The 51,993-nt window shown below is 58.1% G+C and carries 47 protein-coding genes, 1 tRNA gene and 1 pseudogene (1 of these 49 running past the window's edge); 18 read left to right on the forward strand and 31 right to left on the reverse strand.

Annotated features, from left to right (window positions below; genetic code table 11):
* Window positions 1–93: the beginning of a dihydroorotase gene (gene pyrC / locus DWB67_RS09785; RefSeq protein WP_119807353.1), read on the reverse strand. 951 nt of this gene lie to the left of the window's left edge; the window shows 93 of its 1,044 coding nt (coding positions 1–93); its start codon is at window positions 91–93; its stop codon lies beyond the left edge, outside the window.
* A gap of 168 nt (window positions 94–261) precedes the next feature.
* Between pyrC and DWB67_RS09790 the strand changes: the two genes are divergently transcribed.
* Entirely contained in the window at window positions 262–555 is a 294-nt protein-coding gene (locus DWB67_RS09790; protein WP_255418625.1) for an antibiotic ABC transporter, read from the forward strand.
* A 73-nt stretch (window positions 556–628) separates the two neighbouring features.
* Here DWB67_RS09790 and gap read toward each other — a convergent pair whose 3' ends face one another.
* The 4 genes from gap to purB form a co-directional block, all read right to left on the reverse strand.
* Window positions 629–1,630: a type I glyceraldehyde-3-phosphate dehydrogenase gene (gene gap / locus DWB67_RS09795; RefSeq protein WP_119807354.1), complete on the reverse strand. Its 1,002-nt coding sequence runs from the start codon at window positions 1,628–1,630 to the stop codon at window positions 629–631.
* A 104-nt stretch (window positions 1,631–1,734) separates the two neighbouring features.
* The gene (locus tag DWB67_RS18030) at window positions 1,735–1,878 is read right to left on the reverse strand and encodes a hypothetical protein (protein ID WP_182911541.1); all 144 of its coding nucleotides are present in this window, start codon (window positions 1,876–1,878) and stop codon (window positions 1,735–1,737) included.
* Between the two features lie 65 nt (window positions 1,879–1,943).
* Complete coding sequence (locus DWB67_RS09800) at window positions 1,944–2,954, reverse strand: FliG C-terminal domain-containing protein (protein ID WP_182911542.1); 1,011 nt, start codon at window positions 2,952–2,954, stop codon at window positions 1,944–1,946.
* An 81-nt stretch (window positions 2,955–3,035) separates the two neighbouring features.
* Complete coding sequence (gene purB / locus DWB67_RS09805) at window positions 3,036–4,349, reverse strand: adenylosuccinate lyase (RefSeq protein ID WP_119807356.1); 1,314 nt, start codon at window positions 4,347–4,349, stop codon at window positions 3,036–3,038.
* Between the two features lie 145 nt (window positions 4,350–4,494).
* On the opposite strand from purB, the gene DWB67_RS09810 reads away from it, so the two are divergent.
* The 3 genes from DWB67_RS09810 to DWB67_RS09820 are packed head-to-tail and all read left to right on the forward strand — an operon-like array spanning window position 4,495 to window position 6,605.
* Window positions 4,495–5,214 (forward strand): hypothetical protein, encoded by a 720-nt coding sequence (locus DWB67_RS09810; protein ID WP_119807357.1) that lies wholly within the window; start codon window positions 4,495–4,497, stop codon window positions 5,212–5,214.
* A 27-nt stretch (window positions 5,215–5,241) separates the two neighbouring features.
* A complete protein-coding gene (locus DWB67_RS09815; protein WP_182911543.1) occupies window positions 5,242–6,270 on the forward strand; it encodes a YihY/virulence factor BrkB family protein in 1,029 nt (342 codons plus the stop codon).
* On the forward strand, window positions 6,267–6,605 hold the full coding sequence (locus DWB67_RS09820) for an SMR family transporter (protein WP_182911544.1): 339 nt from the start codon (window positions 6,267–6,269) through the stop codon (window positions 6,603–6,605). The genes DWB67_RS09815 and DWB67_RS09820 overlap by 4 nt, the downstream gene beginning before the upstream one ends.
* Here the strand turns inward: DWB67_RS09820 and DWB67_RS09825 are convergent.
* From DWB67_RS09825 to DWB67_RS09835, 3 genes are all read right to left on the reverse strand, one after another.
* Window positions 6,602–8,248 (reverse strand): peptidoglycan -binding protein, encoded by a 1,647-nt coding sequence (locus DWB67_RS09825; RefSeq protein WP_119807359.1) that lies wholly within the window; start codon window positions 8,246–8,248, stop codon window positions 6,602–6,604. The genes DWB67_RS09820 and DWB67_RS09825 overlap by 4 nt on opposite strands.
* 3 nt (window positions 8,249–8,251) lie before the next feature.
* A complete protein-coding gene (locus DWB67_RS09830) occupies window positions 8,252–9,550 on the reverse strand; it encodes a biopolymer transporter ExbB (protein WP_255418626.1) in 1,299 nt (432 codons plus the stop codon).
* A gap of 83 nt (window positions 9,551–9,633) precedes the next feature.
* A complete protein-coding gene (locus DWB67_RS09835; protein ID WP_119807407.1) occupies window positions 9,634–10,200 on the reverse strand; it encodes a gamma-glutamylcyclotransferase in 567 nt (188 codons plus the stop codon).
* Window positions 10,201–10,249: 49 nt separating this feature from the next.
* On the opposite strand from DWB67_RS09835, the gene DWB67_RS09840 reads away from it, so the two are divergent.
* A complete protein-coding gene (locus DWB67_RS09840) occupies window positions 10,250–11,266 on the forward strand; it encodes a DUF2125 domain-containing protein (RefSeq protein WP_119807360.1) in 1,017 nt (338 codons plus the stop codon).
* Window positions 11,267–11,270: 4 nt separating this feature from the next.
* Here the strand turns inward: DWB67_RS09840 and DWB67_RS09845 are convergent, their stop codons facing one another.
* The 4 genes from DWB67_RS09845 to DWB67_RS09860 form a co-directional block, all read right to left on the reverse strand.
* Window positions 11,271–12,200, reverse strand: coding sequence for a prephenate/arogenate dehydrogenase family protein (locus DWB67_RS09845; RefSeq protein ID WP_119807408.1), 930 nt, complete (start codon window positions 12,198–12,200; stop codon window positions 11,271–11,273).
* A complete protein-coding gene (hisC, locus tag DWB67_RS09850) occupies window positions 12,197–13,288 on the reverse strand; it encodes a histidinol-phosphate transaminase (protein ID WP_119807361.1) in 1,092 nt (363 codons plus the stop codon). Before hisC ends, DWB67_RS09845 begins: the two co-directional genes overlap by 4 nt.
* Window positions 13,289–13,415: 127 nt before the next feature.
* Window positions 13,416–14,036 carry a 30S ribosomal protein S4 gene (gene rpsD / locus DWB67_RS09855; RefSeq protein ID WP_119807362.1) on the reverse strand — a complete coding sequence of 207 codons (621 nt, stop codon included), beginning with the start codon at window positions 14,034–14,036 and terminating at the stop codon, window positions 13,416–13,418.
* 143 nt (window positions 14,037–14,179) lie between these two features.
* Entirely contained in the window at window positions 14,180–15,292 is a 1,113-nt protein-coding gene (locus DWB67_RS09860; protein ID WP_182911545.1) for an ROK family transcriptional regulator, read from the reverse strand.
* 119 nt (window positions 15,293–15,411) lie between these two features.
* Here DWB67_RS09860 and DWB67_RS09865 point away from each other — a divergent pair, with 119 nt between their 5' ends.
* The 3 genes from DWB67_RS09865 to DWB67_RS09875 all read left to right on the forward strand — a co-directional run bounded on the left by DWB67_RS09865 (window position 15,412) and on the right by DWB67_RS09875 (window position 18,332).
* The gene (locus DWB67_RS09865) at window positions 15,412–16,440 is read left to right on the forward strand and encodes a sugar ABC transporter substrate-binding protein (protein WP_119807364.1); all 1,029 of its coding nucleotides are present in this window, start codon (window positions 15,412–15,414) and stop codon (window positions 16,438–16,440) included.
* 66 nt (window positions 16,441–16,506) lie between these two features.
* Window positions 16,507–17,562, forward strand: a complete 1,056-nt coding sequence (locus DWB67_RS09870) for an ABC transporter permease (RefSeq protein ID WP_119807365.1) — start codon at window positions 16,507–16,509, stop codon at window positions 17,560–17,562.
* Window positions 17,559–18,332, forward strand: a complete 774-nt coding sequence (locus tag DWB67_RS09875; RefSeq protein WP_220475111.1) for an ATP-binding cassette domain-containing protein — start codon at window positions 17,559–17,561, stop codon at window positions 18,330–18,332. The genes DWB67_RS09870 and DWB67_RS09875 overlap by 4 nt, the downstream gene beginning before the upstream one ends.
* 36 nt (window positions 18,333–18,368) lie before the next feature.
* Here DWB67_RS09875 and DWB67_RS09880 read toward each other — a convergent pair whose 3' ends face one another.
* The 4 genes from DWB67_RS09880 to thrS form a co-directional block, all read right to left on the reverse strand.
* Complete coding sequence (locus DWB67_RS09880; protein WP_255418627.1) at window positions 18,369–19,589, reverse strand: multidrug effflux MFS transporter; 1,221 nt, start codon at window positions 19,587–19,589, stop codon at window positions 18,369–18,371.
* 58 nt (window positions 19,590–19,647) lie between these two features.
* Window positions 19,648–20,274 (reverse strand): DsbA family protein, encoded by a 627-nt coding sequence (locus DWB67_RS09885; RefSeq protein ID WP_119807367.1) that lies wholly within the window; start codon window positions 20,272–20,274, stop codon window positions 19,648–19,650.
* Between the two features lie 188 nt (window positions 20,275–20,462).
* A complete protein-coding gene (locus DWB67_RS09890) occupies window positions 20,463–20,669 on the reverse strand; it encodes a cold-shock protein (RefSeq protein WP_119807368.1) in 207 nt (68 codons plus the stop codon).
* Between the two features lie 206 nt (window positions 20,670–20,875).
* Window positions 20,876–22,822: a threonine--tRNA ligase gene (gene thrS / locus DWB67_RS09895; RefSeq protein ID WP_119807369.1), complete on the reverse strand. Its 1,947-nt coding sequence runs from the start codon at window positions 22,820–22,822 to the stop codon at window positions 20,876–20,878.
* Window positions 22,823–22,944: 122 nt separating this feature from the next.
* Here thrS and DWB67_RS09900 point away from each other — a divergent pair, with 122 nt between their 5' ends.
* Window positions 22,945–24,222 carry an MFS transporter gene (locus tag DWB67_RS09900; RefSeq protein WP_119807370.1) on the forward strand — a complete coding sequence of 426 codons (1,278 nt, stop codon included), beginning with the start codon at window positions 22,945–22,947 and terminating at the stop codon, window positions 24,220–24,222.
* Window positions 24,222–24,959 (forward strand): carboxylesterase, encoded by a 738-nt coding sequence (locus DWB67_RS09905; protein ID WP_119807371.1) that lies wholly within the window; start codon window positions 24,222–24,224, stop codon window positions 24,957–24,959. The genes DWB67_RS09900 and DWB67_RS09905 overlap by 1 nt, the downstream gene beginning before the upstream one ends.
* Window position 24,960: 1 nt before the next feature.
* On the opposite strand, the gene DWB67_RS09910 is transcribed toward DWB67_RS09905, so the two are convergent.
* Both DWB67_RS09910 and phaZ read right to left on the reverse strand, forming a co-directional pair.
* Window positions 24,961–25,443 (reverse strand): pyridoxamine 5'-phosphate oxidase family protein, encoded by a 483-nt coding sequence (locus DWB67_RS09910; protein WP_119807372.1) that lies wholly within the window; start codon window positions 25,441–25,443, stop codon window positions 24,961–24,963.
* 74 nt (window positions 25,444–25,517) lie between these two features.
* Window positions 25,518–26,867, reverse strand: coding sequence for a polyhydroxyalkanoate depolymerase (gene phaZ, locus DWB67_RS09915; RefSeq protein WP_119807410.1), 1,350 nt, complete (start codon window positions 26,865–26,867; stop codon window positions 25,518–25,520).
* 387 nt (window positions 26,868–27,254) lie between these two features.
* Here phaZ and phaC point away from each other — a divergent pair, with 387 nt between their 5' ends.
* The 5 genes from phaC to DWB67_RS09940 all read left to right on the forward strand — a co-directional run bounded on the left by phaC (window position 27,255) and on the right by DWB67_RS09940 (window position 31,946).
* The gene (gene phaC / locus DWB67_RS09920) at window positions 27,255–29,039 is read left to right on the forward strand and encodes a class I poly(R)-hydroxyalkanoic acid synthase (protein ID WP_119807411.1); all 1,785 of its coding nucleotides are present in this window, start codon (window positions 27,255–27,257) and stop codon (window positions 29,037–29,039) included.
* 156 nt (window positions 29,040–29,195) lie between these two features.
* On the forward strand, window positions 29,196–29,651 hold the full coding sequence (locus DWB67_RS09925; RefSeq protein ID WP_119807373.1) for a Phasin: 456 nt from the start codon (window positions 29,196–29,198) through the stop codon (window positions 29,649–29,651).
* Between the two features lie 129 nt (window positions 29,652–29,780).
* Window positions 29,781–30,380: a polyhydroxyalkanoate synthesis repressor PhaR gene (phaR, locus tag DWB67_RS09930; protein WP_119807412.1), complete on the forward strand. Its 600-nt coding sequence runs from the start codon at window positions 29,781–29,783 to the stop codon at window positions 30,378–30,380.
* Window positions 30,381–30,426: 46 nt separating this feature from the next.
* Window positions 30,427–30,516, forward strand: a tRNA-Ser gene (locus tag DWB67_RS09935).
* 194 nt (window positions 30,517–30,710) lie between these two features.
* The gene (locus tag DWB67_RS09940) at window positions 30,711–31,946 is read left to right on the forward strand and encodes an integrase (protein WP_370453582.1); all 1,236 of its coding nucleotides are present in this window, start codon (window positions 30,711–30,713) and stop codon (window positions 31,944–31,946) included.
* On the opposite strand, the gene DWB67_RS09945 is transcribed toward DWB67_RS09940, so the two are convergent.
* From DWB67_RS09945 to DWB67_RS09960, 4 genes are all read right to left on the reverse strand, one after another.
* Window positions 31,928–32,116: a hypothetical protein gene (locus DWB67_RS09945; RefSeq protein WP_119807375.1), complete on the reverse strand. Its 189-nt coding sequence runs from the start codon at window positions 32,114–32,116 to the stop codon at window positions 31,928–31,930. The genes DWB67_RS09940 and DWB67_RS09945 overlap by 19 nt on opposite strands.
* Before the next feature lie 274 nt (window positions 32,117–32,390).
* Window positions 32,391–32,789, reverse strand: a complete 399-nt coding sequence (locus DWB67_RS09950; protein WP_072296322.1) for a transcriptional regulator — start codon at window positions 32,787–32,789, stop codon at window positions 32,391–32,393.
* A gap of 170 nt (window positions 32,790–32,959) precedes the next feature.
* Window positions 32,960–34,264, reverse strand: a complete 1,305-nt coding sequence (locus DWB67_RS09955; protein ID WP_119807376.1) for a HipA domain-containing protein — start codon at window positions 34,262–34,264, stop codon at window positions 32,960–32,962.
* Window positions 34,265–34,266: 2 nt separating this feature from the next.
* Window positions 34,267–34,476 carry a helix-turn-helix domain-containing protein gene (locus DWB67_RS09960; protein ID WP_119807377.1) on the reverse strand — a complete coding sequence of 70 codons (210 nt, stop codon included), beginning with the start codon at window positions 34,474–34,476 and terminating at the stop codon, window positions 34,267–34,269.
* A gap of 227 nt (window positions 34,477–34,703) precedes the next feature.
* Here DWB67_RS09960 and DWB67_RS09965 point away from each other — a divergent pair, with 227 nt between their 5' ends.
* Complete coding sequence (locus DWB67_RS09965) at window positions 34,704–34,925, forward strand: hypothetical protein (RefSeq protein ID WP_119807378.1); 222 nt, start codon at window positions 34,704–34,706, stop codon at window positions 34,923–34,925.
* 57 nt (window positions 34,926–34,982) lie between these two features.
* Here the strand turns inward: DWB67_RS09965 and DWB67_RS09970 are convergent, their stop codons facing one another.
* Entirely contained in the window at window positions 34,983–35,465 is a 483-nt protein-coding gene (locus DWB67_RS09970) for a GNAT family N-acetyltransferase (RefSeq protein WP_119807379.1), read from the reverse strand.
* 1,194 nt (window positions 35,466–36,659) lie between these two features.
* On the opposite strand from DWB67_RS09970, the gene DWB67_RS17855 reads away from it, so the two are divergent.
* Window positions 36,660–37,364: a type II toxin-antitoxin system HipA family toxin gene (locus DWB67_RS17855; RefSeq protein ID WP_147385920.1), complete on the forward strand. Its 705-nt coding sequence runs from the start codon at window positions 36,660–36,662 to the stop codon at window positions 37,362–37,364.
* 22 nt (window positions 37,365–37,386) lie between these two features.
* Here DWB67_RS17855 and DWB67_RS18305 read toward each other — a convergent pair.
* The 6 genes and pseudogenes from DWB67_RS18305 to DWB67_RS10005 form a co-directional block, all read right to left on the reverse strand.
* Window positions 37,387–37,644 (reverse strand): annotated as a pseudogene (locus DWB67_RS18305) (transposase); the annotation flags it as partial.
* Window positions 37,645–38,064: 420 nt separating this feature from the next.
* Window positions 38,065–39,288, reverse strand: a complete 1,224-nt coding sequence (locus tag DWB67_RS09985) for a hypothetical protein (RefSeq protein WP_147385921.1) — start codon at window positions 39,286–39,288, stop codon at window positions 38,065–38,067.
* Window positions 39,289–39,707: 419 nt separating this feature from the next.
* The gene (locus tag DWB67_RS09990; protein ID WP_119807382.1) at window positions 39,708–40,421 is read right to left on the reverse strand and encodes a M48 family metallopeptidase; all 714 of its coding nucleotides are present in this window, start codon (window positions 40,419–40,421) and stop codon (window positions 39,708–39,710) included.
* The gene (locus DWB67_RS09995; RefSeq protein WP_119807383.1) at window positions 40,408–43,479 is read right to left on the reverse strand and encodes a type I restriction endonuclease subunit R; all 3,072 of its coding nucleotides are present in this window, start codon (window positions 43,477–43,479) and stop codon (window positions 40,408–40,410) included. Before DWB67_RS09995 ends, DWB67_RS09990 begins: the two co-directional genes overlap by 14 nt.
* 31 nt (window positions 43,480–43,510) lie before the next feature.
* Entirely contained in the window at window positions 43,511–44,665 is a 1,155-nt protein-coding gene (locus DWB67_RS10000; protein ID WP_119807384.1) for a restriction endonuclease subunit S, read from the reverse strand.
* On the reverse strand, window positions 44,662–47,100 hold the full coding sequence (locus DWB67_RS10005; RefSeq protein ID WP_119807385.1) for a class I SAM-dependent DNA methyltransferase: 2,439 nt from the start codon (window positions 47,098–47,100) through the stop codon (window positions 44,662–44,664). Before DWB67_RS10005 ends, DWB67_RS10000 begins: the two co-directional genes overlap by 4 nt.
* 383 nt (window positions 47,101–47,483) lie before the next feature.
* On the opposite strand from DWB67_RS10005, the gene DWB67_RS10015 reads away from it, so the two are divergent.
* On the forward strand, window positions 47,484–50,225 hold the full coding sequence (locus DWB67_RS10015; RefSeq protein WP_255418630.1) for a DUF3427 domain-containing protein: 2,742 nt from the start codon (window positions 47,484–47,486) through the stop codon (window positions 50,223–50,225).
* 71 nt (window positions 50,226–50,296) lie between these two features.
* Here the strand turns inward: DWB67_RS10015 and DWB67_RS10020 are convergent, their stop codons facing one another.
* Together DWB67_RS10020 and DWB67_RS10025 are read right to left on the reverse strand one after the other, a co-directional pair.
* Window positions 50,297–51,421, reverse strand: coding sequence for a uracil-DNA glycosylase (locus DWB67_RS10020; RefSeq protein ID WP_182911546.1), 1,125 nt, complete (start codon window positions 51,419–51,421; stop codon window positions 50,297–50,299).
* 23 nt (window positions 51,422–51,444) lie between these two features.
* Window positions 51,445–51,828, reverse strand: coding sequence for a hypothetical protein (locus DWB67_RS10025; RefSeq protein ID WP_119807387.1), 384 nt, complete (start codon window positions 51,826–51,828; stop codon window positions 51,445–51,447).
* Between the last annotated feature and the right edge of the window lie 165 nt (window positions 51,829–51,993).

Below are 51,993 nucleotides of genomic sequence, written 5' to 3' on the forward strand. Positions count from 1 at the left end.
GGCGGAATGCGGGGCCACGGCAGCCAGCATCGCGCCATCGCGCAGATGCAGGTGCCAATCGTCGGGGCGGCGAAGCGTCAGCGTTTGTGTCATGAAACTGCCTTTTACATGGTCATGCGGGCTTGCCAAGCATGTGCGTTATAATTCGTGGAACCCTGCCTGTCAGTTGCCGTTGCTTCTTGCATAACAACACCGCACCCTTAGCGTATGGGCATGATGATCGTGCTTGTGCAAAACAGAAAGACCCGGGACATGAACATGATGATGCTTCCAGCAGCACAGATGCGTCTGGTCAGCCAGTTTTCCCGCATGGCAATCGAATCGCAAATGGTGATCGGAATGCGGATGGCGGGGATGATGGGCCTGATGCCGCATGATCCGGGCGAGAATTATCGCATGATCGCCGAAAAACAGGCCGCAGCTTCTGAATCGATGTTTGCGATGGCAAAGGCCGGTATGGCCGGTGCCAGCCCTGAACGCGTGATGTCGGCGGCCTTGCGCCCCTACGGCAAACGCACCCGCGCCAATTCACGCCGCCTGACGTCAGGCAAATAGTCAGCGCTATGATTGATACGAAAAAGGCGGCGGGACATCCCGCCGCCTTTTCTATTGCAGGTCCAAAGGACGCTTAGATCAGTTTGCCCATGGCAACAGCAGTATCCGACATGCGGTTCGAGAAACCCCATTCGTTGTCATACCACGTCAGAATGCGGCAAAGACGGCCTTCCATGACCTTGGTCTGGTCCATGTGGAAGATCGACGAATGCGGATCGTGGTTGAAGTCCGAAGACACCAGCGGTTCGTCCGTATAGGCCAGCACGCCTTTCAGCGGGCCATCGGCAGCCGCGCGGATGGCGGCGTTGATTTCCTCGACCGAGGTGTCGCGGCTGGTTTCGAAGGTCAGATCGACGACCGAGACGTTGGGCGTCGGAACGCGGATGGCCACGCCGTCCAGCTTGCCCTTCAGTTCGGGCAGCACCAGACCGACAGCCTTTGCAGCACCGGTCGAGGTCGGGATCATCGACAGCGCAGCTGCGCGGCCACGATACAGATCCTTATGCATGGTATCCAGCGTCGGCTGGTCACCGGTATAGCTGTGGATCGTGGTCATGAAGCCGCGATCGATGCCGATCGTGTCGTTCAGAACCTTGACCACCGGCGACAGGCAGTTGGTGGTGCAGCTGGCGTTCGAGACGATGATGTCATCGGCGGTCAGCGTATCGTCGTTCACACCGAAGACGATTGTCTTATCGGCGTTTTCACCGGGTGCCGAAATCAGAACCCGCTTGGCGCCGGTCTGAAGATGCGGCTGGCATTTTTCTTTCGAGGTGAAAATGCCGGTGCATTCCATGATCACATCGACATCGCCCCACGGCAATTCAGCCGGGTTGCGGATTGCGGTGACCTTGATCGGGCCGCGGCCCGCATCGATGGTGGATCCATCGACGACGACTTTGGACGGGAAACGGCCATGCACGCTGTCATAGCGCAGCAAATGGGCGTTGGTCTCGACCGGGCCCAGATCGTTGATGGCGACGACCTCGATATCGGTGCGACCCGATTCGATGATTGCGCGCAGGACGTTACGACCGATACGGCCGAAACCGTTAATGGCGACCTTGACTGCCATGGGTACCCCTCTTGAGTAGGTGACGGTTGCCTTGCTGTAACGCGGCGGCAACCTTGATGCAAACGCCGAAGCACGCTTCGGGACAAAGGACGCAGGTGGCCGGACTAGCGCCAGAAGGCACAATATTCGATGAACTGGTCCATCGTCTTTCCGACAAATAGCGGCAGCGTCCCGTCCAGCCAGACTTGATCGACAAGAAAGGCTGCGGCGATCAGCAGCAGCAGGGCGATAGCGATTTGATTGGTCATCTGCGCCTCCGGTCGATGGTTTATCACGCGGCGGGCGTTCGGGGGCAAGGCACTTTTGCGGTCATTTATTCATCATCTGTCGGCAAAAGCAGGGTGATCTGTCCGTCTTCCTGCAGGCGGCGGATGGTGGCCACAACCTCGGTCTTGGCATCCTCGATATCCTTGGGGCGCAATTTGCCAAGTGCCTCGCGTTCCTCGCGCAGGCCGTCGGACATACGTTGCGACAGATTGGCCAGAATGAAATCTGCGGCAGCCTGATCCTCAGGATCGGAGGCGGCAAGGGCGCGGATCAAAATAGATTGATCGACATCGCGGACCACGCGGGGCACCTCGCGCGGTTCGATGCGGGTGGGGATATGGGCAAAGATGAAAATCGCCTTGCGAACACCATCGGCAAATCCGGTGTCGCGTTCATCCAGCACCTGCAACACATCGTCGCGCAAATCGGCGGTGGCAAAATTCAGGATCGCCCCCATCCGGTCGGCGGCGGGTGTCGGAATGGCGGGACGGGGCAGGGCATTGGCGGCTTGCAGCAGCACCAGCCCCACACGTTTCAAGGCATCGGGCGTCACCCCCGAGGTCATTGCCATGGCCTGCGCCACGGCGCGCGCCCGATCGCGGGGCATGCCGATAAAGGTGGCCGAGGCCGCCTCGACCGGCAGTTTCGACAGCATCAGCGCCACCAGTTCGACAGATTCGACATTGGCTAGCTTGATCAGTGTTTCATCCGGCAGCGCACAGATGCGCCCCCACGGATCGCCCCGCCCCGATATGGCATCCGCCTGCCGCACGCGGTCGCTGCTGGTGTCCGAGATCCGCGCGCCCAGCATGGCCAAGGTGCCGTCCATATCGCCCGGAAAGGTTACGCCGACCGATTCCAGCCGGTCGCAGAATTCGGTGATGACGGCATCGCGGGTCTGGCGGTCGATCAGTTCCATTCCGGCCATTTCCTGTGCCAGCAATGTCTGTGCGTCGCTGTCCAGACGATCCAGCCCCGCGACCTGATCGTCATCCAGCAAAAGGCGGACAATCACCGCCGCCTTCTGCCTTTGGCTAAGCCCGATCTGCGTGGTCATTCTTGCCCCCATGGTGGTCATCATCAACTGACGGCCACCATGGCAGACAATCCCTAACCCAAAGTTAGCGGAATGTTCCCTTTACAGGGGTGCCACTTCGAAAACCCGCTTGAAGATCGTGTCGACATGCTTGGTGTGATAACCAAGGTCGAATTTTTCCTCGATCTGGGCGGGGGACAGCGCGGCGGTCACCTCGGCGTCGCCCAACAGCTCGGTCTTGAAGTCCGCGCCCTTTTCCCAGACCTTCATGGCGTTGCGCTGGACCAGACGATAGCTGTCTTCACGGCTGACACCAGCTTGGGTCAGCGCCAGCAACACGCGCTGCGACATGACCAGACCTTTGAACTTGTTCATGTTCGCCAGCATGTTGTCGGGATAGATGACCAGCTTGTCGACGACACCGGCAAGACGGTTCAGTGCGAAATCCAGCGTGATGGTCGTATCCGGCCCGATGGCGCGTTCGACCGAGGAATGACTGATATCGCGTTCATGCCACAGCGCGACGTTTTCCATTGCCGGAATGACCGACATCCGCACCAGACGCGCCAGACCGGTCAGGTTTTCGGTCAGCACGGGGTTGCGCTTATGCGGCATGGCCGACGAACCCTTCTGGCCGGGGCTGAAGAATTCTTCAGCCTCCAGCACCTCGGTGCGCTGCATGTGGCGGATTTCGGTGGCGACGTTTTCAATGCTGCTGGCGATGACGCCAAGGGTGGCAAAGAACATTGCATGGCGGTCGCGCGGGATGACCTGCGTGCTGATCGGTTCGGGGCGCAGGCCCAGTTTCGCGCAGACATGTTCTTCGACCGCGGGATCGATATTGGCGAAGGTGCCGACAGCGCCGCTGATCGCGCCGGTGGCGATTTCGCTGCGGGCGGCTTCCAGACGGGCACGGCCACGGGCCATTTCCGCATAGAAACGCGCAAAGGTCAGACCCATGGTGGTCGGTTCGGCGTGAATGCCGTGGCTGCGACCGATGCGGATGGTGTCTTTATGTTCATAGGCACGGCGCTTTAGCGCATCCAGCAGTTTGTCCATATCCGCCAGCAGCAGATCGGCGGCGCGGACCAGCTGGACGTTCAGCGTGGTGTCCAGCACGTCCGACGACGTCATGCCCTGATGGACGAAACGCGCCTGATCGCTGCCGACATGTTCGGCCAGATGGGTCAGGAAGGCGATGACGTCATGCTTGGTGACAGCCTCGATTTCGTCGATACGCGCGACGTCGAACTGGACGTCCTTGGCCTTCCAGACCGCATCCGCATTTTCGCGCGGGATCACACCCAGATCGGCTTGGGCATCGCAGGCATAAGCCTCGATTTCGTACCAGATGCGGAACTTGGTCTCGGGGGACCAGATGGCGACCATTTCGGGGCGGGAATAACGCGGGATCATGGAGGGCTCCTTTCGGTTGCCGTGGGCATAGCCTTGCCGTGCCGCAGGGGCAAGTTTTCATCACACCTGCGTGCATTCGGGGGGAACATTCCGCGCAGATTGCGGGTTCAACCAACAAGAACCGACAATTTAGAGGAGGAACGCCATGCGCCGCCCCCATGATCCCCACCCCGAACTGACCGAAGCCGACCGCACCAGCCAGACGCGCTTCGGGCCGCGCTTTGTTCCCGAGGGGCACAGAACGCCCAGCCCCTATCCCCACCGCAAGATGGTATCCAGTGCGGTGCCGCCTTCGGGGGATGTATCGCCGGACGGTAAAGAGATCTGGCCGGAACCCTCGCTAAGTGCGAAGATCATTGTCTGGGGCGGTATGGCATTGGGCGTGGCAGGAATTACGGCAGCCAGTGCGATTGCAGCACGCAAGCTGGTCGGATCGGACCAGCCCCCGGCACCACGCCGCAGCGGCCCTGCGCCTGTCGCACCACGCTTTGCCGAAATGGACGAAAACGAACGCGAAGCAGTCCGCCGCCGCGTCCGTGCCCAAGCGCGCAAGGATAGTTTGCGAACAGCACGTTTGCGCGCACAGGCAGGGCAGGGTCGTGACAAGGCGAATTTTGCCCAGGATCTGACCCGCACCGCGACCGAACTGACCGATGGCCTGAACGGAGTTGCCCAATCGTTGGTCACAGCCTTTGACAGCTTTCGCGGCGTGTCACGCCAAGCCACGACAATTGTCGGTGATTTTGTGGCAGCGGCGGATCAGCTGAAAGCCATGGTCAATGGCGCACCCGGTCCGAAACCGGCACCGGCACGTCCGGCCACGCCGCCGGTCAAAGGGGAAGACGACCGGACCCATCGGTTGTAAGCTGACGAAAACAAAGAGGGATAGATGATGCAGGATAAACCGGGCGTGTTGGGCGCAATTTTTGATCCACTGGATGAAACAACGCGCAGCCGCTTCGGTCTGGATCACGATCACCCGCATAAGGAACAGGCGCTGAAACCTGATTCCCTGCCCAAAGGCCGCATGCCGCGCCTGCGCGATCTTTCGTTTCGTGATGTGATCGCTTTGGGCAAATCGATTATTGCCCAGATCGGCGAAGATCGCGTCACCTCGGTTGCGGGGGGCGTGACGTTCTTTGGTCTTTTGTCCCTCTTTCCGGCCATCACGGCCTTTGTGTCGCTTTACGGGCTGTTGTCGGACCCCGCGACAATCCAGTCCCATCTTGAGCTGATGGAAAGCCTGCTTCCTGCCAGTTCACTGGATATTATCCGGACGCAGGTGGTCTCTATCTCCTCTACGCCGACCAGCGCATTGTCATTGGCGGGTCTGATCGCGCTTTTGGTGGCGTTCTGGTCTGCGAATGGTGGAATGAAGGCACTGCTTTCGGCATTGAACGTCGCCTTCTTCCAACGGGAAACACGTGGATTTATCCGGCTGAACATCGTAGCCATGATGTTCACATTGGGCGGATTGCTGGTCATCGCATTGATGCTGGTGGTGATCGCCGTTGTCCCCGTCGTGGTGCGCTATCTTCCTCTGGGGCTGGAGGGGGAGCAGCTTGTCACCCTGATCCGCTGGCCGATCATGTTTTCGGTGCTGGTGATGGCCTTGGTTGCCATTTATCGCTGGGGACCAGCAGTGCCCGACGCGCGCTGGCGCTGGATATCGCCCGGCGCGATTTTTGCAGCCGTGGCCTTGGTCGTCACATCGATGCTGTTTTCATGGTACACGGCCAATTTTGCCGACTACAATGAAACCTATGGTTCGCTGGGTGCGGTGATCGCGTTGATGACATGGCTTTGGCTGAATGCCATGATTGTGCTGGTCGGGGCCGAGATCAACTCGGAACTGGACCGACACTTGCGCCGTATGGCAGGATTACCGCCGGTGAAACCTATTGGTAGAAAAACGCATTGATATATTCCCCTTACGTCCCCCTGATTGCTGCTATCACGCTTGAAGTGGTCGGTACATCGCTGTTGCAACGGTCCGAACAATTCACGCGAACCGGCCCGACGATCATGATGGCAATCTGCTATCTGGCCAGCTTCTATCTGTTGTCGGTCGCACTGAAAACGATGCCCTTAGGCGTCGCCTATGCTATCTGGAGCGCATGCGGCGTTGCCTTGGTTGCCGTAATCGGGCTGGTCGTTTTTGGCCAGAAACTGGATATTCCCGCCATTCTGGGTCTGACATTGATCGTCGCCGGCGTGGTTGTGATCAATGTCTTTTCCAAAACGGTCGGGCATTAGCGTTCGGTCAGTTTCAATTCGATCCGCCGGTTCAGCGCACGATCTTCTGGTGTATCCTGCGGCGCGATGGGGCGGGTATCGGCAAAGCCTGTCGGGGCCAGCCGGTTTGCCGGAAAGCCCAGACTGTCTGTCAGATAGCGCACCACTGCCAGCGCACGGCCTTGGCTAAGTTCCCAGTTGTCGCGATAGCGCCCCGTGCCCGACAAAGGCAGATTGTCGGTATGACCATCAACGCGGATGATCCAGTCGATCTCGTCCGGAATTTCGTCCGAGATTTCGGTCAAAAGCTGTGCCACACCTGCAATCTGGTCACGACCTGCGGGGGAAAGCGTTGCCTCGCCCGTGGCAAAAAGAACCTCGGACTGGAACACAAAGCGGTCGCCGACGACCTGAATTCCATCGCGCCCCGACAGGATTTGCGACAAACGTCCAAAAAATTCGGATCGGTAGCGGGCCAGATCCTGCGCTTCGGCTTCGGCGCTTTGACGGGCCTCTTCCTCTAACGCAAGGCGGCGACGGGTTTCTTCGGCGGCGCGGACAAGGGCTGCATTCAGCTGCTGGCCCAGATCGGCGACCTGCAGTTCCGCATCGGCCTGATCCTGCCCTGCCGTCTGCAGCAGCGCCTGCAATGACCCAAGCTGGGCGGTCAGTTGCGCGACCTGTTCGTTCAGAAGGGCAACCCGACGCTGGCCGTCATCGGCAAGATTTTCCTGTTCACCCAATTCCTGACGCGCGGCGGCCAGCAAGGCTGCCTGACGTTCGGCTTCGGACATCTGCGACGCAGCTTCCAGTTCGGCCTGATCACGGGCGGCATTGGCTGCGGCCAGCAGGGTCAGCGTATCTTCGGCCTGCTGGCGCTGTTCTTCCAGCGCAAGCGTCATGGCGGTCAATTCGGTATCGGCGGCTTGCAGACGGTCGCGCAACAGTTTGGCAGCCTCGGCTTCGGCCAGACGGTCCTGTTCGGCTTCTGTCAGGTTGGTCGCTGTTTCGGCGTTGCGGCTGCGCAGGTCTGCGACCAAGGCTTCCAGCGCCTCGCGTCTGGCGGCGGCAAGGCGGGCAGTTTCCGCCACAGCATCGGTTTCCTGACGTGCCGCCGTTACAGCCAGTTCCGCCGCCGAGGCGCGCTGCTCAGCCTCGGACAGCTGGCTTTGCAATTGCCGGACGCGGTTTTCACCCAGAACTTGCGCGGCCAGCATGGTTGCAACCTCTGCCTCGAAATCGGTCAGTCTGGATTGGGCATTGGCCAGTTCCTGTTGGCCTTCATCCAGGCGGGTCAGCAAACGGGTGATCCGCGCGGCACGTTCGCGAGCGGCGGCCTCAGCTTCGGCGGCGCGGTCGGTTTGTGTCTGCAGGTCGACAGTCAGCGCATCACGGTCGCTTTCGGCGGTGCCCAATGCCTGACCAAGGGCCGCGACCTGCTGGCCAAGGCCGTCCAGCCGTTGCTGCTGGTCCGAAATGACCTGTCCCTGATCTGTGATTGTGCTGTCTTGTGTGGTGATCTGTTCGCGCAGCACTGATTGCACGACCATAAAAATCGTCAGCACGAACATCAGCACCATCAACAGCGCCGTCATCGCATCAACAAATCCCGGCCAGATCGTGGCCGAAAACCGCTGCGCCGAGGACCCCCGAGTTTGCCGCACCGCTTAGCCCCCCTGTCGTGGCAGAAGGGGATCGACCAGCTGGTCATCGCGGAAGGGGTCATTAAAGCGTGCAGCCCGCACTGCGCGGGTCAGCACAAGAATATCGGACCGCAGTTCGGCGACCATTTCATCGCGGCCCTCGTTGAGATCACGGGTCATGGTGGTCAGCGCCGTTTCCAGCCGCGACAGATCGGGCGCGGCTGACGGCGCATTGGACAGCGCTGCCAGCAGCTTGTCCTGACCATCTGCAATACGCTTCAGGCTGTCGGCCATTATCGTTGGCGTGTTGTCGGGGCGTTCGACCAAAGCCTCGATCGCTTGGGCCATGACGACGACGCGTTCATCTGCCATCAGGGCGGCTTCTTCACGCAGGGAATCGCGGTCGGCGTGATAGCTTTGCAAGCGGTCCATCTGACCGGCCATCTGTTCCAGAAACCCTGCCAGCGCCGCCTGATCGACGCCTTCGCCATCGCCCGACGCAAGGCTGATGCGGGTAAAACTGGACATCCATTCTTCCAGTTCACGGTAAAAGCGGTTCTGGCCATGGGTCACGAACAGTTCCAGCAAACCGACCACCAGCGATCCGGCCAACCCCAGAAGCGAGGATGAGAACGCGGTCGCCATGCCACCCAATTGCGCTTCCAGCCCCGTCATCAGCTTGTCAAAGACATCAAGGCCGGTTTCCCCGTCTTGCGGGGCAAGCGCACGGATGGTTTCGACGACCGCGGGCACCGTTGTTGCCAGGCCGTAAAACGTGCCCAGCAGCCCCAGAAAGATCAACAGGTTCGCCAGATAGCGGGTGATATCGCGTAACTCGTCGATGCGCGTGGCCACGGAATCAAGGATCGAGCGCGCCGATCCGGTCGAGATCACACCGCTTGACGGGCCCCGCGCGCCCAACAGCGCGGCCAAAGGCGCCAACAGACGCGGGGCTTGGGCATCCGGCGGGGCATTTTCGGCATTGCGGCGACGGGCGGCAAACCCCTCGATCCAGCTGACGGACCGGACCAGCTGGCCCAATTGCCAGAAACAGGCCAGCACGCCCAAGGCAAAGACCGCCAGAATCAGCCCGTTCAGCCATGTATTGGCCATAAAGATCGGCAGAATCCGGCCATAGGCCAACCACGCGCCCGCCAGCACCAATGCCAGCACCGACAGCATCAGCAAGACCTGCTTGACCGGCTGAGAGAACCGCGGCGCTTCGGCGCCCATCAATGCCTGATCACGCGTCGCCGAAATGCGCCTGTCGCCCAAGGGCGGACGCGCGGGTGTCAGGTGGTCGCCATGTGTCGGATCGCTCACGTAAATACCCGTCCCTTCGATGCTTTTAGGTTAACTGTAGGGAAGGCCCCTTCACTTGCCAAGCATTCAGAAGGTCTGGCTTTTTATGTTTCCGGCAGCGTGTCCTGCAGCGCACGCACGGCTTGGGACAGGCGGTCCAGATCGTCATCCGCCATACCGATCTGTGCCAGATGCGATGCGGTGTTATGCAGGTAATCCGCATTCGGCCCGCGCCCGCCATGGGCCTGCGCGATAATACGGATCTGTTCCTCATCCGGCATTCCGCCGGCATATTGCCAGTGATCACGCCGCATCACATAGGCCAGCGCCATGACCTGACGGCCATCCTCCAGGGTCAGGGGCAGGATTTCCTCGCGGTAGGCTTCGGTCACCAATTCGCGGGCCCGCAAATAGGCCAGCACCTGATCATGGTCCTGCGGTGCGATCCGCAGGGCAACACCGCGACAGGCAGCCATCGGGTCTTCGTCCAGTCCCAGAACCAGACCGGGGGTTTCATACGTGCCGCGATGTTCGATCGATCGCAGGCAGAAGCTGCGCGCAAAGCCGGCAAGATGCGCGGGCGCGGTTTCGGTGGGGGTAAAGCCGGGGTCCCAGATCAGGGAGCCATAGCCAAAGACCCATTCGATCTTATGCGTTGTCGTTTTCTCCATCATCGGCAAAGGTAAGCCAGCGGCGGCGCAGAAAAAAGAGGCTTGGTCAATGTTCAGGTTTTTCATCGTTTCGGGTGTATGTATTGCAGCAGTTGCCGGCATCTGGGCAGGTGGTGAAACCTATGCCAGCAAGCGTCTGGCGCAACTTGTCCAAGACAACCCTGCAACGCAGGCCAGTAGCGTAGAGGCCATGCGGCAACCACCTAATTTCGGTGTCGAACTGCAGGATTTCACCTTGACCGATCCTGCCGCGACACTGGCGTTCCCCTGGGCCCGGATTGTCATGTCCCCCACCACGCCGACGACAGCGCAGCTGCAGCTGCCTGATCACGGGCAGTTGCAAATCGAAGGACAGGATTACGATCTGGGGCTGTCGGGGGACTATTCGAAAATCCGGTTGGCCCCGCTGAAACGTCTGGCACCCGATCATATCGACCTGATGGCCGATGCCGTCACGCTGGACGGACAGGCCGTGATCGAGGGGCTGGATATCGACCTGCAAATGGGGCGGCTAAGTGCCACCGCACCACTGGCGGCACGATCGGTCTATGAGGCTGCGGTCAATCTGGGCGCGCTGCGGACGCAGATGTTGGCGCAGCTGGGGGTCGATCTCGGCCCGCTCCCTGATCCCGTGACCATGAATGGCAAGCTGCGGCTGTGGATGGACGGGACGCCCTCGGTCACGGATGAACATGCACCGGATATTGTCGGCTGGCAGACCGAGGGGCTAACCTTGGGGGCAGGGGCGATGTCCTTGCGCCTTGTCGGGCGTGTGGTGCGCGGGGCTGATGGTCTGACCGAGGGGCAATTGGCGATCTATACCACCGATGCTAAAGCCATCATCGATCAGGCCGCCGAACTTGACCTGATCCCCCAGCAGTCGCGCATGTTGCTGACGTTCGGATTGGGCCAACTCGCCCGCGCCGAGATCGATCCCGATATCGACGGCCCCGAATTTCCCGAAGCGTCAGATGGCCAGATGCGCCTGCCCGTTGTCCTGAAAGAGGGGCAGATTTTCCTTGGCGGCATCGCAATCGGCGCGGCGCCGCCCTTCGGTTCGATCTAGCCCGCTATTCTGCAGGCTGCGCCCCGGGTGTGCGCCCGAAATCGGGCACGCTTGTGTCCTGTCCCGCATCGATAATACCGCGGCGGATGGCGCGGGTGCGGGTAAAGTAATCATGCAGCTGCTGGCCATCGCCCATGCGAATGGCCCGCTGCAAGACGAACAATTCCTCGGTGAAGCGGCCAAGGATATCCAGCGTGGCGTCCTTATTGTGCAGGAAAACATCACGCCACATGGTGGGGTCGCTGGCGGCGATGCGCGTGAAGTCGCGGAAACCGGCGGCGGAATACTGGATCACTTCCTCATCCGTGACGCGGCCAAGGTGGTCGGCAACGCCAACCATCGTATAGGCGATCAGGTGGGGCACATGGCTGGTGACCGACAGGACCAGATCATGGTGCGTCGGCTCCATCCGGTCGGTCTTCGCACCCATGGCAGTGATCAGGCGGTCCAGCCTTGCGACCGCCGTTTCGACACTGTCGGGCAGGGGGGTCAGCAACCACCAGCGGTTGACGAAAAGCGTGGCGAAACCTGCCCTTGGACCGGAATGTTCGGTCCCGGCCAGCGGGTGGCCCGGCACGAAATGCACGCCATCTGGAATATGCGGCGCAACGGCATCGATCACCGATTGCTTGACCGATCCCACATCCGTCACCGTCGCACCCTTGGCCAGATGCGGTGCGATCTCGGCCATGACACTTCCCATGGCGCCGACGGGAACCGCCAGCACGACCAGATCGGCATCTTTTACGGCATCGGCCAGATTGTCATGGACGCTGTCGCAAAGGTCGATTTCCTGCGCGATCTGGCGGGTTTCGGCGCTGCGGGCATAGCCGGTGATATGTCCGGCCAGACCGCCCGCACGCATGGCATGGGCCATTGACCCTGCGATCAATCCCAGCCCGATCAGGGCGACGCGGTCATAGATGACGGTCATTCGGACCTCCGCGCGGCCATAAAGCTGCCAAGGGTCGCGATAATGCGGCGGCATCCGTCCTCATCCCCGACGGTGATCCGCAGGGCGGCAGGCAGGCCATAGCCACCCACGCGGCGCACCAGAATACCATCGTCGCGCAGGGCGGCGTCCGCTGCGGCCGCCATATCGGCGTCATCAAAGCGGGCCAGCACGAAATTGGCAAAGCTTTCGTCGCAGCCGATCCCCATCTGGATCAGCGATTGACGCAACCAGTCCCGCATCCGTGCATTCAGATCGACATAGGCGGCAGTAAACCCTGTGTCGCGGATTGCCGCCTCGGCTGCGGCCATTTGCGGGTTGGACAGGTTGAACGGCTGGCGCACGCGGTTCAGGACGTCGATCATGTCACGCGCGGCATAGCCCCACCCGATCCGCAATCCGCCCAAGCCATGGACCTTGGAAAAGGTGCGGGTCATCACGACATTCGGGTGCCGGTCAACCAAGGATGCGCCGCCATCAAAGCCATCGGCAAATTCGGTATAGGCCCCGTCATGGACAAAAATTACATGCGGCGGCAATCCCTCGGCCAGCCGCTGCAATTCATCCGCGCCCAGCATGGTGCCGGTCGGATTGGCGGGGTTGGCGATAAAGACGATGCGCGTCCGGTCAGTGACCGCGGCCAGAATGGCATCGATATCCACACGGCGATCGGTTTCGGCAACCGTGACCGGAACAGCGCCGACCATGCGGGCAAGGATGGGATACATGGAAAAGCCATGTTCAGTGGTGATCACCTCATCCCCCGGTCCGGCATAGGAATGGACGATGAACTGCAACACCTCGTCCGAGCCGACGCCGCAGATGATGCGGTCGGGGTCCAGACCATAGATTTCGCCGATGGCTGTGCGCAAACTGGCATGGTCGGTGGCCGGATAACGGTGCAGATCCCCCGATGCCGCGACAAATGCCGCTTGCGCCGCAGAGCTGCATCCCAGCGGGTTTTCGTTCGAGGACAGTTTCAGCACATCCGCACGCCCCTTCAGCGTGCTTTCGCCGCTGACGTAAAGCGCGATGTCCATGATGCCGGGCTGCACGGGTATCTGGGTCATAGGTCCATCCTTTTCCACCCGTCCGTCTAATCCGACAGCTGGCGTTAGAAAAGGCCCAACACACCGCAGAACGCAAAAGGGCCGCATCCGAAGATGCGGCCCTTCCGGCAATCGATGCTGGCGAAGATCAGTTCTTCGCGTAGAATTCGACAACCAGGTTCGGTTCCATCTGCACGGCGTAGGGAATGTCGCCCAGTGCCGGAGTGCGAACGAAGGTCGCGGTCATTTTGCTGTGGTCGGCGTCGATATAGTCGGGAACGTCACGCTCGGTCAAAGCAACGGCTTCCAGCACGACGGCCAGTTGACGCGAACGCTCGCGGATCGAGATCACGTCGCCTTCTTTGACGCGGTACGACGGGATGTTGACCTTCTGGCCGTTCACTTCCACGTGGCCGTGATTCACGAACTGGCGTGCAGCGAAGATCGTTGCAACGAACTTGGCGCGGTAAACAACTGCGTCTAGACGGCGTTCCAGCAGACCGACCAGTTTTTCACCGGTGTCACCCTTGACGCGTTCGGCTTCGCCGAAGATGCGACGGAATTGCTTTTCGGTCAGGTCGCCATAGTAACCCTTGAGTTTCTGCTTTGCACGCAGCTGGGTACCGAAGTCGGACAGTTTGTTCTTGCGGCGCTGACCGTGCTGACCCGGGCCGTATTCACGACGGTTGACCGGCGACTTTGCGCGGCCCCAGATGTTTTCGCCCATGCGGCGGTCAATTTTATACTTGGCAGACGTGCGTTTTGTCACGGCTGATCTCCTTCTAGAAGTTACGAAGGGCGTTGTCCTCTGGCCGAAGCCTGACAGGGTTCCCCTTGCGGAGTCCACCAACACCAATGAAGTGCGCGTCTATAACGGTGTGACAGCGGGCGTCAACCGCAAAGCCCCGCAAATCAGCCCATTGCGCCATCCGGCAGGAAGAAATGTGACAAAGGCAGGGCGGCGGCGCCCAGAATGCGGGCGCTGCGGCCCAGATCGCCTTCGATAACATCGGGGCGGTCGATACCCGCGGCAGGCATTGCTGACAGCGCGGCACGGGTGGCTATGGCCAGACGTGCGCGGGTGGCGGGGGGCAATGCGCCATCGATCACCACCAGCGGCAGATCGACCAGCGCCACGGCTGACAGCGCGACAAAAGCCAGTGCTTTGCTCGATTTCTGCGTCCATTCCAGTTCAAGCGCCAAGGGAATATCCCAGCCGGAATCAGCAGGGGGCAGAGGCTTGCCAACCATCCTTTCCAGCACCGAAATAGAGGCTTGTTCCAGCAATTGTCCGCCACCCGATACGGGCATCGACCCAAGCGCGCCTGCATTGTGGCGCGGGCCATGCCGCAGGGCACCGTCCAGCACGATGCCTCCGCCTGCGAAATGGGCGATATAGATATGGATGAAATCACGCGGCAGGGGCTGTTTGCCAAATACCAGCTGCGCCGCACAGGCCGTCGTCGCATCATTGCCTGTAAAAACAGGAAAGGGCAGGTCCGGTGTCAGGATGGCCGGCAGATCGACATCCTGCCACGGGGCCATATCCTGCCCCCAGTCCCACAGTTTGCCGGGGATGGCGATGCCCAAGCCCATCACCCGCGCCCGATCGCGCAAAGGCAATCGGGCAAGAATGTCAGTCAGTTCGCGGCGGGCAAACCTCAGGATGTGTTCGGGATGGGGAAAGGTATAAACCTGTTGCCGGTGGACACGGATCCTGCCGGTGAAATCGATCAGGGCCAGTTCCACCAGACGCCGTCCGATTTTCAGCCCCAGAAAAAACGCCCCTTCGGGCGACAATGCCAGCGGGGTCAGGGGCTGGCCGACCTTGCCGCGCAACACCGCCCCCGCATCCAGCAGATCGCCATGGATCAGCTTGCGGGTCATATTGGTGACAGATTGTGCCGACAGCCCGATGTGCTGCGCGATCACGGCACGGGGCAGGGGGCCATGCCGCCGGATCAGGGACAGCAATTGCCGTTCATTCCGGCTGAGAATCCCGAAGTCGCCGCGAACGGATGTCATGATGGCCCCCTCTGACCAGTTATTAATCAACATGATTGATTTATTGACAAGTCGAAAACACAAGTGCTTCCTAGCCCTAAGGCGGCCGAGGAACCGCCAAGCTGGAGGAGAATTCTGAAGTGACTTTGAAAACAATATTCCGCGCATCCGTTGCGCTATCCGCCCTGACCCTGTCCGCTGGTTTCGCCGCCGCGCAAGAGCCGACAAAGGCCTGCCTGATCACGAAGACCGACATCAACCCTTTCTTCGTCAAGATGAAGGAAGGTGCGACGGCCAAGGCCGATGAACTGGGCGTCGAGTTGATGAGCTTTGCCGGAAAGATTGACGGCGACCATGAAACCCAGCAGCAGGCGGTGGAAAACTGCATTGCGGCGGGCGCCAAAGGCATTCTGATCACCGCGTCGGACACCAAGGCCATCACCGGACCGCTGCAACAGGCGCGTGACGCGGGGATGCTGGTGATCGCGCTGGATACGCCGCTGGACCCGCTGGATGCCGCTGACGCGACATTCGCAACCGACAACCGCGAAGCCGGTCGCCTGATCGGCGCTTGGGCCAAGGGCAAGATGGGGGATGCCGCCGCAGATGCGCGCATTGCGATGCTGGACCTGTCGGCAACGGCCGCATCCGTCGATGTGCTGCGCGATCAGGGTTTCCTTGAGGGCTTCGGCATCGACGTCAAAGATGAAAACGTCATCGGGGATGAGGATGACGACCGGATTGTCGGCCATGACATCACCTCGGGGAATGAGGAAGGTGGACGTCAGGCGATGGAGGCCCTGATGCAGCAGGACCCCGGCATCAACCTTGTCTATACCATCAACGAACCTGCCGCCGCCGGCGCATATGAGGCGCTGAAATCATTCGGCAAGGAAGATGACGTGATGATCGTCTCCATTGATGGCGGCTGCCCCGGTGTGCAGAACGTTCAGGAAGGTGTCATCGGGGCCACGGCGCAGCAATATCCGTTGCTAATGGCCTCTATGGGCGTCGAAGCGATTGCTGCCTTCGCCGCTGATGGCACGATGCCCGAAACCTCGGACGGGCTGAATTTTACCAATACGGGCGTCAATCTGGTCACCGATGATGCGGTGGATGGCGTGGAATCGGTCAGTGTTCAGGAAGGTCTGGACGCCTGCTGGGGCTGATGACGCCACGATGGGGCGGCGACATGGTTCGCCGCCCGACCACCTTCCCAACCCACGGAGACATCCATGTCCGATTCCCCCGATCCCGTGGTCCCGCAGAACGCAAGTGACTCGGTTGCCCAATTCGATCACCACTCGCGCAGCGCGCTGGACCGCGTGCAGCATTTCCTGCACCAATATCCGACGATGGTGCCTGTCATCGTGCTGGTCCTGTCCCTGATTGCCTTCGGGCTGATCTCTCCCAATTTCTTTTCGGCGTTCAACCTGTCGCTGATCCTGCAGCAGGTGGCTGTGGTCGGCACGCTGGCCGCTGCGCAATCGTTGGTCATTCTGACCGCCGGTATCGACCTGTCGGTTGGCGCGGTGATGGTGCTGATTTCGGTCATCATGGGCAATTTGGCCGTCAATTTCGGCGTGCCGGTGCCCATTGCCATTTTCATCGGTCTGGCTTGCGGCGCAGGTACCGGCGCGATGAACGGTCTGCTGGTCACGAGGCTGAAGCTGCCGCCCTTCATCACCACGCTTGGCAGCTGGAACATTTTTCTGGCGCTGAACTATTACCTGTCGGGTAGGCAAACGATCCGAAGCCAGTCCTTGGATGCCGAGGCACCCTTGCTAAAGTTCTTCGGCACCCGTTTCAACGTCGGTGATGCGGTGCTGACTTATGGCGTCGTGCTGATGGTGGTGGTGTTTGCGGTGCTGTATTACGCGCTGTATAAAACCGCATGGGGCCGTCGCGTCTATGCGGTGGGCGATGATCCTGAATCGGCGGCGCTTGCCGGTATCCAGACCAAGCAGATCCTGCTGTCGGTCTATGTCGTGGCAGGTCTGATCTGTGGCCTTGCCGCATGGTCGTCCATCGGCCGCGTCGGATCGATCAGCCCGACATCGTTTTTCGAGGCCAATCTGGAATCCATCACCGCAGTCGTGATCGGTGGCATATCGCTGTTTGGCGGTCGCGGATCGATCCTTGGGCCATTGATCGGTGCGCTGATCGTCGGCGTGTTCAATTCGGGCCTGCGTCTGGCAGGGGTGGATGTGCTGTGGCAGCTGTTTGCAACCGGCTGGCTGATCATCTTCGCCGTCGCCATCGACCAATGGATCAGAAAGGTGTCGTCATGACCCAGCCGCTTCTTTCCGCCCGTAATCTGGTCAAACGCTATGGTCGCGTGACCGCCATGGACCACGCGGATTTCGACCTCTATCCTGGCGAGATTCTGGCCGTTATCGGCGATAATGGTGCCGGTAAATCCAGCCTGATCAAGGCGCTGTCGGGTGCGGTTCGTCCTGATGAGGGTGAAATCCGGCTGGACGGCAAGCCGATCAGCTTTGGCAGCCCGCTGGATGCCCGCAAGGCAGGGATCGAAACCGTCTATCAGACGCTGGCCCTTTCGCCCGCCATGTCGATATCCGACAACATGTTCATGGGGCGTGAAATCAAACGCAAAGGCTTTATGGGCAAATATCTGGGCATGCTGGACAAGCCTGCGATGGATGATTTTGCCCGCAAAAAGCTGTCCGAACTGGGGTTGATGACCATCCAGAACATCAACCAGCAGGTCGAGACGCTGTCAGGTGGTCAGCGTCAGGGCGTCGCCGTTGCGCGCGCCGCAGCCTTCGGCAGCCGTGTGATCATTCTGGACGAACCGACCGCGGCGCTTGGCGTCAAGGAAAGCCGTCGGGTGCTGGATCTGATTCTGGATGTCCGGTCGCGGGGCATTCCTATTGTGCTGATCAGCCACAATATGCCCCATGTGTTCGAGGTTGCCGACCGAATCCACATCCACCGGCTTGGCAAGCGGTTGTGCGTTATCGACCCCAAGGAACATTCGATGTCGGATGCCGTGTCCTATATGACGGGGGCGAAGGTGCCCGACGAGGTGGCAGCCTGAAGTGGAAAGGGCGGGACCGATGTCCCGCTCTTTTGCTTAATCCGCCAGTTTCAGCATCAGGAACCATGCCATCGACGAACAGATCAGCGTTGCTGTCATCGCCGGAATGGCTGTGCCGTTATAAAGCAGTCCGACAGGTGCCGCGATCACCACCGCAGCCAAGGTTGATATTGCCGCGATGATCGACGCGGCCATCCCCGCAATATGACCCATGTGCTGTAAAGCCAGCGCGTTCAGGTTGCCGAAGGTCACACCCGCCATAAAGAAAACGCTGGTGGCCCAGAAAAAGAATGCCGGAAATTGCAGCGCGGGCGGGATCATATCGGTTAGCATCAGGACCATGATCGTGCCGGACACGATGGTCTGCATGATATAGGCCCATTTCGCGATCCGCCGCATGCCGAAGCGGATGACGAATTTGATGTTCAGGATCGTGCCGGACCCAGACAGCAGCGCCATGGCAGCGAACCACAGGTGGAAATTCTCACCCTTGTTATAGGTTTCCCCGAACAACTGCTGTGCCGATGACAACAGGGCGAACATCTGGCCAAAACCAAGCGTCAGAACCAATGTGGTCAGCATGACCTGACGGTTCGACAGAACCTCGGTCGCGGCGGCCAGAAGGGTGGTGGCGCGCAGGGGACGGCGGTCCTTCGGAGGCAGGGTTTCTGCCTGACGGATGTTCAGCCAGGATGCGCCGATCAGACCGAAGATGATAAAGGCGACAAAAACGCCATGCCAGTTCGACATGCCGATGATGCCTGCGCCGATCGAGGGGGCAATCGCAGGCACAGTGATAAAGATCATCATCACAAAACTGGTGATGCGGGCCATCTCGCGGCCCTGATACAGGTCGCGCACAAGCGCCAGACCGACAATGCGCGGGCCGGATGCACCGATGCCCTGAATAAAGCGGGCGATCAGCAATGTTTCCAGCGAATTGGAATAAAGCGCGGCAATCGTCGCGGTGATGTAAATGCCGAACCCCAGTGTGATGGTCCGTTTGCGGCCAAGCGCATCGGACAAAGGTCCGGCAAACAGAGTGCCAAGACCCATGCCCGCGACAAAACTGGTCAGGATCAATTGCGCGCGGTTGACGTTATCGGGGGTCAGATCGGCTGCGATCTTCGGAAGCGCGGGAAGCATCGCATCCATGGAAAAAGCGATGGTGGCGAAAAGAAACGCCAGCATCGCAATGAATTCAGGCAAGGGCAAACGGCGCTTTGGCGTTGCGATTGCATGGGCAATATCGGTCATGGGGGTCACCTGTCGGTTCTGACCCAGCAGATAGCCCGATATTGCAGACTATGCAAGATTATCGGGTGACGGCACCGGACAGTTCGTCGATGACGTTTTCCCAAAGGGCCGTAGGTTGGGCACCGCTGACCGCATGGGTATCAGCCACAATGAAGGTCGGGATCGAATTGATGCCCCGCTGACGGGCATGTGAATCGCGGCTTGTCACCTCGTCCCTGTCGGCATCGCTGGCCAGCAGGCGGGCGGTTGCTTCGATATTCATGCCGGCGGCCGCGGCGATGCGGGTCAGGGTTTCGGGGTCTGCGATATCCTCGCCCTCGAACCAATGGGCTTTCAGCAGGCCGGTCATCACGCCGTCCTGCACGCCTTCCAGCCCTGCCCAATGCATCAGACGATGGGCGTTCGTGGTATCGGGCTGCCAGACAGGCGGCACAACGGTCACACCCAACTGTGCCGCACGTTCCAGAAAGGCATCCTGCGAAGTTGCCGCATTTTCACCGAATTTGGCGGTCAGATATTCAGCACGGTTCATGCCTTTGGCGGGCATTTGCGGGTTCAGACGAAATGGGTGCCACGCAATGGAAAACGGATGATCGGGGCGTTTTGCCAGTGCTGCATCCAGTTCCAGCTTTCCGATCAGGCACCAGGGGCACACAGGGTCCGAGAAAATATCAAGACGGGTCATGATCTGTCCTTGCGATAGGGCCCGCATATGGCACAGCGGGTGATCTTGCCGGTGGGGACAGGGCATATGGGCCAGCGTCCCGATGATGTTGCGGGGCTTTTACCCTGCACAGCGCCACAGTGCCATGCGGTTCACCAAATAAAAAACGGCCCGCGAACGGGCCGTCACAGCACGCATGAAAGCGTGAATTAAAGCAACTGCAGATCGCTGGCTGATGCACGGCCATCACGGCCCGACTGCAATTCATAGCTGATCTTCTGGTTGTCCTGCAGACCCGTCAATCCGGCGCGTTCCACTGCCGAGATGTGGACGAAGACATCGCTGCCGCCGTCATCAGGTGCCACAAAACCAAAGCCTTTGGTGGCGTTGAACCACTTAACCGTTCCGGTCGCCATAACCGTTCTCTCCTTCAAGTCATCCCGACGCAGGGATTGCGTCAGGCCGTGCAGCCCGCTTTCGGTCTTCCGGCTGCCCGTAAAGGGAGCGGTAGAAAGTCTCTTGCTCACGCAAGTGAGAGGATGCCCGAATCGATTTAAAACGCAAGTCTGTTTTACGCGCAGGCGGGTGCCCGCGCGTGAAGCTTTCGCAACATCCGCCGGTTTCAGCGTAGATCAGGCGCGGTCGCTTCGGCTTTCAGCATTTCTGTCACCTCGGACAGGGACAGGGTGCGGCTGCCCTGCTGGTCCAGACGGCGCAGGGAAACAGTGCGGTCTTCCACCTCTTTCATGCCGATGGCCATGATCGCGGGGACCTTGCCGACGGAATGTTCGCGGACCTTATAGTTGATCTTTTCGTTGCGGATATCAGCCTCGGCGCGGATGCCTGCGGCATTTAGCGCGGCGACAACTTCATGCACATAATCATCCGCGTCCGAAACGATGGATGCGACAACCACCTGACGCGGTGCCAGCCAGAAAGGCAGTTTGCCCGCGTGGTTTTCGATCAGGATGCCGATGAAACGTTCAAAGCTGCCCAAAACGGCGCGGTGCAGCATGATGGGGCGGTGCTTCTGGCCGTCCTGCCCGACATATTCCGCATCCAGACGTTCCGGCAGGTTGGGGTCAACCTGCAAGGTGCCGCATTGCCAGTCACGGCCAATGGCATCCGTCAGCACGAATTCCAGTTTCGGACCATAGAAGGCACCTTCGCCGGGGAAGATGGTGTAATCATAGCCTGCCGCTTTACAGGCATTGCCCAAGGCCGCCTCGACCCGATCCCAGCTTTCATCCGAACCGATGCGCTTTTCAGGGCGCGTCGACAGCTTGATCCGCCAGCCGGTAAAGCCCAGATCGGCATAGATGCCCGCCAGAAAATCGATGAACTTCTTGGTTTCGGCTTCAATCTGGTCGTCGGTGCAGAAGATATGCGCGTCATCCTGCGTAAAGCCGCGCACACGCATGATGCCATGCAGCGCCCCCGAGGGTTCATACCGGTTGCACGACCCGAATTCGGCCATCCGCAGCGGCAGGTCGCGATAGGATTTCAAGCCGTGGTTGAAGATCTGTACGTGGCACGGGCAGTTCATCGGTTTCAGCGCATTGATGGTCTTGGTCTTGGCATGTTCTTCGTCCACTTCGACGATGAACATATTGTCCTGATAGTTTTCCCAATGACCGGATTCTTCCCACAGCTTGCGGCTGACGACCTGCGGGGTGTTCACCTCGACATAGCCGTCGGCGCGCTGCTTGCGGCGCATGTAATCCTGAAGGTTGGTATAGATGCTCCAGCCGTTCGCATGCCAGAAAATCTGGCCCGGAGCCTCTTCCTGCATGTGGAACAGGTCCATTTCGCGGCCCAGCTTGCGGTGATCGCGTTTTGCGGCCTCCTCCAGCATGGTCATATGGGCTTTCAGGTCGTCGCGGTTGCGGAAGGCCACGCCATAGATGCGCTGCAACTGCGGGCGCGTCGCATCGCCCAGCCAGTATGCACCGGCAATATGGGTCAGCTTGAAGGCATCGGCGGGCAACTGGCCGGTGTTCTGCAAGTGCGGGCCGCGGCACAGATCCTGCCAGTCGCCGTGCCAATACATCCGCAGGTCCTGATCTTCGGGAATGCGGTCGATCAGTTCCAGTTTGAACGGTTCATTTGCCGCTTTGTAATGGGCGATGGCCCGGTCGCGGTCCCAGACTTCGGTGCGGACCGGATCACGGGCGGCGATGATCTTTTTCATCTCGGCCTCGATCACGGCCAAATCTTCGGGGGTGAAGGGTTCGGCGCGGTCGAAGTCATAGAACCAGCCATAATCGCGGACCGGACCGATGGTGACTTTGACATCAGGCCAGATCGACTGGACGGCGCGGGCCATGACGTGGGCGAAATCGTGGCGGATCAGTTCCAGCGCCTGCGCTTCATCCTTTATCGAGTGAATGGCGATCTGGCCGCTGGACATAATTGGCCATGCAAGGTCGATGTGCTGACCATCAAGGCTGGCGCTGATGGCGCGTTTGGCAAGGCTGGGGGCGATGCTTTCGGCCACTTGGGCGGCGGTGACGCCAGCCTCGTATTCGCGCGAATTGCCATCAGGAAAAGTCAGAGAGATCTGGGACATAAAGTCCTCCTCGTCGGTTTGGCGCCCACGGAACGCCCGATTGCGGGTTATGTTAAGGTCGCACCAATGGACCCGCGCGCAAAAACTGTCAAGATAAGCCACGCAACAAGCCGGATATCCCTATGAAAGAAATCGAAGAACAGCTGTTCGAAGTACTGGTCGATGATCCCGATGCCGATGGCGGATTGAAGGGCGCGCAAAAACAGGCCGAGCCTGCAAATTTCCTGCGCCATGTCGCGGCATTGTCAGGGTCCAAACTGGGCGACGGCTTGGTGGATGCCAAACTGGTGCTGTCATGGTTGTTGACGCATCTGGGGGCAGGGGCCGGTTTCATCGGTCTGCTGGTCCCCATCCGCGAGGCGGGGTCGCTGTTGCCGCAGCTGTTTACCGCGGGGGCCATCGGGGCGCTGCCACGGCGCAAATGGGTCTGGGCCGCGGGCAGCATTCTGCAGGGGCTGGCGGCACTGGGGATCGCGGTTGTTGCGCTGGTTTTACAGGGGGCTGCGGCGGGACTGGCGATTGTCGGCTTGCTGGCGGTTCTGGCCTTGGCGCGGTCGGTCTGTTCGGCCTCCTATAAGGATGTGCTGGGCAAGACGGTCGGAAAAACACGGCGCGGGACCGCGACAGGTCTGGCAGGCAGCGTCAGCGCAGCGGGTGTGATTGTCTTTGCGCTGCTGCTGTTATGGGGGCCTTTCGACCGTGCCCCGCTGGTGATTGCCGCGATCCTGCTGGCGGCGGGCATGTGGGTTCTGGCGGGGCTGGTCTTTGCGACATTGGAGGAGGACCCCCAACCCCGCCAGAACGTGCTGGGCCTGCGGCAGTCTTTGGCACAGCTGTCCTTGCTGCGTCAGGACGGGCAGTTGGGACGGTTTGTTGTCGCTCGGTCGCTGTTGGTCGGCACAGCCCTTGCGCCGCCCTATCTGTTGGTGATTGCGGCGGGGCAGCAGGCCGACGACCGGCATCTGGGGCTGCTGGTGCTGGCCTCGGCGCTGGCGTCGCTGGTATCGTCATGGGTCTGGGGGCGGATGGCGGACCGTTCGGCGCGGCAGGTGCTGGTCTGGTCCGGCGTCGCCGCAGCCGTTGCGCTGTTGATCGCCATTGCTTTGGGTGCCATGGGGCATGCGGGAACGGCGGGCATTGCGGTGGTTCTGTTCGGCCTGATGATCGCCTATCACGGGGTCAGGCAAGGGCGGTCCACCTATCTGGTGGATATGGCCCCCGATGACCAGCGCGCAGCCTATACGGCCGTGTCGAATCTGGTGGTCGGTGTGGTGATCCTGATTGCGGGGGCCGCCTCGGCAGCGCTTGCGATGCTGGGGGGGGCTTGGGTTATCGCGGTCTTTGCACTGGCATCGGTTGCCGGTGCATGGGTCGCATTCGGATTGAAAGAGGTAAGCTGATGAACGACTATCTTGAAACGCCATCGGGACGTCGCATCGCCTATGTGCGGACCCAAGGGAAGGGGCCGGGCATCGTGTTTCTGGGCGGGTTCAAATCCGACATGAGCGGCACCAAGGCCGTTCATCTGGAGGCTTGGGCCAAAGAACATGGCCACGCCTTCCTGAGGTTTGACTATTCCGGTCATGGCGGCAGTAGTGAAACCTTTGAAGAAGGCTGCATCGGTGACTGGGCCGAGGATGCGTTCCAAGCCATCACCACCCTGACCGACGGCTCGCAGGTTCTGGTCGGATCATCCATGGGTGGCTGGATCAGCCTGCTGATGGCGCGTCGCATGCCCGAACGCGTGGCGGCACTTGTCACCATTGCCGCCGCGCCCGATTTCACCGAACGTGGTTTCTGGGCAGGATTTTCCGAAGACTATCGTCAGGTGCTGACCCGTGACGGACGGCTGGAATTGCCAAGCGATTACGCCGACCAGCCCTATGTCATCACGCGCCGCCTGATCGAGGATGGTCGCTACCAGCAGGTTATGAACCAACCGCTGGATCTGCCATTTCCGACGCGTTTCTTGCAAGGAACGGCAGATAAAGATGTGCCGATGCAATGGGCGCTGGATCTGCTGGATCATGCGACATCGCCAGATATGCGCCTGACCTTGGTCAAGGGCGCCGATCACCGTTTTTCGACGCCCGAATGTCTGGACCTTGTGACCGAAACTATCCGGTCACTGCCCTAGGTTACAACGTCAGGGTATAGTGTTCGCCCATATCGGGCTTGTCACCGGTCACTTTGGATTTGGCGATCTGGAACAGAAAGGTCAGGCTGCCACCGGTGGCCCAAACCTCGGCCCCTGACAGGTCCATATGCAACAGCTGGACATCAGGGTCTTCTTTGCCACTCTCGAACCAGCTGGAGGCGACGGCATTCCAGATTTCATCCAGTTTCGCGCGGTCATCCGACAGCGATAGCTGGCCGTCGATGCGGGTGTACAACCCTTCGCCCGCGTCGCTGACAACATGGATTGCGGGCTTCGCACCGCCGGCCAGCGATTTGGCCAGATCGGTGCCCTTGGCAGTGATGAACCACAGCGCGGATTGATCGCGATCCGCGTAATGTGACATGGGCACCACCCGAGGGTCCTCGGTGGTGCCCAGCATGCCGGCATTTACATCGTCAAGCCGGCTCCAGAACTGGTCGGCACGTTTGTGGTCGTCCGTCATGATATCCCCTTGTGCCGCACCATGCGGCGTTCAGAGATATAACGGTGATCATGTCACGCAGGTTCCTGACGGTCCTAGACGGCCATTTTGGCACCATCCATCGTATCGGCCACACCGCAATCGGTATCTGCAGGGTTGGGTTTGCGACGGCGCTTCGGTTTGGGGCTGTCTTCGGTCTGCTTGGCGCTTTCATCCATAAAATCAAGCACAAGCGGACGAATGTTCAGGCGCCATGATTTGCCTGCAAAGATGCCGTAATGGCCCGCACCCGGTTCCAGATGCTGCACCTTTTTGTCCGCCGGAACGCCGGAGCACAGATCAAGTGCGGCCACGCATTGACCGGGGGCCGAAATGTCGTCATTCGCGCCCTCGACCGTCATGATGGAGACATCGCTGATCTTGCCGATATCGACCAGTTTGCCTTCAACGGTGAATTCATTTTTGGCGATTTCAAGGTTTTTGAAGATACGCTCGACCGTCGACATATAGAATTCGGCGGTCATATCCATCACCGCCAGATATTCGTCATAGAATTTATTGTGCTTATCGCCATCCGACGCCGTGCCGCGTGCTTCGGCATAGATCTGGTTGATAAAGGCGCGACTGTGGGATTCCGCATTCATGGCGATAAAGCTGCTAAGCTGCATCAGGCCCGGATAGACCATCCGCCCTGCGCCGCGATATTTGAAACCGACCGACTGGATCACCGCTTTTTCCAGTTCACCCATAGTAACGCGGTTGCCGAAATCGGTCACCTCGGTTGCGGCGGCATCGGGATCAACGGGGCCGCCGATCAGGGTCAGGCTGCGGGGCTGGGCCTTGGGGTCTTCCTCGGCCAGAATGGCAGTCGCGGCCAAGGCAAGGGGGGCCGGCTGGCAGACGGCGACGACATTGGTGTCAGGGCCAAGGTGTTTGATGAAATCAACCAGATAGCGGGTGTAATCCTCGACGTCGAATTTGCCTTCGCTCACAGGGATATCACGGGCATTGTGCCAATCGGTGACATAGACATCGCAATCGCTCAGCAGCGACGTTACGGTTGATCGCATCAGCGTCGCGTAATGGCCCGACATCGGTGCGATCAACAGCACTTTGCGGGGCATGGTGTCACGACGCGCGACGCGAAAGTGGATCAGGTCGCCAAAGGCGCGTCTGACCACCGGTTCGACATAGACGATGTGATCCTGCCCGTCCTCACCTGCAATCGTGGGCATTTCCCAATCCGGCTTTGTGACCATCCGCGCAAAGCTGCGTTCTGTCACGCGGCCCCATGCACTTAGCAGATGGAAGGCGGGGTTCGGGATCAGCGCAAAGGCGGGATATGACCCCATCGCGCGAGCCGTGGCCCCCATCCATTCATTTGTATTGCGGATTGTTTCCATCGCATCATATGAAATGACGCCTTTTAGACCTTTGACCGACATATCATCCACCATTTTGCTGCACTGCGGCATGGAATTTCTGCTGTCAAAGCGGAGCTTTTATCAGTCAAAAGCCGGGTTTACGCCTTGGCCGCCCTGCGCGTATCATCCAACTATTATTAGGGGGGAATCTCGATCATGGCAAGCCAGCCAAAGAAACCGAGCAAAGAGGCCACCGGAACGCGACGCAAATCTGCTGCAACCGGTAAGTCCGATCCCAAGGTGCCACACACCGACGGACCGCCCGAAAATGCTGCGGCGCAGCAAAAGCCTGCTTCAAAGCCGCGCAGACGGACAGTTAAGCCCGAACAGGCACCGCAACCTGCAAAGCCCAAGGCAGCCGAAGAACCTGCCACGGTGATGGCCGAAACGCGTCAGGCGGCATCTTTGATGCTGGCTGATCTGGCAAAGGAAGGGCACGCCCCCACTGCCAAAAAACTGGCCGAGAATATTGAACGAATCGATGTGCTGGGCCAACGCCTGATGTCCGCCTTTGCGGCCCGCAATGCCCCCAATCCCGGTGTCGAAGGGCCAGGGCCTGATCTGTTCATGACTGCGACCAGTGCCTTTATGAAAAACCTTAGCGAACATCCTTCCCGGATGATCGAAACGCAGGTGACATTCTGGGCCGAGACGCTGACGAATTATGCCCGCGCCCAGCAGGCCCTGATTGCGGGAAAACTTACGGCCCCCAAGGATGATACTCCCGCTGACCGGCGTTTTTCCAATCCGCTTTGGCAAAGTCACCCTTATTTCAATCTGATCAAGAAACAGTATCTGACCAACGCCCGCGCCCTGCGCGATGCGGCTGATGAACTGGATCTGCCCGATAAGGTTGCCCGCCGCCGCATCGACTGGCTGACCAACCAGATCGTCGACATGATGGCCCCAACCAATTTTCTGGCCAGCAATCCGGACGCGCTGGAAAAGGCGATCGAGACCGAAGGTGAAAGCCTTGTGCGCGGTCTGGAAAACCTTGTCCGCGATGTCGAATTGAACGGAGGCGAGATGATCGTCTCGCTTGCGGATCGTCAGGCGTTTTCTGTCGGTGACAATATCGGCACAGCCCCCGGCACGGTGGTCCACCGCGCGCCGCTGTATGAATTGATCCAATATGCGCCCAGCACCGAAAAGGCCCATGCGCTGCCTTTGGTGATCTTTCCGCCATGGATCAATAAATTCTATATTCTGGATCTGAAGCCGCAAAACAGCATGATCCGCTGGCTGGTTGATCAGGGCCAGACGCTGTTCGTCGTCAGCTGGAAGAACCCGGATGCCAGCTTTGCCGATGTCGGGATGGAGGAATATATCGCCGCCTATCTTGAGGTGATGGATAAGGTTCTGGAACTGACGGATCAGAAAAAACTGAATGCCGTGGGATATTGTATCGCGGGGACGACGCTGTCCCTGACGCTGTCCTTGCTGGAACAGCGCGGGGATGATCGGGTCAATTCTGCGACCTTGTTCACTGCATTGACCGATTTTTCCGATCAGGGCGAATTCACCGCCTTTCTGCAAAATGATTTCGTGTCGGGCATCGGCGAGGAGGTGCAGCGTCACGGCCTGCTGCGCGCCCGGTTGATGTCACGCACCATGAGCTTTCTGCGTGCAAACGACCTTGTCTGGGGGCCCGCGATCCGCAGCTATATGATGGGGGAATCGCCCCCTGCATTCGATCTGTTGTTCTGGAACGGCGATGGCACCAATCTGCCCGGAAAGATGGCGATGCAATATCTGCGCGAACTGTGCCAGAAAAACGCTTTTGCGACCGATGGCTTCGATCTTTCAGGCCATCGGCTGCATCTGTCGGACGTCAAGGTGCCGCTTTGTGCAATTGCCTGTGAAACCGACCATATTGCCCCGTGGAAGGACAGCTGGCGCGGCGTGGCCAATATGGGGTCCAAAGATAAGACCTTTATCCTGTCCCAATCCGGCCATATCGCGGGTATCGTCAATCCACCGTCCAAAAAGAAATACGGGCATTACGTCAGCGATGACGATTTCCGGTCCGATCATACGACATGGCGCGAAACATCGACCTTCCACGAAGGCAGCTGGTGGCCGCGCTGGGGCGCATGGCTGCAGGAACGGTCGGGTGATCTGCTGGACGCACGTGATCCGGGGCAGGGGATCGAACCCGCGCCGGGCCGCTATGTCCATGAACGGGCCAGCTAGGCATGCCGGATCAAAAATTCACAATTGTTTTGCTGCAATGCAGAACAAAAAGCTTGAAATGCTGCGGTGCAGCATTCATATTAGGACCACGGAATAGAAGCGACGATTGTTCCCCCTCATGGTTTCTCTCTCGTCGCAGTTATAGGAGTGAATGTTATGGCTAAGACACCCGATTACGCGAAGACGATGCAGGACATGATGGCGAATTTTCCGATCGACACCAGCTCGATGCAGGAAGCCATGAAGTCGCAAAGCATGCTGGCCGAAAAGCTGGCCAAAGTTGCGCTGACTGCTGCCGAACGTTCGACCGAAATCTCGGCGCAATGGGCCAAGGATTCCATCGCACGCATGGGCGAAATGGCCGCCAGCAAGCAAGAGCCTTCGGATTACGCCAAAGCTGTCAGCGATTTCGCATCCTCCTCGGCTGAAGTTGCATCCGAACATATGGCTGCCTACGCCGAAGTTGCAAAGAAAGTGCAGATGGACACCGTTGATCTGATGCTGACCGCAGGCAAGGATATGGCTTCGGACGCCCAGAAGGCGGCTGAAAAAGCCACGCAGGACACGCAGGCCGCTGTCAAGAAAGCAACGACCGCATCCGCGTCGAAGTAATGTGACAAGACAATATGCGGAAAAGGGCGGCTTTGGCCGCCTTTTTCACATTCAGAAAAGGGACTTTTTCCTTTGCCTTTTCTGTGTGCAGCTTTCATCATGGATGAAACCGACTGCAAGGAAGCCCTGATGGCCGCATCAACTGCGCCGCTGCTGATCAAGCGTTATGCCAGCCGCCGGCTGTATAATACCGAGACCAGCGATTATGTGACTCTGGAAGATATTGCTGCCTTCATTCGTGACGGACGCGAGGTGAAGATTATCGACCTCAAATCTGGTGATGACCTGACCCGCCAGTATATGTTGCAGATCATTGCCGAACACGAAAGCCGTGGCGAAAGCGTCCTACCTCTGGATGTCCTGACCGATCTGGTTCGCAGCTATACCACCAATGCCCAATCAGTCGTCCCGCAGTTCCTTGCCGCCAGCTTCGAGATGCTGCGCGATGGCCAGTCTAAGGTGATGGAAAATATGGCCGCCATTCCTTCCCCGATGTCCACCATGCCCGGCTTTGACGCCTTGCAGCGCCAACAGCAGATGTTCCTGAAGGCCATGATGGGGGGCTGGCGCACGGGCGCCTCCGGTCCCGAACCCGAAGAGGAAGACGGTACGCAACCTGCAAATCCGGCACCCAAACAGGCGACACCGGAAGCTGCCGAAGACGCACAGGATATGGCCGAAATCCGTCGCCAACTGGCCGAGTTGCAAAAGCGTATCTCAAAGCTTTGATATCGCACTTGCAGAACTGTGAATCACAAGCTAGACCCCCTGCAACGGAGCGGTGGCCGAGTGGTCGAAGGCGCACGCCTGGAAAGTGTGTAGGCGGGGAACCGTCTCGAGGGTTCGAATCCCTCTCGCTCCGCCAATTTCATTCAGTTTAAATGACACTATAAGTCAGCAAACGCTGAGCTATATGCGTTTTTGCCGTTTGACGCATCTCTTTTTGCTATACAATTTGCTATACATTGAGTGATACATGGGCTTCGGTTTGACGAGGTTGGTATGACTATCAGGACGCGTGGAAACTCTGTCAAAGGCACTCTGTATCTCTACAAGCGCGTGCCCAAGCGCTATGCAGTGGTTGAGCCGAGAAAGTATGTTTGGGTCAGCCTTAAGACTGATTCTGCGTCGACTGCGAAGATGAAGGGCGATGCCGTCTGGGATAAGATGATTGCGGCCTGGGAAGCGAAACTGGCAGGCGCTGATGGTGATGCCGAGCAGTTATTCGCTGCAGCGCGGGACTTGGCCGAAGCGAAGGGTTTCCGCTACCTGCGCGCTGACAAGGTCGCGCAGCTGCCGCTTAATGAGATTCGTGATCGGCTTTCTGCTGTGACTCGTGTGGGCGATAAGCCAAATTCTATCGATATGCGCGAAGCGGCCGCCCTCCTGGGTGGCGCTAAGGAACCTTCGCTGATCATCAGTCGCTGTCTCGATCTTTATTGGACTCTTGCGAAGGATAGGGCGCTCGGTAAGTCACCCGATCAGATCCGGCGATGGGAGAACCCTCGCAAGAAAGCTATCCAGAATCTTATTCAGGTGATCGGCGACAAGCCGATCGATCAAATCACCGGCGACGACATGCTTGATTTCCGGAACTGGTGGGTCGAGCGACTCGAAATGGAGGGGTTGACCCCAAACAGTGCCAACAAGGATTTGACTCATCTTGGAGACGTCCTGAAGACCGTTAACAAGATGAAACGACTTGGTCTCGTGCTGCCGTTGAACGATCTTTCCCTCAAGGACATCGAAGCAAAGAGGCGGCCTCCGTTCTCGAGGGAGTGGATCACTGACAGACTACTTGCTTCCGGGGCATTAAACGGTCTGAACCCTGAAGCTCGAACCATCCTTCTGGCGATGATAAACACTGGCTGTCGTCCGTCGGAGCTGGCTGCACTCTCCGGTAACACGATACACCTTGCATGCGACGTGCCTTACATCTCTATCGAGCCAGAAGGCAGGCAGATGAAGAGCGCATATGCGCGCCGCACCATCCCTCTCCTTGGTATTTCTCTCGATGCGATACGTGCCTACCCCGAGGGCTTTCCGAGATATCGCGGCAGCAGCGCGGGGCTGTCGGCAACCGTGAATAAGTATCTTCGAGAAAACGGACTTATGGAGACCCCAGATCATGTGCTCTATTCTCTTCGGCACTCGTTCGAGGATCGTATGTTGGCAGCAGGGATCGACGATCGGATCAGGCGTGACCTCTTTGGTCATCGCCTCACCAGAGAGAAATATGGCGACGGGGCTACGTTGAAGCAAAAGCAGACAATGCTTCAAGCCGCAGCTTTATAGCCTGCTAACAGGACGCGCGCGCGGTCAATTGCGCGATCCCTCGATTGCCAGGTCGCAAGCTCATGTTCGATGCGTTCGAAAATGGGAAGATACACAGAATCGGCCAGAACGAGTTGGGCCACCACGCGGTGCATATGATTCAGTTCATTTAAGGTGACGTCGGAAGACATGGCGAAGCGTCCTGTTGTTACTCTTAGCCTATACTGTTCGATCTCGCATTCTTCTCATGGGACGGACGTTTTTTTTGGGGGATAGGCCGAGGTCGAGATATCTTCGCCATTCAGCAGCCTTTGCATGGACGCGTATTGCCCAAGTATCGCGGTATCTAAACTCAGCCTGTGGCGATCCGACTGCCTGCAGTTGCTTCGAACGACGTGGATCATTCCGATCCACGTCCTTGGAGAGCAATTGCTGCGGAAGATGCAGATTTTAATCCTGCCGTCGTTATTTACCAAAGATGGCCCTGAGCGCCGCACGTGACCTCCCTGTGAGGCGCGGGTCTTTATTATCCGACGCGTTCCGGATTTCAGCCAGCCAACCGCGTTCGTTCTCCGTCGCGGGCGTTCCGAAGATTTCAGTGATTGCTTGTGCTGCTGTCTCGCCAATCGACTGATCGAGTGCGAGACGCATCAGATAAGCTGGGTCGATCTCGAGCGCCTTTGCAAGCGAAGGCACGCGATCAAGGGGAACCTTGTTCCGGCCGTTCTTCAAAAAGGTCATCATGTTGGGGTTCGGGAAGCCTGTCTCGGCCGCGATCTCTGCCTGGCTCTTGCGATATGCGAGATCCTGGATGCGCGCCGAGATGAAGATCGCTGCGGGACTGTTCTGGTAGGGAAGTGTCATGGTCTTGCTGTCGCTTTCATTGGTTGTGACACCAAGATACCGCGCGACATTGTCTGCGTCGGGTGGGGAGTCAGCGCGACCAGAAAGATGCGAGGTCCTAGAAAAAACGCGTGTCGTTCATGGGGATGCAGCCAGTGCCCGCAAGACGGCGGCGCCGCAACCCTCCGGTTTCAAGGTCGGTTCAGAACCATCGCGTCCCGTTCCGGGATGTCGATCTGCATCCCGAGCGCGTCTGCGAGTGAACCAGCCTGTTCTGCGATGGCATCGCCAATGCGCTTGCGATGAGGGCCACTCATGTCGGGAACCCTTGCAACGATGGTAGCGACGATTTCGCGGAGGCGTTTCAGTAGGGCAGGGGTTGCTCGAGGAAAGCCGATCGCAGTGATGAATGTGGCAAGGTCCTCAGCTGTAATCTCGTCGGTCATTCGCGCATGCCCGATGTTGAACGACATCTGATGCACCACCTGATCATCAAGCAGGATGGGCGCAACATCATAGACCGGCGCAAGGTCGGGTCGTGCGCCAACATGCAGCAACGCATGGTTCTTGGCGTGGTTGTCCGTATTGCCAAGCAGCAGGTTGACCAAGGTGATCTCGAGGAAGGCCAGTCGTGCGCGTCCGGGCTGTGTCGTCTGCGCTAGAACCTGTCCAATCGCGCAGGCGTCAAACCGGCGGGTCTCGATGCCGTTACGCTGGTATTTCAACTGCGGTCCAAGCCCGAGCGCCTGCGCAAAGTCTTCCTGATGCAGCCGTCGTATCTCGGTGCCCTCGACGATCCGGTCAAAGCGCGTGATCAGAAGTCCGCAGAGATCGTCATCGCCAAGCACCTCTGTCGCTGCGACCGGATGTGCCTGCGCGCCAGACATCAGCTGCATGAGCAGATGCTCTTGATAAACGCTGGTCATCTCGAAGCGGCTCGGCACCTTGAGGATATGCGTCGTCGGCACGTTTAATCCCTGCCGCGGAAGGGCGAAGCTGCTGTCCGGCAGTCTGGTCAATGCGACCTTGCCCTGAACACCCGCCAGCGGCGAGGGATCACGGGTGTCATCCGGCACCCGCCTGCGGTCACGCAGAGAGGTCATGATCCGCACCAGCTCGTTCTGGTCGATCGGGTCATAGTCGGTCAGCAGGTTTCCCGGTGTCTTGGCCGGTCCGGTCCCGACAGGCACGCAGGAGATTGATCCAGGACAGTCATTGCCAAGGTGTTCAAGCAGTCCGACCACGTCATCGAAGTTGAGACCATGCCTCTGCATGATCTGTTCACGTTGAGCGTTTTCGAACAGGAGGTTCGAGAAGAAACCACGAGTCAGAACATCCCCGAACGGCTCCTCGCGCAGAGGCAAGGAGAGACTCATCGAGTGGGGTAGGGTGTCTGTCAGGTATCGGAAGGCCACCGCACCGCTACCACGCCTTGTGAGTCGCCCTACGGCCTCTGGGAGGCCCTCGATGAACACATCCAGCTCAAGCATCGCCATGCCTATGTTCCTACGGACAGTTGGATGCCGAGATCACGGCAGAGCTGCAGCACCAGACCGACCCGCGCCGTCTCTTTACCGTTCTCGATGGCGCTGACGGTCGGGGTCGAAACACCGCTCTGCATGGCAAGCTCAGTCTGTTGCAGTCCGAGTTCCAGCCGTCGGGCACGGATGGCACGGCCGAGATCAGCAGCGTTTTGGATGTTAGTCATGTCGCTCGCCTAGATGGAATCAATGATCGTTTATTTTCAAGGCAAGATACGGCATGCAACGGCATTCGTAAACGATCGTTGAAATCGAGCCTGTCGTGATGACCTGCAAAGAAAAGACTGAAAATACTGCCGGTTTTCTACCTAGCAAATGAAGGTCTTTCATATCCCACCCGACTGACCTGCGAGAGAGCAGTATATGAAGAGATGACAAGTAACGAGGTTTGAGAATGACTGACGAAGAACATACCCGTGAGATCAACCGGTTGCGCCGGGAGGCCACGCTGAGCGCCACGCGCAATGTCGGGCTAATTTTTCTCGGTGCGGCGGTATATCGCTTTTACAACAGCGGTCTGGAAGATGCTTGGCTCTTTATTGGATATGTTGGCGTAGGTGCGGCCCTGCTTGCGGGTTCACTGTCGCTGACTTTGTTCGGGCGCTTCTTTCGCTAAGAGGCAAGACGTAGTCAAAATCCGAGGCGTCATCAGGTGCCTCGGATGTCATGGTCCTTAGTGATCTGACTTCACAGGATGCTTATGCATCTGGTAGCGCCTCAAGATGACTCCGCCACGTTCGACCTGCTCTTTCTCCAAAACAACCCATCCATGCTTCTCGAAAAAGGGACGCGCTGCCAGACTTGCTGCCGTTGTCAGGCACGAGGCACCTTGGGTGAACGCCAAGTGCTCTGCCTTTTCGAGAAGAGCGCCGCCGACACCCTTACCCGCCGCCGAAGGCAGCACGAAGGCAAGGTCGATATACCCCAGCGGATTGACACTGATGAACCCGACCGGCTCACCGTCCATTTCGGCAATAAAGCCGGTAAGTGTTATCAGGCGCTCTTTCCATCGCGGTAGGTCTATCGTATCGCCGCCCCACGCCCTTCGTTCTGCAACACTGTAGGCGTGGCTTGTCCCTTCGTGCACCGCGCAGAAGAAGATCCTGCTGACATCGAAATAGTCCTCAGGGCGTATGGCCCTCATCTCTATGATCATGGATCGCCTGACTGTAACGGTCTGCCATTAGGCACATTTGGTGCGTGAATTCTTCCGGCGCACGATCCCTCAAATGTAACATAGGCGCTCGAAAATGTAACATTTGGTCCGCCCGATGTTAAATTAGAGCGCCAAAATGTAACATTTGAGGCTCCAAGAGGCTCAATACGATGCCTCAAATGTAACATTCCACCTTCAAATGGACCGCGGATGTTACGTTTTTCACCAGCAAACGCTGGGTCCAATTCCGTAACTTAACATAACTGAGACAAAATCGACCCCAAAATCGGTTTTTGGACAACATAGACGGCGAAGAGGAGGACATAAGCCCAAGACAAACCGGAACGAAATCCAACCAAAGAGGAACGAAAGAGACCAACCGGAAGAAGATGTAAGCCCGAGAGGATACGATTAAGGCACAGGCTCTGAATGAGGCTCAGGCTACGGCCGCAGAGAGACCTCATACCAGTCCGTCTTTCGTCTATTTAATATACTTAAAGGAAAAATGTATTATGTAATATATAGACGAAAGACGGATCAGGACGCAGCACCGGCTGCACGTTCAGGTCCATACGTCAAAGAGACTCACAGACAGGTCAAACGCACGCCCGCTGTCAGCACACCTAAAAGACCCCAACATACGCTCAGCGGTCAATACACGAAGCCTCAGAGTCATCATAGAAGCTGCGCCTGCTAAAGACACCAAAGAAGATAAGAACCGGTTCCCACTCAACCGAAAAAGATAATCGCGGATCGGGATGCGGGACATGTTCGACTTTGTTTCGCACCAACCGCGGCTGCAAGTAACCTAGCTCAGATACCTGCCCTCTGCAGACGACTTGGTTTTTCAGGGAGTGCACTCAAAGGCGCTCACTGGCTCGGGTTCGCGTCTCTGCGCTACATGTGCATATGGGAGTTGCTTACCTGTGCTCAGTGAGCGCCACAGCGCTTCTCAGGTGCTGCTTGCTCTGCTGAATGCACATCACATGTCTGGTTCTGGAAATCGTAAAGGTGGAAGAAGAGAAGCGGCGGCAGCTACTTGTCTTGGATAGGCCTGTCAGCGCATGCTTCCATGTTTGAACGCTGCAGTCAGATTAAGGATGCTGATGACGATATAGGCTGGTATTGCACTAGGATGAGCGGACTCGTGGTTGGGGGCCGTTGTGTCGAGTAGGTAGTTTTTTCGGAGGGTCGATGTCCAATATTCCATTAGAGTCAGGTCTGTATTTTGTTCGTCTAGTTGGGGAAGAGATGGCTCCTGTCATCAAGCATCGACAGAACTGCATATGGGTGAACTCGGCAAACTCGAAATACGGGCTATCTCTTAATCTTCGCAGGCGTTTTTCAGACTACTGCGGCACATTTGGGAAAGACCGTGTTCGTTTCGATGTGGTGTTGCTCAACGAAGCCCCGAGAGTTCTTGAGCAGAAACTAGATTTTCATTTTCGAAAGTATCGGATGCGCAGTCCGTCCGGACGGCTCAACGAATGGCTTGAAGGGATTGATCCAGAAGATGCACTTCAGGAAATCAGGGAAATTTGCTCTGAACTGCCAGATCGCAGTGTTGTTGCGACGCTACCTGCAAAGACACCTTCTTCGACAAGTCCGATGACAATGCATAAGCGTGAGCGGGTCTTTACTCCAGACGATATTCTAAAAGCAGCACGATACCTAGACGCGCACGGAATGACAGAACAGGCATTGACTGAAATCCATCATTCCAAGCTTCAACGGTATCAAGATACCTACGATTACTTCTCTAAAATAAGTTCGTTTCGAGGCACGACGAACTCCATTTACGCTGCCCGTCTCGATTACATCATGCGAGGGCACATGTCTGGTGGGAACTTTGCTGATCTCGTTCCGCAAGTTCTCGAACAATTCCCGCATTCCAATTGACCTGCCCTTACCGGTCATTCGATCATAACGAGAGTCTGTCGGCTTGAGATCGGTAGTCCGCTAGTGGCTTCAGGGCGAGCGCGGAGCCATCATGTAGCGCGAGCATCCGGCGCGCTTCGAGCGGCATCAGGTTGTCGAGCGAGGACTGCGGCCTGACCGCGTTGTAGTCGTAGCACCATTAAGTGTTTTTTCGGCAAGCATCATTCAATGTGTCGAAGATCTCCTCGCTCAGCAGCTCGTCGCGCAGGCTGCCGTTGAAGCTTTCGATGAAGGCGTTTTCTCGCGATAGTAATCGACATTCCCATCAGGATGCGGAACTTGCGCGAGGCCCCGACGTGTCTGCGAAGGGTCCAATGACCAGCACTGGTTGAGCATCAGAGGAAGGGCATCGGTGTTGTGATGTCTCGGGCACGCTTGCGGCCTCGCCTACACCGGACCGACAGCCTTTCTTCGAAGTAAACCCGATACAGCTTCTTCGGACTGATCAGGATGCCGCCGCGCTTCAGCAACAAACCAATCCGCCGAGAGCCAAACCGGTAGCGCACCGCAGAGTGTGCAAGTTTTTTAGACCATCCAGTTTGTCCGGCATCCGGCGTGCATGACCGTTGCGGCCTGCGTTTGCTATTCCTGCAAAGTCTTGCAGGCGCGTTTGGCCTTTTAACTGCTAATATAGGTTCTTTCTGCTCTGCCTATTCCCTTGTCACACCACGCTCTGCCTTGTCATCCTAGACCACGACCGGTCCTCACGCTTCTGAAGGCTACGCAGTGCCAAGCTGACCTTCATGTTCAGCCGCTCGAACGCAATAAACGGCGCAGCGAGCCGCGGCATCTGCGTCCTCAGAGCCTTACGGTTCATTGAACGAAGGTTCTTTCTGACTCCCGGCCATGATCTTTTTCTTTGTAGGGCTAGTGCGCTGTCCATGACCGACAGTCCCATCACGCCGGTTGTATGAAATACCCTCGCGCGCTCTTCTTCTTGAAAAGCCTGCAAGGTGCCAGAAAGACCATGATCTACATGTCGCTTGAACGTAGGCAGTTTGAACTGGAAGTATCTGCCTTGCATGGATGTCAACTTCAGACGACGAAGCGAAGCAATGTCAGTGATCCCGACCGATGTTAGCTCTGAACCTTTCAACGTCACTTCGATCCTGACCCGCTTCGAAGGTTCATTCAGGTCATCATAGCTCCCGTCGAACCGCTGCCGGTCCTTCACCTTCTCCATTAGGCGCAGCATCACATCATCGTGCCGGGCGCCTAGATACATGGTTCCGTCGATGAAGGGCGCTCGGTGGTTCTCGGAGTTGGCGCGCCGCCCGCGTGCATCATCATGTTGAAGTTCCGGTAGTAGTTTCTGAACGCCGTCGCTTTGTTTCTTCCAGACAGAACGGAGGCGACTGTTCGAGTTTGTCAAAATGTCCCGTGACGTCCAGATGGTTCGCTGCAGAGCGCCTAGGAGGTGTGCCCGAGTCGCGTTAGCATTCTCGGCTACATATGCATCAACGCTGACCTCTAGGCCTGTCACGCGCGCGCTGGAGGCCTCCCCGAACCTGTCGCATAGCGCTCGATGAATCACATGGATCAAGGCGAAGCTTGAAGGCTCTTGAACCTTGATCGTGCAGACGGTGAATACGCTACCGTCAGTTCCATCTTCCGGAGCAATGAAGCTGTCTCGGGCAAGATAGCGGCGTAAAACTGCTTGGACATGTTGTGCCTGCGTTGGTCGCCCGAGATGGATGCGGAACTCGACCCAGTCAATGACTGCGTGGAAGCGGTAAGCATCCAGATCAACGATAGGCACGAGCGCGATCCGGTCATTCAATCTGCGCTGAGTATTACCCAGCGCTACCGGTTTGTAGTGCAGCATACAGGATAAGCAGTTCGATGCACGGGAGTAGGGGAGCTTAGAGGCGAGAGGGATGGGCATGATGTTCCTATGGTCCTAATACCATGCCTATACGGCTCATAAGCGCCTCTGTCGGGTGGGATAGCCTGCTTTTTTGGCTGATGATCTCGACGCCCGAGCGGGGAACGGCAGCAAAGCGGGGTCCGTCGAATGAGCTTGGCTGCGTTCCGATCACGCACCTAAGTGCAAAAGCCTCAACGACGCTGCAGGATGCGAGCGTTTGATGCTGTTTTGTTGACGGAACGGATTGGACGCAGGGGGCATCGCCGATCAGTGTTCCTGAAGAGGCATGCATGCTTCGACTAAGACAGATCAGCCACGCCTTGCACAGGTGAATATGGACTGGGACGCCTGGTGCGCCGCAATCTGTCCGATGAGGGCATCGTCCGCCGGATCCTCGATAGCACCGTGGTTAAGGCCCGGCTGGACCGCCAGAATACTTATATTGATAGCGGCAGGGCGTTCAGGTCGGCGCGGACTTGCCGCCATCCAGGCATTTGCCTAGCGAGGACGTTCAGAAATACTTCGTCATGTCGCGGTGAGACGAAATGCGCCATTTCGTGAAGAATGACATAATCGAGGGCTGCCAGCGGCTTCTTGGCCAAATCCAGGTTCAACCAGATGATACCCAAATCTGGATTGCAGCTACCCCATTTCGTTTTCATGGTGCGTATGCCCCACCTGGGTAAGGGGACTGCAAGTCGCTCGGACCATTTCACCACTCGGGGCGCGGCATGCTCTCGTAGTTGTCCCCGATACCACGCGGACATCCATCTTGCTTTCTGCGCGGTCGTTGAGGTTTCAGGCACCCTCATTGTTACTCGACCAGCAGCGCCTTGCTGGATCACGCAACGGTTCTTGCTGCTCGTCTCGACTAGCAATCGTAGCGGTTTTCCAAAGACGAAATGGGTCTCTCCTGAGACAAAATGACGTTCAGTCTGCCTCTCTTGGCCCTCGAACTCGCGCTGCTTCTTCCTGATCCAGCCGAGCCTGGTCACGACCGCAATGCGGATAGCATCCTCGCTGATGGCCGGAGGTGCGGCCACGCGCACGCGCCCGGAAGGCGGATAGACCCCGATATGCAGATTCTTGATCGGCTTCCGGACCAATTCTACCGACAAGCCGGCGATTTCTAGATTTTCAGTATTCGTCATAGGAACTGACGATCTCGATCACTTGATCCACGGCGTCCTCGGTCTCAAGGAGTTCAACAAGCTTCCGGCGCAACATGCGCTCCTTCATCTTGTTACCCCGCCACCCCGTCTGTGCAGTGCTTCGTATGGCTTCGTCGACGGCCATGGCTGTGGCCTCGTCTCGCCCAAGGTTGTCATAGAGCGCCTTTTGCCCTGGTGTGGATATAGCTGCCGGATAATCGCTGCCGTGGCCCGCCTTCGCCGCCCTGATCAGGTCCGCGATCTTGGCCAGATACTCTGCATAGGCAATGGCATCATCTTTCCGCTTCTTGACGAGGTCTTTCAGCAGCTCAGACATTCGCTCGTAGAAGGACGGGTTGATCGGCGTTTCGCTGATGATCAAGCGGCGTAGGTTATTCTCGATGGCTTCCGCCACGTTCTCACGCTTCTTCTTGAGCGTTTTCGGCAGCGCCTCTTCTGCCGCTGCACCTTTGCTGGCCACCAGGTCGATCAGGCTGAGGTCGTCCAGATGCGAGATGATCTCTGTATCCTCGGCCTTGATGTATGTATCGATCAGGTGCCGCATCGCAGGCTCGAACTGCTTCAAGTCAACAGCATCGCCGCTGTGCAAGCGCACGGCATCGCGCAGTGCAACCGCACGCTCCACCTCGTTGCGATACTGAGCCAGTTCAAGATCGTTGACGCCCGAGGCGGCGGGATCATCTGCCACGGCGGCATAGGTCCGGGCGAAGGCGCCCGCCAGCTTGTAAAGCGCTTGGCGTCGCCTGGCCTTCTCGTCAGCCTCAGGGTCGCTTTCCCACCCGCCTGGGCTCGAGAAATATGCAAGAACCTGCTCGTCGCCCTTGGGCTGCTCGACCGGATCAAGCAGCCCGAACCACGCGTCGCGCGCGTTCATAAGATCCTCGCTTGCCTTCTCCGCACGCGAGGAAATAAGTCCCGCGACATCAGCCGCGTCGAAAGCATCGAAGGCACCTGAAGTGTAGTCCTCTACAGCGGTCTCGATGTTTTTGAAGAGGTCCTTATAGTCGACGACATAGCCATAATCCTTGTCATCCCCATCCAGGCGGTTCACGCGGCAGATCGCCTGGAACAGCCCGTGATCGCGCATTTGTTTATCGATGTAGATGTAGGTTGCAGTCGGCGCGTCAAACCCGGTCAGGAGGCGGCTGACCACGATCAGCAGCTTCATCTGCGACGGCTCCTTGCGGAACTTCCGCAAGGCATCTGCCTCGTAAGCCTCTTCGTCCGTGCCGAGATCGGTCATCAGCCGGTCATAGACGCGATAGACATATTGCTTTTCCGTCTCGCCCATACCGGATTCTTCACCGGTCAGCTCCGAGGCGTTGCGCGTATAGGACGTGACAATCGCGCACTTGCCTGCAAGCACCGAGCCGGAATTACGGAAGATTTCGAACAACCGGCAGGCCTCGGGGATCGAGCCTGCGACCAACATAGCGTTGCCCCGTCCAGCTATCAGGCGCGGCTTCATCTCCATGTCCATGATGATGTCGCTGGTGATTTGCTCCAGCCTGTCCTTAGACGACAGAACCCGCTGCAAAGTGCCCCATCGCTGTTTCAGCGTTGCCTTAGCTACGGGGGTCAGGCCCTTTGTCTTGGCCTCGAACCATTCGTCGATCTTTTTGGGCGAAGAGATCCGCTGGTCAATGTCGCGGGCTTCATAGCGTAGGTCTAGAACCACCCCGTCCTCGACTGCCTCGTTGAAGCGGTAAGGCGTGCCGATATACGGTCCAAACACCTCCAATGAAGTGTGCTTGTCGGATTTCAGCAAGGGCGTGCCGGTAAATCCGATAAACACCGCATCCGGCAGGATCATCCGCATGGCCTTTGCCAGCTTTCCCGATTGTGTCCTATGCGCTTCATCGATGAAGACGAAGAACTCGCCAACCGGCGCGCCGATCTGGCCGCGCTGGATGTCGGCGATCATGCTGCCCAGCTCGTCCTCTTCCCGCCGCCCGAACTTGTGGACCAGCGAGGACACAACGCGGTCCTTAGGATCGGCCAGTGCGGCCAGCAGGTCTGCGCCCGACTTGGCACGGCGGACCTTGTCGCCGGTATTGCCGAACACCGCCTCGATCTGTTCGTCCAGTTCCTTGCGGTCAGTTACGACCAGAATGCGGGCCTCCGGGCGTGCCTCGCGGATCCAACGGGCCAGCATCACCATAATCAGGCTTTTGCCGGACCCTTGCGTCTGCCAGATGATCCCGCCCTTCCGAGCCGCGACCGCATCCTGGGCGGCCTTGACCGCGAAATACTGGTTGGGACGCGTGACCTTCTTGATCCCCGCGTCGAACAGGATGAAGTCGTTGATCAGCTCCAGGAACCGCGCAGGCGTCATCATCTGCGAGATGTCGCGCTCCAGCGGCAGGGTGATCGGGCTTTCCTCCTTCCAGGCCAGCCAATAGTTCTGGGGCGTCTGAATGGCGGCATAGCGCAGACCCTGCATGTCGTTGCCTGCGAAGGTGATCTGCACCGTGGTGAAGAAGTGCCGGATGAATTCAGGGCGCTGGTTGTCCAACGTCTGGCGGATGCCTTCAGCTAGATCGACAGTAGATCTCTTCAGCTCGACCACGCCCATTGCGATGCCGTTGACATAGAGGACCAGATCGGGGCGTTTGTTATAGGCCTTGGGGTTCTTGGCACTGACTGCGACCTCTTCGGCGATGCCTAGGTCATTGGCGGTGGGATCGTCCCAGTCGACGAAGCGAACGGTGACCGGCGCCTCGCCGGGTCCAGGTGTGACCTGCACGCCAAAGCGCAGCATGTCATAGGTGGCGCGGTTTGCCTCGTAGAGCTTCAGCCCGTCCATCCGGGCGGCACGCTGAAGCTGGGTGATGGCGCGGGTCGCAACGTCGGGGTCATAGCCTCGGGCAACCAACCACGGGTGTAACAGGCCCGGCTCGATATTGGTGTTGCCGACGCGCTTGTGCCAATCGCCCAGATAGCGCCAGCCTAGGCCGCCTGTCTGGCCCGACAGGTCGCCACAAAGCTGCGCGATCATGCGGTTCTGGGTGGCGCGTTCCGGATCACCAATGGCCATAAAAAAATCCGCCTTAAATACTGTCACCAAGTCAGACCAACCTGACCCGCCCTGTCAAAAGGTTCTGCATCATCCCCTCCTTCACCAACCGGGCCTTGGCGAGGCGGGATTCGAGGGTCTGGATTTCGGCATCCATGTCCGAGAGGACGGCAGCGATAGCTTGTTGTTCTTTATGATCCACCGGCATCGTGAAACTGAAGCCCAGAATCTGACTTGGCGCCAAGTTGTTGATAGCAGAGCCAGATAGGATCACGTTCAGTTGGTTGCGGTATTCGTCCGACTGCAACAAGAAGGGCACATACCCATCGGCGGCGGCACCCGCGGTAGGACGAAAACATCCCATAAACGCCCCAAAGGTATAGGCCGAGCCGTCCTCGTCCCAAAAAATACCAGCTTTTCCGACCAATGCCCGGCTGCCGTTGGCCATGCAGACGAGGACATCTCCGCGCTTCAAATGCTGAACCTGCTTAACTCGATCTTTCCGAACATGCTGAACGTCAGAATAAACGATCTTGCCGTTCTGGACGTTGTTCGCCCTCAAAAGCATGATTGAGGCAGGTGTCTCCGTTTCGAATAGGTCAGCGCTACCGTCGTAGCTAACACCACGGAGGCAGACCCCAAGGCCACCCAACTTCCTAACCTCCCACTCCCCCGAGAACCCCGGGAGGCGGCGGCGGGCAGTGAGGAGGTCTTGCATCGCGCCCTGCTTGATTAGGCGCTTCTTGGCGATCACCCGTTCCAATCCCGCTACTACCCCATCTGCATCCGATAAGGCGGCGGCGATGGCCTGTTGTTCGGGGAGATCGTCGGGAGCAAGAACCTTGATCGCGTGCAAATCATTCCTGTTCACGCCCGGAACGCCTGTCTTCCCGCTCTGTCCCGCAAAATCAAAGCGTTGGAGGAGATAGTAACAGAAGCGCGGATTGTTGCCGTGGAAGTTTGAGACGAAGAGGGTTGTGTTTAACGGCCAGTAGGGGCCGTCCACAAAGAAGACTTTCCCAATGGTTCCATATCGCCCGGTGACAAGCCCCGGACCGATCTTGATTGGTTCGTTGTGCCAGTCCTCGGGACCAGAGGATGAGATGATCGGAACTTCACCATCAACGCGAAGCCGCTTGGGAAGATCAAAGCCACGTTGAAGAGTTACGATCTGACCAAGTGGTTTGCTGGTCCAACCACCGCTCATCTCGCCACCCCCATCGTAGCCAGATGCCGGGCCACCCGCGCCTCCAGCCCAGCCAGATCCTCCATGATCTGCGGGAGGGTCTGGCCATAGCGTTCGGTCAGCACCCGCACGCGGGTGGTCAGGGTCTCGGTGCGCGCCTCAACCTCGGCCCCGATGGCGGCGGTGATGTCGGCCAGCCATTTATCATGCACCACAAGCAGCCGGATCCCGTCATCGGTCAGCGTTGGATAGTGCTTCAGCACCGCCTCGTTCAGCCGTGCCTCGGCGTCCTTCGCAGCCTTCTTTGCCGCAGCCTCAGCCGCGATCAAGCGAACGGCCTGCTTCAGCAGTGGCCTTTCGTCGGTCTCTGCCTCACCCGATGCCGTGCGCGCCTTGACCGAAGCGGCGCTCAGCTTGCCCGTATCGGTCAGGGCGAATTCCAGCAGTCCTCCCTCGGCCCCGTGCTCTTCGGCCAGTTCCTCGATCTCGCGGCCCAGCTCTTCGGCTTGGGCGGTGGCATCATCCAGTTCCTGCTTAAGGTCGGGGAAGAAGCGCGCGGTGATCAGGCGCGGCGGGATCACATCGGCCACAAGGCGCACCTTGTTCACCGTCAGGTCGCCCTCTTCCAGCCATTTTACCTTGCCGTCAGCGCTGGTCTCCTTGCGCGCCTCGCGCAGGTCACGCGCCTCCAGCCAGCCGCCGCCCGAGATGATAAACACGTCATCCTGCATACTGGCCGCCCAATAGGACATCAGGCGTTGATAGGCCTCATATTTGTCCACTAAGGGCGCAGCGTCAAAGCGGGTCAGCATATCCTCGGCGATGCTGTGGATCATGTCGCGGGGATGATCGCCCTGCTGAATGTTCGTCAGCAGTCGTTCGTTCGCTGTGGTCCAGTGGTCGAGGATGCCCGTGACCTGCGTTCGGAAAGCCGCGAAATCCGGGTGGTTGCGGATGGTAGCGCGCACCTGGTCAGGCGCGACCAGCGGATCGGCATAACCCTTGCGCGCGTTCGGCCCGAACAGCGTGGCGCGCAGGTTGGGCATAACGTCCCAGAACTCGCGTAAGGCGTCGATGTCGCGCTCTGGCACACCGCCATGCAGGTGGGCGGTGATGTCCTGCAGATCCTCGGGTTCAGAACCGTCGATGTAGCGCGGGATGTTCAGGTTGAAGTCGTTCCGGGTAATCTCATCGAAGGGCACGAGACGGGAATAGCCGTGTATGGTCTGCTGGCGGGTAAAGGCGTCGACGATCTTGTGGATGTCACGCTCGCGCAGGCGGTTCTTATTGCCGTCCTTGATGAAGCCCTTTGAGCCGTCGATCATGAAGACGGGACGCGCGGCAGTGGCCTCGGACTTGTCCAGGACAATGATCGAGGCCGGAATGCCGGTGCCGTAGAACAGGTTGGCAGGCAGGCCGATGATGCCCTTAATGTAACCGCGTTTCAGGATACGCTCACGCAGCTTTGCCTCGGCATTCCCGCGGAAGAGGACGCCGTGGGGAAGGATGACCGCGCCGGAGCCAGTGGCCTTCATCGAAGCGAGGGTGTGCAATAGGAACGCAAAGTCGCCGTTCTTGGCAGGCGGCTCGCCATCGTCGAAGCGGCCATAGCGGGTTTCGGCGGTGAGGCCCGACGCCCAGGCCTTAGTGGAGAAGGGCGGGTTGGCGACAACGAAGTCGAAGGTTTCGAGGCTTTGGCCGTCAGCCAGGAAAGCAGGCTCCGCGATGACATCGCCTTGCGCGATTTCCGCCGTGGCGCGGTTGTGCATGATCATGTTCATGCGCGCGAGGCCGCGGGTCGCGATATCCATTTCTTGTCCGTAGATGCCAATCTGCACTCGGGCCGTTTCCGCGGCCTTAAGCAACAGTGAGCCAGATCCGCAAGTTGGGTCGTAAACCGACTGTCTGGGGCTTGTAGCCCGGCTGATGCCCGCTACGGCTGCGACGATGCGCGACACCTCGGCGGGGGTGTAGAATTGGCCTTTGGACTTGCCTGCCTCGGTCGCGAAGTTGCGCATGAGGTATTCGTAGGCGTCGCCCAAGATATCGTCGCCATCGGCGCGGTTCTTGGTGAAATTCAGCTCTTCCCGGCTAAATATATTGATCAATGCGGTCAAAGTATTGATCATCTTCTGGCCGCGGCCGAACTTCTCAGGGTCGTTGAAGAACGCCCGGTCAATGACGCCGCTAAGGTCGTTCTCTTCGGCGATGCGCGCGATGATCTTGTCCATCCCCTCGCCGATGTTCTTCGATCCGCGCAGGGCCTTAATATCAGCAAATGATGCGCCAGCCGGCACTTCGATCAGTGCATCCACTTGGCCAGCGCGGTCCGAGACGTATTTCACGAAAAGAAGCGTTAGGATGTAGTCCTTGTAGAGCGAAGCATCCATCCCGCCTCGGAGCTGGTCGCAACTTTCCCAAAGGGACCGGTAGATATCGCTTTTCTTAATCGCCATGGCTCAATCTCGCTCGTCTACATTTATCAGGTCCGATGAGCATAAGCTGCCATTCTCTGAGGAGGCTCAAACCGTAGACCACATCGAAGCAGTGCTACATGTGCGCCAGAAAACAGTCGAATGTGAAGAGCAAACAAGGTCAATCATACTTATCGCGTCCAATGAACCGAAGAGTTTCAACATGGAAGCGAAGTGGGCCACTGCGTGACAAGGGAATGGTCTATCCTGGACAATGCCTGACGCATTGATAACCTGATGCCATTTCGAAGGACCGCCATTTGGACATGCCCATTCCCGCTTGCCCGCTATGCCTCGAACCAGGCGATAGGATCGCGCCACAGCGCCATGCAGCTTGTTGGGGTGATCTGACTGCCACTGAGCAAATGGATCTTCTGGCGCGCCTTGGAGAGGCTCTCACGCATGGCTGGACTGGCTTCGATATCAGCGACGCGCATGGGCATTTTCATTTCGTGCGGCGCCAAGCATTTGGACCGCCGCGACTGATCACAGGCGCGACCGATCCGCTGCTGCCGCTGCTGGCACGAAGTATCGATGGCGCTGCGCAGGTAGATTTAGCCGTCGCTTTTGCACTGGATTCTGGCGTGCGGCTGTTGGAACCATGGTTGCGTGATCTGCTTAATCGTGGCGGACGGCTTCGGGTCGTGGTCGGCGACTATATGGACGTCACGGAGCCCGCAGCCCTGCGGAGACTTGAAGATCTTGAAGGGGCAGATCTCCGAATCTTTGAGACAGGGACTAGCTCTTTTCATCCCAAGGCTTGGCTGTTTCGTGCTGCGGACCGGACTGGCTCTGCCATCGTGGGCAGTTCGAACCTGTCGCGGACTGCGCTAACAACAGGAGTGGAGTGGAACCTGCACAGCGAGAACGCCACAGATGTTGTGCAGGACGCCTTCGAGTCGCTTCTCAGCCATCCCTCGGCACGAGTGCTGACCTCCGGTTGGATCGATGCCTATGCCGTGCGCAGAGGCCGCACGGCGCTAACTGATATCGCGCAGACCATAGTTGCAGACGAGCCGCCCGATCCAGCGCCGAGACCCCATCCCATCCAGCAGGCGGCCCTAGATGCGCTTGGCGCCACGCGCCGAGCAGGTCGCCGAAAGGGTCTGGTTGTTCTTGCCACCGGTCTTGGGAAGACCTGGTTGGCTGCTTTCGACAGTCTGCCTTTTCAGAGAGTTTTGTTCGTGGCCCATCGCGAAGAGATACTGAACCAAGCAATGTCCTCTTTTCGACGTATTCGCCCTGAAGCTCGCTTCGGTCGGTATGATGGCAACGAAAAGAACACCTCGGCAGAAGTCCTCTTCGCATCGATACAAACGATTGGGCGCAAAGCACATCTACATCGCTTCGATCCTAATGCTTTTGACTATATCGTGGTGGACGAGTTTCATCATGCGTCAGCAGCTAGCTATCGCGGGCTTCTCGATCATTTCTCACCGTCGTTTCTATTGGGGCTGACAGCAACACCTGACCGCGCGGACGGTGAGAGCCTTCTCGAGCTTTGTGACGAAAATTTGGTCTATCAGTGCGACTTGTTCGAAGGCATCGAAGCGGGCTTGCTGGCTCCTTTCCAGTATCTAGGTGTGCCGGACGAAGTCGATTATGCGCAGATCCCGTGGAGATCCTCGCAATTTGACCCAACTGCACTGGACGCTGCAATCGTCACTGAGGCGCGTGCAGCGAATGCTCTGGAGCAGTTCAATTTGCACCGTGAAGGGCCTGCGATAGGTTTTTGCTGCTCGGTTCGACATGCCGAGTTCATGGCCGACTTCTTTCAGCGTCATGGTATAAAAGCGGTTGCCGTCCATTCTGGACCTGGTTCTGCGCCGCGCACGACATCGCTGGAACAACTAGGTAGAGGAGAAATCGACATTCTCTTCGCTGTCGATATGTTTAACGAAGGCGTCGATGTCCCAAATATCGGCACGGTGATGATGCTCAGGCCGACCGAAAGTGCGATTATCTGGCTACAGCAGCTTGGCCGCGGGCTGCGTCGGGTCGAAGGGAAGCTGCTGCGGGTTATCGACTACATCGGTAATCATCGGATATTTTTGACGAAGCTGCGTGCACTGCTTGGTGCAGGACCCGGATATCGATCTCTTTCGCAACGCCTGGAAGAAGCTTTCAATAATAACCTCAGTCTTCCCGCGGGCTGTAGCGTGACTTACGATCTGGAAGTCGTAGAGATCCTGCGTGCTCTGTTACGTAAGACTCCAGCGGGAACTGATCTCGAAATGCGCTATCGTGACTTTCATCTGCGTCACGAGCGCCGTCCGACCGCTGCTGAAATAGCAGCTGAAGGTTTTGATCCATCGCGAAACGGTCATGGTGGCTGGTTTGATTTCGTTCGCGATATGGGTGACCCCGTAGATGATCGTGCAATGATGAAAGTAGCGGAGCTGCTTCGCACGATTGAACGTGATGCAGCGTTGGACGTGTCCGCCCTGATGGCGCTTTCAAGTATCAATGGCGCACCCGCTAGTCAGGAGGGCTTGGCTCGGTGGGCATTCCATCCTCTCGTGAAACGTGAAGATCAGCATTTGTCGCTGATACGTGACGATCCCGGCGGGAAGGGCGCTCGGATGATCCAGGAGCTAGTGGCTTGGCGTTTATCGATCTTAAAGCCAGATCAGGTTGATGAATCGCCTGCGCCAACGTCTGTTGCTGGACCTGGCTTATGGATCGAATATATGCGCGAACAGATCCCCCCTCTCTTTGGAGCAGTTTTCAATCCAGGCAATTGGAAATCGGGTATCGTGCGGTTGGAGCGTGATCTTATCTTACTGACTACGCTACATAAAAAGGACATGGCCTCCGGTAATCACTATCAGGATGAGTTTCTTTCACCAGATGTCGTAAGCTGGCAAAGCCAATCCCGAACACGTCGGGACAGCAAGGTTGGCCGTATCCTGCTCGCTGAAGAACCAGACGTTCGTGTGCATTTGTTTGTCCGGGCAAATAAGCTTCGTAACGGAAAGGCAGCGCCTTTTCTCTATTGTGGGCGACCTCAATTCGATGGTGCGGACGGCGAGCAGCCGATTACTATCCAATGGCGCTTAGCTGAACAGATACCGAGGCACTTCTGGGGTGCTCTGGGGATCGTCTGACAGTAATCATTGAACGGAAAAATGGTTGCGGAGAGCGTGCAGTTCATTTGTCCATGTGAAGAAGCATGGGTTCAGTTTTCGCGCAAATGTTCCAAGGCCGCCGAATCGAGGCTGATCTTACTGGTCATGCTGCCTGTTCCATTCCAGGCAGGGTTACTCGTGATAGAGATTTCCGCGGTCTGTATGGCGCGGTAGCAAGCGCAAACGTATGCAATCGCGCATATAAGGTGATCTTGCGATGCATAGCGACAAGCGCGAGCGATCGCCTCGAGATCGTTGATCAAGCTCCTTTCAAACTGCGTATAGTTCGTCTCGTCATGAGAGATCTGAAATTCAAAAGGATCGAGTGATATGACCAGATCGAGGCGATGATCGCTAACGTCGGTGCCACTTGGGCTGCAATTAGCAACTTGCGCGCTCAATTGCACGTCACGTAGTTCGAACTGGCGTTGAGTAGGGAATACGGACCGGGAAGCAATTGCACGCCCGTAACGTGCGTCATCCTCTGAAAGGCGGGCAAGTTCAGTGGCTGCTTCGCGCCAGATGTCCGGGATGGCTCGCCACAGCTCAGGATGTAGGCCGCGGGTCTGAGGTGAAGGGTGTGCAGAGATGAAGACCTTCAGCCCTCTGGCCTCTAGAGATTTGCGCGCCTTTTCTGCCTTCTTGCCGACAAGAACGACGACTTGCAGACATGGCAGTATATCGAGCAACATGTCGATGCAGGACAGACCGTCTTTCCATTCTTGGCTGTAAACTTGAATATCGTTGTTCCACCAAGGTATAGCATTCCAAAGAACAGTCTGCCTTCTGTCGATTTCTGCTTCCCTCATGAAGCAAAAAAGGGCCTCGGCTGTAGGGTCATTGTTATCGCGCGAGATGAAGCCTGATCCGCTTGGTCCATCCTTGTCTGGATCAGTCATGGGGCCGGGCTTTTCCATAATGAAGAGCATCTGCGCTTTCACGCCGCCATCCAGAGGATCGAAGTCGGGAACTTGCCCGCGGTTCTCGTTCCGTAGAGTGTCCACCAGTCGCGAAAGCGGTTCGATATGAGCCTGATGTAACATCCCTCGACGCTTGATAATGTCGCTTTCTGACTTCAGGCTGCGGGGCGTGATGGGATATTCGATACCGTCATCATCAATAAAGCTGAACGTGAGCTTATCATCCGCATCGTAGACAAATTTGTTTTTCGTCACGGTATTCGCCCTCCTCTCAAGTCTTAACCCAGCGCCTTGATAATATCAGAGCCGAGGCTGCGAGTATTTTTAGCGTTTCCCATCGAGTTCATCGGGTTCACTCCTATCTGACGTGCAATGTCGCGCAGCACCGGCTTTGCTTGGGGAAGAAGATGGCCGTCGTCGCGGACGATGATTGATCCATTTTCAAGCTGCGTAACCTGAAAGCTGGACCAGAGAGCCGAGGCGACTTCTTTCATTTGCTCAAGTGGGGTTGATTGCCGTTCAGCTGGTTTTAGAATCTTATTGACCGGCAAATAGGTGCTGCCATTCACATCGCGTAGCATCGGGATCAGTTCATCTGTCGAACAGTTGAGCACCTCTCGGATCGAAGGTTCATTCTCGTCAAGCACGATTTGCAGGATCATGATACGCGACGCGTAGCTGAGTGTGCTCATATTGAAGTTAATGCGTGTAGATGACGTAAGAGGTGGTCCTGAATTTTCGACCAGTTTTCCGCCGGGCTAAGCTATAGCATGGGTTTCATGTCAGGCGGCGGCTTTCAGGTGTTGATTGTGAGTATCATAGGCCTC

Source organism: Paracoccus sp. JM45, assembly GCF_003590715.1.
GTDB lineage: Bacteria > Pseudomonadota > Alphaproteobacteria > Rhodobacterales > Rhodobacteraceae > Paracoccus.

Bases quoted from the DNA above. Each gene is read 5' to 3' on its own strand.
- DWB67_RS09790 (WP_255418625.1), top strand. From the start codon at position 262: ATGATGCTTCCAGCAGCACAGATGCGTCTGGTCAGCCAGTTTTCCCGC.
- gap (WP_119807354.1), bottom strand. From the start codon at position 1,630: ATGGCAGTCAAGGTCGCCATTAACGGTTTCGGCCGTATCGGTCGTAAC.
- DWB67_RS18030 (WP_182911541.1), bottom strand. From the start codon at position 1,878: ATGACCAATCAAATCGCTATCGCCCTGCTGCTGCTGATCGCCGCAGCC.
- DWB67_RS09800 (WP_182911542.1), bottom strand. From the start codon at position 2,954: ATGACCACGCAGATCGGGCTTAGCCAAAGGCAGAAGGCGGCGGTGATT.
- purB (WP_119807356.1), bottom strand. From the start codon at position 4,349: ATGATCCCGCGTTATTCCCGCCCCGAAATGGTCGCCATCTGGTCCCCC.
- DWB67_RS09810 (WP_119807357.1), top strand. From the start codon at position 4,495: ATGCGCCGCCCCCATGATCCCCACCCCGAACTGACCGAAGCCGACCGC.
- DWB67_RS09815 (WP_182911543.1), top strand. From the start codon at position 5,242: ATGCAGGATAAACCGGGCGTGTTGGGCGCAATTTTTGATCCACTGGAT.
- DWB67_RS09835 (WP_119807407.1), bottom strand. From the start codon at position 10,200: ATGGAGAAAACGACAACGCATAAGATCGAATGGGTCTTTGGCTATGGC.
- DWB67_RS09840 (WP_119807360.1), top strand. From the start codon at position 10,250: ATGTTCAGGTTTTTCATCGTTTCGGGTGTATGTATTGCAGCAGTTGCC.
- DWB67_RS09845 (WP_119807408.1), bottom strand. From the start codon at position 12,200: ATGACCGTCATCTATGACCGCGTCGCCCTGATCGGGCTGGGATTGATC.
- hisC (WP_119807361.1), bottom strand. From the start codon at position 13,288: ATGACCCAGATACCCGTGCAGCCCGGCATCATGGACATCGCGCTTTAC.
- DWB67_RS09860 (WP_182911545.1), bottom strand. From the start codon at position 15,292: ATGACATCCGTTCGCGGCGACTTCGGGATTCTCAGCCGGAATGAACGG.
- DWB67_RS09870 (WP_119807365.1), top strand. From the start codon at position 16,507: ATGTCCGATTCCCCCGATCCCGTGGTCCCGCAGAACGCAAGTGACTCG.
- DWB67_RS09875 (WP_220475111.1), top strand. From the start codon at position 17,559: ATGACCCAGCCGCTTCTTTCCGCCCGTAATCTGGTCAAACGCTATGGT.
- DWB67_RS09880 (WP_255418627.1), bottom strand. From the start codon at position 19,589: ATGACCGATATTGCCCATGCAATCGCAACGCCAAAGCGCCGTTTGCCC.
- DWB67_RS09885 (WP_119807367.1), bottom strand. From the start codon at position 20,274: ATGACCCGTCTTGATATTTTCTCGGACCCTGTGTGCCCCTGGTGCCTG.
- DWB67_RS09890 (WP_119807368.1), bottom strand. From the start codon at position 20,669: ATGGCGACCGGAACGGTTAAGTGGTTCAACGCCACCAAAGGCTTTGGT.
- thrS (WP_119807369.1), bottom strand. From the start codon at position 22,822: ATGTCCCAGATCTCTCTGACTTTTCCTGATGGCAATTCGCGCGAATAC.
- DWB67_RS09900 (WP_119807370.1), top strand. From the start codon at position 22,945: ATGAAAGAAATCGAAGAACAGCTGTTCGAAGTACTGGTCGATGATCCC.
- DWB67_RS09905 (WP_119807371.1), top strand. From the start codon at position 24,222: ATGAACGACTATCTTGAAACGCCATCGGGACGTCGCATCGCCTATGTG.
- DWB67_RS09910 (WP_119807372.1), bottom strand. From the start codon at position 25,443: ATGACGGACGACCACAAACGTGCCGACCAGTTCTGGAGCCGGCTTGAC.
- phaZ (WP_119807410.1), bottom strand. From the start codon at position 26,867: ATGTCGGTCAAAGGTCTAAAAGGCGTCATTTCATATGATGCGATGGAA.
- phaC (WP_119807411.1), top strand. From the start codon at position 27,255: ATGCTGGCTGATCTGGCAAAGGAAGGGCACGCCCCCACTGCCAAAAAA.
- DWB67_RS09925 (WP_119807373.1), top strand. From the start codon at position 29,196: ATGGCTAAGACACCCGATTACGCGAAGACGATGCAGGACATGATGGCG.
- phaR (WP_119807412.1), top strand. From the start codon at position 29,781: ATGGCCGCATCAACTGCGCCGCTGCTGATCAAGCGTTATGCCAGCCGC.
- DWB67_RS09945 (WP_119807375.1), bottom strand. From the start codon at position 32,116: ATGTCTTCCGACGTCACCTTAAATGAACTGAATCATATGCACCGCGTG.
- DWB67_RS09950 (WP_072296322.1), bottom strand. From the start codon at position 32,789: ATGACACTTCCCTACCAGAACAGTCCCGCAGCGATCTTCATCTCGGCG.
- DWB67_RS09955 (WP_119807376.1), bottom strand. From the start codon at position 34,264: ATGGCGATGCTTGAGCTGGATGTGTTCATCGAGGGCCTCCCAGAGGCC.
- DWB67_RS09960 (WP_119807377.1), bottom strand. From the start codon at position 34,476: ATGACTAACATCCAAAACGCTGCTGATCTCGGCCGTGCCATCCGTGCC.
- DWB67_RS09965 (WP_119807378.1), top strand. From the start codon at position 34,704: ATGACTGACGAAGAACATACCCGTGAGATCAACCGGTTGCGCCGGGAG.
- DWB67_RS09970 (WP_119807379.1), bottom strand. From the start codon at position 35,465: ATGATCATAGAGATGAGGGCCATACGCCCTGAGGACTATTTCGATGTC.
- DWB67_RS17855 (WP_147385920.1), top strand. From the start codon at position 36,660: ATGTCCAATATTCCATTAGAGTCAGGTCTGTATTTTGTTCGTCTAGTT.
- DWB67_RS09985 (WP_147385921.1), bottom strand. From the start codon at position 39,288: ATGCCCATCCCTCTCGCCTCTAAGCTCCCCTACTCCCGTGCATCGAAC.
- DWB67_RS09990 (WP_119807382.1), bottom strand. From the start codon at position 40,421: ATGACGAATACTGAAAATCTAGAAATCGCCGGCTTGTCGGTAGAATTG.
- DWB67_RS09995 (WP_119807383.1), bottom strand. From the start codon at position 43,479: ATGGCCATTGGTGATCCGGAACGCGCCACCCAGAACCGCATGATCGCG.
- DWB67_RS10000 (WP_119807384.1), bottom strand. From the start codon at position 44,665: ATGAGCGGTGGTTGGACCAGCAAACCACTTGGTCAGATCGTAACTCTT.
- DWB67_RS10005 (WP_119807385.1), bottom strand. From the start codon at position 47,100: ATGGCGATTAAGAAAAGCGATATCTACCGGTCCCTTTGGGAAAGTTGC.
- DWB67_RS10015 (WP_255418630.1), top strand. From the start codon at position 47,484: ATGGATCTTCTGGCGCGCCTTGGAGAGGCTCTCACGCATGGCTGGACT.
- DWB67_RS10025 (WP_119807387.1), bottom strand. From the start codon at position 51,828: ATGATCCTGCAAATCGTGCTTGACGAGAATGAACCTTCGATCCGAGAG.